Consider the following 42,094-nt stretch of genomic DNA (forward strand, 5'->3'; position numbering starts at 1 on the left):
TGCAGTGTATCCGGGAGAATTCGAGCAGGAAGCACTGGCGTATAATGCGCTTAAGGTATTAAGAGGCGAGATGGAGCCGAAGCACTATACCGGCAAGCCGGTATGGACTGGCTTCCATGATGAGGAAACGAAGAAATGAGCCGCAGTTTTGAAGAGCTGATGAATCAGTTTTCTTCCTGCAGGAAGAAAGTGCTGTCAGTTGCCTGTGCTCAGGATGAGCCGGTGCTGGAAGCAGTAAAGGAAGCACATGAGAAGGGCATCGTTGATGCAATTCTCGTGGGTGATGAAGCAGGAATCCGTTCGATCGGAACAAAGATCGGCATGAATCTCAATGAGTATCAGATCATCGATGAGAAAGATCCGAAGGAAGCAGCCCACCATGCTGTATCGCTTGTCCATGATGGCAAAGCAGATATGTACATGAAGGGAATTCTTCCGACCAAGGATTTCCTGAAGAGCGTGCTTGATAAAGAAGCAGGACTGCGGAAGAACAAAGTATTGTCTCATGTAGTCGTATTTGAGATTCCGGGCATCGATCATCTGCTGTTCCTGTCAGATGTGGCATTCATTCCGTACCCGACTCTCGATGATAAGAAAGAGATGATCCGCTACTGTGTGGAGATTGCCAATGCCTGCGGAGTGGATAACCCGAAAGTAGCACCGCTGGCAGCGGTCGAAGTTGTGAATCCGAAGATGCCGGCAACGGTAGAAGCAGAACAGCTTCATGAAGCAAATGAAGCCGGAGAGCTCACCGGATGCGTCGTCGATGGACCGCTTTCTCTGGATATTGCCCTGTATGAACAGGCGGCAATTGAAAAAGGCGCACAGGACAGACCGTGTGCCGGAAAGAGCGATATTCTGATCTTCCCGGATATCCATGCGGGCAATATTACCTATAAGGCAATTCAGCACATGGTGCCGGGAGTCAAAGCTGGCTGCATCCTGACGGGCACGGCAGCACCGGTCATTCTGACGTCCCGCTCGGATACGAAGGATGTTAAAGTGAACTCGATCTGCCTGGCGGCAATCCTTTCTGAACATCAGAAGAACCACTGAACCTGAGGCATTTGCTTCAGGTTTTTCTATGCCTGGTCTGCAGATAAGAGGAAAGCTCGCGCAGAGACTGAGAAAGCAGATAGATCGCTGCACAGAGAAAACAGAGGCCGATGGCCAGAAAGATCAGGAACAGGAGAATGCTGAAGGAAAAGAAATCATCCGGGAAGATGATCAGCGGAAAGGCAATCATCAGGATCGAAACCGAAAGGATGAGACGCCAGAATACCGCGGAGAGATGCCCTGCATGATTCAGAAACAGAACAGAGATCAGGGCAAGCAGAGCTCCGGCAAGCGCATGCAGAAGCAAGATCGGAGAAACGATTGCAGAAAACATCATTGCCACTTCTCCTCCCCAGGCACGAATATCATAGAATGAACGGTTTCCGGAAAATCACAGGCATGTAAAGGGTCTGAAAAGATTTGGCGTGAACATCTTTTTCAGGAGTGTCCATCCTGGTATTCCTTCATGCATAAAATACTGATATAGGAGCAGTTTGTCTATGATCATTCAGGAAGAAGCAATGCAGATCATCCGGACTGCATTGCATGAAGCAAGACCGGATGAAGCACTGAAACGAGCAGGCTCTTCAATTCCTGTTTCCATATTTCGCTCTGGTATTAATTCAACCGTAGGACTGTTATCATCAAGATAATTCTATCCAGCCATAATTCCCATATTTGATGGTAATGGGTCTTTGTACATTACGCTCATATAACGATCAGAATCTAATCTGACATTGTAAAAATCTGTATTTCCAATAAAAGCAGTCCAAAATTTAAGTGAGTAAATACAGCGCGGCAGGTATGAAGTGGCCGAGGAGATGAACCACATCCTCCCACTCTCCGAGGGCGGGACGAATGATGAGAGCAACCTCGAAAGTTTATGCTGGAGTTGCTACAAGAAGATCCACGGGAAGCGCGGCGATATAGAAAGGCAGCCCCCACATCTCTCAAAAGAAACTGCCTTTGTCTCAATGATCGATAGGAATTTTCTTAAGCGCCTTAAGCTGGTCTCTTTTTGCGTAAATTACGTTCATAACATATACTCTGCCTGATGATTCGTCTAGCCTGTAGTAGATATAGAAATTTTTAGCGATGATCTTATGGACACCTCGACTATGCCAAGGCTCCTTATCAATCGGAGCAATACTTACTGTCATATACGACAGCTTCTCGATCTCTCTGCGAATTACCCGAATGTAATCCAGTGCAACATCCGGCACAAGAAGCGTATAAGCTATGTAATCTCTGATCTCCAGAAGATCAGCCTCGGCATCGGGAGTAATGACTATTTCGAAAGAATCCACTAATTTTATTTTAAACTCCTTTCGAGATCATCAAAAACATCTTTCACCGGTCTACCATCACCGGCAACAGACTGAGCATAGCTACGGGACAATTTCGCATCAAGTCGGTCTTCCGACATGCTATCTATTGTTTCCGGTTCCGCAGGCACTGTTAACGAAAACGGGATGCCTTTGTGATAGATAATCTGGCGATACAGCGAATTGATAACGACTGATGATGGAACCCCCAGCTTCTGCAGAATATCCTCTGCTTCAATTTTGATATTCGTTTCAACGCGAGCGCTAACTGTTGAATCTTTCATGGTAAGCACCTTCCTTTGGCCAAATTGTAATGCATTGTTATGCTGGCTGCAATACAACTTAACGGGCGGAGTGGTCTGTATCTCTAAATCCGGTTCGCCAAACGATCTGCGCCCCCTGACGTGCGCGTTTTTCAATTTACAAGCAAAAAAAGCAGAAGATGGTTTCTTGCCAACTTCTGCTTCTCTTTTTTTAGAAACTAAGCTAATTCCTCTTCCAGGATCTTTACCAATTTCTTGACATCCTCAACCCTGGTAAGTCCTGTCTCCTTATCAATAATACTGGAGTATACATGAGGAATGAATCTTCTTACGTTCTGCTGCAGGCAGATATCAACAATTTCACGGAAATTGTCTAAGTCAATTCCACCTGTCGGTTCAAACCATAGGCCTTTTCTGCCGCAAGCTTCAGCAACTGCGACCACTTCCTCACGATGAGCAAGCCCATGCATCGGGAAGAACTTGATGCTGGAACCGCCCATATCGCGAATCATGTCGATTGCAGTATCAACAGGAACGTCTGCTCCTTTTTCTGACTTGCTTGAGATAGGTCCAGTGGAAATCCGGATAATACCAGGAGTGCCTGTCAGTGTGCACATAGCATTGACAATTGCATCATCATTCCCTACGTTTGCACGCGTTGCACTGACATAAGTAAATGCCTGATTATAATGCTTGCACTTCACTGCTTTTGCAACTGCAGCAACATCATAGCACTGCGCAGGGTTTCCATTTCCGAGACCTACTGAAAGGTTTCCATTGAGCACTTCGTTGTACTTCTGCATATCAACGATTGCATCATCGACACACTGATAGTTTGCAGTCAGTACTCCCACAAGGGCATGGCCTTCGGAAGCCTTGTAAATCTCTTCGGCATTTTCAATTGAACCGCCAAGAACGTTAATGCACGCTCTGTCTTTAATCCATAATTCTGACATTGATTTCATTCCTCTTTCTCAAAAATAGCTCTTACATCATAATAGCGCCAAGAATCATTGCGCCGATAATAGCACCGCCTGTAATGTCTTTGCCCCACTTGTAGAAAATAGCAGCACCGATAATTGAGCCAATACCGACCCATGCGTTATAAGAGCAAGCAGCGATAATGATCATCGGGCCAAGGAACCGTCCAGTACGGTTGCCAGCGCCCATCATGATATCTGTTCCGCCAACTGCAATTCCCTTCGGAACGAATTTGCGGATCGCCATAATGATCACGCCAAGAACTGCACCGATTGCAAAGCCAACAATGAGAGCCAGGCCGAAGTTATGCAGCGGAGCCTCAATGCCCATAGAAAGCATTAGCGCCGGGATACCAATTCCGACACCGGTCTGGAGAGATCCGCCGATATCCAGAAGTCCGACCAGCGGTCCTTCAAGAATACGCGCAATCAGAAATCCAGCCGCAAAACCTGCAGCAGCAGAATAGTCACCTGTGCTCATGCCATCGCTGAGCATGGCAGTGATGGAAACCTCATTGAATGCACCGGTATGGTAGTTGATGAACATGAAGGTACCCGCGAAGATGGCCGCCGCAGCACCAGCAATCAGCAGGATGAAGGTATTATCCTTCATTAAGAAATCATTCAGTCTGTCAATCCAGGCTTTTTTAGCATTGTTATTTTCACTCATGGCAGTATCTCCTTATGCTCCAAATGTAAACAGGTTTGTCCAGAATCCGCGGAAGTAACCAATCGCGAAGAACATGACTATAACGATTGCAAGCATGATCTTGAAGATCTTTGAAGAATAGCCATTGTTTTCTGCGGTCTTCCCGATCAGAATGCCAAGAACAACACCAGGTACTGCATTTCCGGAAATTGCCGCGGATACGCCGCCGAGGATCGTTCCCCAGAGACCCGTGAACTTGCCGCCATCAATTGCAGCAAGCCAGAACACTGCAGGCATTACCGGATTGATCAGCCAGGATGTTGCAGGACTCAGTACATTTGCAGCAATTGTAGAAAGCTTTTCCGGAATCAGGGATGCCAGAGTATTCAGGAATGTAACGACTACAGCTCCAACTGCAGCACCCATGCACATCATTCTTGCAGGATTCCACAGAGTCTGCTTGACATCTCTGTTCTTCAGCAGCAGAAGACCAGCAGCCCAGTTAGGAACAATACGATGCATCACATCCTGAGTGAGGGAACCAGCTGCAACGGTCTGCGCAGCAGCATTGAAGAAGAAACCCAGTCCGAATGATAGATGAGCTGCAGGATCCCCTGCACATGCATTCAGTTCCCCTAATGTTCTGAATGCGCCCATTGACTGAATCTCCGGTGCATAGTTCATTCGAGCAGCACCAGCAGCGATGCAGCCTCCGCCAATCGCACCAATGATCAGCGAATAGATGACAATCTGTATCATTTGATATCCTCCTCTTTCAGATCCAGATAATCTATGACTACCATTATGCGTGCCTTAATGGTAAAGTCCTTTTTCTCGCGGGGCCAAAACAGGAACAGGAAGCGTTCTGTGTACTTATTGACCTTTACATCCTCGAAGTAAACTTCCTCAGCTTTCAGATTGATCAGAGGTTTTCCGCCAAGATCCTCATAAGCCTTGCTTCTCATCTGATTAAAAAGTGAGCCGACAACATTCACGTATTTGTCGCCGGAAGCTGTTACTTCATAGGAACGCTTCATTGTTTTCAGAAGCTGATCCTGCATGGGTTATTTTCCGCTTTCTTTGATCAGTGCTTCTGTGATTTTGTAGCCAACTTCTTCTGTATCGTTAAACCTCATGCCGATCAGACGATACCCTTCATGAACTGCCTGTGCAGCAGCTTCTGCACTGTCAAGCTGACTCTTCTGCTTCCATCCAAGCAGAGTGCTTGCAGTAATTGCACCAGCGCCGCCGGATCCGCACTGACTGATTCCGAGATCAGCATTATTCTGTTTCATCGTCATTCCCAGCTTCATGTCTGCTGCCATTCCCGGAATAACAATCACCTTTCCGTCTACCCCAGCATCTTTGAAGGCTTTCTCAGCACCGTCTTTGATCTTGCTGCCTCCGCCCATTCTGGTTCCGATTACAATTGTTAAGCTCATTTTCCTGCCTCCTCCGAATTAATCATGAAATGAGTTGATAACAGAAATGTTTCAATTCCTGTCAATTCAATCCCGCAGTCTTTTCTCAGCCTTTCCTTTACTTCATTTGCTTTTTCCCAGGAATCAGCGGTAATCTGCGTTTGGTCATAAGGATTATCCGCATCCTTGAGCATGTTTCCTCTGACCACTCTGGTTGATAATTCAACCACATGGTTGTCAGCAACTTTTTCGAAATTATCATCTGAATAATGGATTCCCTGTTTCTGCATTTCTTCCTCAATTTCAGAAGCCACCTTCAGAATCTCGCCTTTATCAGAGCCGGCTTTCTCATCTATCAGCTGTTTATAGAATTTCACTTTCCTCACCTCTGCTGATAATCAGGTTCATTGGTTCAATCTTCTTGTACATGTGCAGTTTGTTGCCCATCGAATCAAGCACATCTTCGCTGCAATCTGCATATCTGAAGATAAACACATCGCCAACATAACCTTGCTTCAGAACGCCAAGGTTTCTGAGGTGAAAATTCTCTGCTGGAGCCCTGGTAACCTTATCGACCGCAAGGCTAAGCGTTTCGCCGCAGTTGATCAGCTTTGATACACAAAGGACATTGCTGTAAACCGGTCCGTTATAGTTTCTCTTATGAAGATCAGATGAGATCGTATCGCAATCAAACCCAAGCTCTAATGCTTTCTGATAGGTACTGAAGCAGAAGCTCTCTTCCCCGTGGCCGACATCAAACTTTACTCCTCTTTTCCTTGCAGCTACTGCTTCAGGAAGAATCTGTCCATTCTGAATCAATCCGCCAGGTTTTCCATGGTAAGCATGCGTGATACTGTCGCCGCTTTGCAGACAGTCGAGAACTTCTGTTAATGCCGGAGGATAATGCCCGACATGAACAAGAACCGGGATCCCTAATTCATGTGCCAGATCAGCGGTAAGACGGATCGGCGTAATACCCATCTTCCCTACAACTGACTGCGATGCTCTTGCTTTTAATCCCACGATCGTATCCGGATACTTCTTTACCAGTTTTCTGACGCCATCAGGATCAAGTTTTTCAAGACTATCAAGTTCATGTCCTACTTCTATCCCGCGCTTAGATAAATTCAGCAAAGAGAACACTTTGGTTTTTGCTTTATCAATGTAGTTTGTCTTAAAGTCTTCAAAAGTTTCCGGCCCGGCAGTACCTGCATCAAAGATTGTGCTTGACCAGCGCTGAATACCAAGTGTGTCAGGATCCATGCCAAGCTTCCCTATCGGATAACAATGTGTATGAATATCGATAAATCCGGGACTGACGAAATTACTCTGAGCATCGATTACAGTTTCAGCTCTCGTTTCATCTATCTGCTTGGAAATTTCCTCGATCACACCGTTTCTGATCAGAATATCTCCATCAAGAATGTGATCATTTTTGGTGTCGACCATCAGCCGTCCATTTTTTACCAGTACACTTTTCATATCAGTTTCCCCTCAGTATATAAACGTAGAATGCTACCCTTTCTCCTTCACTGATCTGCACGCCTAACACTTGTTCCGTCTTCTTGAAGAAGCCATCCATTAATGCTGTAATTTCCGGGTATTTTTTCCTGTAACTCAACAGTTGCTTTCCTGCCATATCATTTGCTTCCTCATCCGGAGAACACCATCTCGGGATTGCAAAGATCAGGTGAATCAGCAAGGCATTGATTACTTCCGTACTCAGATGGAATTCATTCGGAAGATCATTCAAAGTGTCAATTAACGCAAGCAATGCAGCTCCGATGCTCTCTGAGGCTTTTTTCAATTCACCTGAATCAATTGCTGGATTCAATGCGCCGGTTTCAAGAGGAGCATTTTTCGGATGAATTCCGCCATGGACATAGGAATCGATCAGATCAAGATCTAGGTCATTCAGCATAGCCGTCACTACAACCACCGGAATAGAGGCTTCCCGTATCGGAACAGTCGAAATGATGAAGTCAGCCCCTTTGGTATCAGATAGGGCATGATAGGCACTGTCTAAGCCAACTATCTCAAGATCCGGGAACCGATCAGCAATCTTTGAAGCAAAAACACTGGATAACCCTTTCCCGGTAGCACATACCACTAATACTTTTTTCGATTCATGAGGCTTATGCTGCGTATCCTGATAGATATAAATTGCAACATAGCTGACTTCACTTTCACTCAGTTCATGACCACCGCAGAACTTCCATCCTTGGGCAGCATCTTTCGCAATTTCGAAGGCTTCCCGATAGTTTGTTTTGATGTTTATCAGCATCGGATTTTCCGGAGGTTCGATTCCATATACCAGGCATTTCGCAAGCTGATTCAGGTGTCTCTTCAGATCTCTGGATAGGTCTGATTTTGACAGCCAGACATCTCTTTTTCGACATTCTTGTTCAATCCGATCAATCAAGCCATCCGTTTCTTCTGCTGTCTTCTGCTGAAGAATCCCATCTTCTGACACCACAACTCCGCAATGGATCATGTGGCGAACCATGCATGCAAGCTCTTTGCCGTTAGATTCAATTCCGAGTTCTTTTAAAAGGAAAGCGGCATAAAGAGTTTCATCATGATCCAGGAATTTTGTATCATAAGTGGTGCCTGAGTTTTTTTTACGGATCAGAGAAACCTCGCAATAGGAAGTCAGGTCACGAAACCCTTTTGCAGTAATCCATACATCAAATGCCTCGTTCGCCTTTTTTACAGCATCATTGACTCCTTGTCTCTCATCATCTGAAAGCGTGAAGCTCTGAAATAAAATGGAAGAATACTGAATCGCTTTTTCCCGAAGGAAATATTCATCGCCGCTGAGCCTTACTCCCTTTCTGCCGAATTCGAAGTTTATCCCGGCATGCTGCGAATTGAAATCTTTCAGTGATTTATTCAGCGTTCCTTTTGAACTGTTCACTTTCAGAGTCAGACTATCTAATGTTTCGTATCCCCCTTTCCCGAATAGGAGACAGAAGCTCTTAGCCGCCAGATCTTCATTGATAATCTGTTCATCATTCAGTTTGCCTGAGTTAAGCAGATTGATGCATTCTGGGATCTGAGTCGCTATTATGTAATATCCATCTCCGCTCTTGCTCTCAAGACAAATGCCGTATTCAGCAAGCTCCTCGCGAATAGTCTTGATATCATAACGAATGCTTCGTTCGCTTTTGCCGAATTCAGCAATTAATTCATTGAGAGCGACAGGATCTCGTGATTCAAGAATCCTGTTCAAAATTTCTATCTGCCTTCTTTTCAACTTCTTTTTCCTTTGTCTAAAGTTTAATGGCCGTCCATCAGAATAAGCATTCAGGATTCTTGCAGTACACTTTATTTTTCTGCAAAATCCATATCTAATCTAGAGGATCAGGAATGATCGGAATCAATCTGCCAGGCAGCTGCCGGAAGAAGGTGATCAGATCACCGGCCTTCGTGAATTCTCTTCAGAACTTCCAGAATCTCATCGAGATCTTTTACTGAGGCAAGCGGTCTGGGATCGACTGCAAGAGATCCTTGCTTTGCCATATGATCGCGAAGATAGATTTTCGGGTTCTCTTCATGAAGACGTTTATTCAGCTCAACTGCATCAATTCCATATTCTTCTTTTTTCACTGTGATCTTGGAGCGGAAAATCTGACGACCTGCTTCATCCTGAATAATGGAAGCGCTCAGCCCTGGGATCTTAGCAATTTTCTCATTGAATGCCTTAAGATCATCGGTAGAAACAATTGGCTTATAACCACCGTTCTTCTGATATGCAGTCACCGCGGCAAGCAAGCCCATGCAGTTTTCTTTGCCGATCTTCATCACTCTGCCTATTCCTTTATACTGAAGACGCATCGCTTCTGCATACTCGTGAGTTTGGCATTCAACAAAACCGGATGTGCATCCGCTTACTGCTTTCGCTCCTGAATAGCAGACAAAGGTTGCTCCCATCTTGTAATATCTTTCAAGATCTTCTTCTGCACTTGCATCAACAATGATCGGAAGATTATTCTTTTTTGCAATCGCAATCATCTCTTCCGGCCCTAACATGTTTTTCTGGACGCAATGGTGGCTCTTCACGAAGAATAGCGCAAGTGTATTCTCGTTAATTGCATTTTCTACATCTGAAGCAGTGGAGCCATTGGAAAACCCTGCTTCGACTACTTTGCCCCCGCCGGTTTCAATCATGAGCTGGATCGGAGCACCGAAGTCAATATTCTGTCCGCGGAGCAGAATGACCTCGCGCTTTGAGGTCTTTGCAGCAGTCTGAGTAAGTGTTTTGACTTTAGCAATATCATTTCCGCAGATCAGCGACGCTACAGCAAGAGCGATTCCTGCTGAAGCAGACTCCGTTGGGCATACATCTTCACAATGAAGCACTTCTGCAAGTCTTGCACCAACTGTGCGATAAAGATCATCAATCACGACATAGTTCTGAGCTGCTTCTTTCATTACAGCAGCAACATCGTCACTGATAGTTGATACTCCAAGTGCGGTCATTCTTCCATCTGCATTAATGACAGGTGAAAGGCCATATTGTTTGTAAATATTATCCATACTTCCTCCCCGACGTAGTTCATCATCATCTGATTCAAGGAAAGGTTCAACATCCGAAAACTGCAGAAAAAATCTACTTCTGCAATTTTCAATAACTCTTTACTGGTCGCAGACGATATATGGTTTTCCTGGAAAACTGGTTTCATTCAGCAGGATCTGAACAAAACCAGTTTTCATAAGTCAAGTTTTCGAATACTAGAATCTCGAAATAATATCAGGAGGATCTGAAAACATGAATCATCTGAAAATATACAGACGCTTGCTTCCGCTTGTGACTTTTCAGAACTTAGAAGATTGCAAGCCTTTGGCATCTGTTCTTATTCATGCGGGAATCCCACAGCTTGAAATTGCCTTTCGCTCAGAATATGCAGCAGATGCGATCAGAATTATTTCTGAAATTGATGGCATTCAGGTAGGAGCCGGAACCGTTCTGACTAATCATCAGGCAGAAGAAGCAATTGCAGCAGGAGCTTCATTTCTGATTTCTCCAGGTTTTTCAGAAGATGTGGCAAAAACCGCGATCAGAAAGAACGTCGAATACTTTCCCGGCGTCGTAACCCCCGGCGAAGTAATGAAAGCAAGTGAATATGGTTTTCAGACTCTGAAGTTCTTTCCAGCGGAAAGCTATGGGGGTCTGAAAACAATTCAATCTCTTCATGGTCCCTTTCCGAATATCACATTTATTCCCACGGGAGGAATTAATTTAGACAATTACAAGTCTTATCTGAAACAAAGCTACATTGCTGCAGTAGGAGGATCTTTTATCATTCCAGAAGAATTCCTCAATTCCAGAAACTGGACCGGGCTTGAGTCATATATCAGATCACTGTAATTGCGTATAGCTGTTTCATTGACAATACCACAGGTGAATCTTGAAGATTTCTTGTAAACTGTTACCAATGCAGAACAGGCGAAAAGATCTGGCGTGAACATCTTTTGCAGGAGTGTCCATCCTGGTATTCCTTCATGCAGGAATGTTCTAAAATACTGATATAGGAGCAGTTTGTCTATGATCATTCAAGAAGAAGCGATGCAGATCATCCGGACTGCATTGCATGAAGCAAGACCCGATGAAGCAGTGAAACGGGCATTGAAGGAACTTCCGGACGTATCCGGAAGAATCATTCTGGTTGCCTTCGGAAAAGCAGCCTGGTCTATGTCGGAAGCAGCAGAGAGCGTGCTTCAGGATCGCATCAGCGAAGGTATCTGCATCACGAAGTATGGACATGTGCAGAAAGAGATTCCGCAGGTACCATGCTATGAGGCAGGTCACCCGGTTCCAGATGAGAACAGCTTTTCTGCCACCAGAAAAGCAGAACAGCTGGTCAGCGGTCTGAAACCGGAAGATCTGGTACTGCTTCTGGTTTCCGGAGGAGGCAGTGCACTGTTTGAAGATCCGCTGATTTCGCCGGAAGAACTGCAGGATATCACAAAGCAGCTGCTTGCCTGCGGAGCAGATATTACAGAGATCAATATCATCCGCAAGCGCCTTTCTGACGTGAAGGGCGGAAAGTTTGCTGAGAAGTGCAGACCGGCAAGAGTCTTCTCGATCGTGCTTTCTGATATCATCGGCGATCCGCTGGATTCGATCGCTTCCGGACCTGCATATCCGGATTCGCATACGTGTGAGGAAGCACTTGCCATTGCAAAGAAATATGCGCTGAATCTGTCTAAGAAAGCATGGAGTCTTCTGGAGGTCGAGACGCCGAAGAAGCTGGATTATGTGGAGACCAGGATTACCGGCAGCGTGAAGCAGCTGTGCAGAAGCGCAGAGAAGAAGTGCCGGGAACTTGGCTATGAGCCGGTTTTCCTGACTGCTTCGCTGAATTGCGAAGCAAAGGAGGCTGGAAGCTTCCTGGGATCTATTGCAAGAGATCATCAGAACATTGAGCGTTCGACAGCCTGGATTCTCGGCGGAGAGACGATTGTTCATCTGCATGGTTCGGGAAAAGGCGGAAGGAACCAGGAGCTGGTGCTTTCTGCAGCAGAAGGAATCCGTGACTGCAGAGATACCTGCATCTTCTCCATCGGCAGTGACGGAACGGATGGTCCTACGGATGCGGCAGGGGGAATTGCGGATGAGCATACGTGTGCGATGCTGAAGGAACAGGGTATTCTGATTCCGCAAGTGCTTGCGGAGAATGACAGCTACCATGCCCTGAAGAAAGCGGGCGGTCTTGTGATTACAGGACCTACAGGGACCAATGTCAATGATCTGACCGTTCTTCTGATCCGGAGGCATGCATCATGATCGGAACGGCAGGAGAATACCGGATCTTCCNGGTTTCAAAGGGAACGAGAATTGAGAAGGATGTGGAAACGGATCTCGGCAAGCGGGAAGATCTGTGCAGAGAGGCAGTATCCAGGAAGCTTCCGGTATATGCGGTCTATCTGAAGGAAAACCTGAAGGCATGTTATGCATTCCAGGCAGAAGACCATCAGTATCAGTGCGGAAAAGAGTGGACCGCCGAGAGAATTCCTTCCAGGATCCAGGCAGAAATTGATCTCTGCATCTGCAGAGATCTGATCTCAGTTCTGGCATGGAAGAGCGGGTGGAGTGCAGAGTTCCATGGTCATATGGTGACGGTGAAGCGCAGTGCACTCATGATTCAGATCTTAGAAGGCATCTGCTTCGGAGCAGTGATGGGATTGATTCTGTGGCTGGCACTGAAGAAGGTGAATGTTTCTGCATTGAGGGGATGTGCGTGGGCTGCAGCAAACATCATTCTGTTTCTGAATCATGAGATTGAGAAACAGAAGAATTCGTATCAGTTTCCGGTTTCATGAAAGAAAACCAGCTCACTCGCTGGCTTTCTCGTTTTCTGCCTGTTCGCGCAGATAATCAATGACCTGGTCTCTGGCCAGGGCAAGATGCCTGGAATTGACTTTGCAGGCGTCTTTTTTTCTGCCGTTCAGAAGATTCTCGAGGATCTCGGAATGTTCCTGCTCGGATTCATCGAACCGCTTCTTGCTGGTAAGAGAAATGATGCGGAACTGATGATTCTGGTTTTCTGCTTTCTCATAGAGCGCGGTCATGAGATCATTGGAATTCATCTCAACGATCTGATGATGGAACTGTGCATCAAGACGGATATATGCTTCGAGGTCTCCGCTCTTATGCAGTTTCTGAAATTGTCTGATTTCGTCTTCGAGTTCTTTCTGATGTGAAAGGATGACTTCGGAATCCGTGTGGATCATTGCGTAGTTCTCAATGGCTTCCCGGACTTCGAAGATGTTCTCGATATCCTTCGGCGTATAGGTTCTGACGAAGATGCCTTTATTCGGGGTGACGGTAGCGATGCCGTCTGCTGCTAACATGCGAAGCGCTTCGCGCACCGGAGAGCGGCTGATGCCGAGTTCTTCGGCAATCGTCTTTTCCTGCAGCCACGTTCCGGATGGATAGCGGCCGGAAAAAATATCTTCTTTGATGATTTCGTAAGCCTGCTGGCTGATGGTTGTGATCTGTTTCATAAGCTACAAGGATATGATACACCAAAGGAAACGAAAACTGCATGAATGCTTCCTGAGAAAAGCATCCATGCAGTCCGGGTGAAACTCAGTGTATGAAGAGACTCAGGATGATCAGCAGCACGGAACCGAATAACGGCACCAGGATTGTGCTGATGGTCCAGGTCTTCAGAGAGGTGTTGATATCCAGCCCTGAGAAGTTCGTTACTACATGGAAGTAGGAGTCATTCAGGAAGGACGGGCACATCGTAGTAAGGCAGAGAGCCATTCCGGCAAGATACGGATTGATGCTCAGAGTACCAAGCATCGGAGCGATGATTGCCGAACCGGTAATCATCGCAGTAGTTCCGGATCCCTGCGGGAATCTCATGATTGTTCCGATCAGGAGCGGTACCAGGATCGGAAGCACGCCTGCATTGACAATGCCCTGAGCCATGATCTGAGCAGCCCCGGTTGCTTTGACGACCGCACCGAGAGCTCCGCCAGCAGCAGTGATGAATACGATCGGGCCTGCATCTTTGAGGGCGTCGCCCATCATGCCCTGGATTTCCTTGTTTGTCTTGCCTTCGGTCAGGCAGAATGCACCGAGACATACGGAGAGGAATAATGCGATCACCGGATTGCCGAGGAAAGTGATGATCTGACCGAACATGGAAGTCTTCATTGCGGTCTGGGAAACGATCGTATTTGCGAGAATCAGGAATACCGGCAGCAGGAGAATCAGGAAGGAGATTCCGGCTCCAGGGAGTTTCTCTGTGGTGAGGAGTTCTTCGAAGTCGTTGTTTTCCAGTTCCTTGCCGCTGTCAAGCTTCTTTGAAATCTTCTGCAGAACCGCATACTGTGCTTCCGTATACTTGCTCGGATCGATTTCTTCCGGCACTACGAACTTTCCTTCATACTTCTTTCCGTAATAGCGGAAGAGATACACAGAGAAGATGAACAGCGGAACTGAGAAGGCAAGACCGCAGAGAATGAAGATTCCAAGATCGATATTGATTCCTTCATTCTGGAAGGTCGAAACAACCGCCAGAGGCCCTGGGGTAGGCGGAACCATGAAGTGAGTAATATAGAGCCCCATTCCGAGAATACCGCCCAGCTGAACCATGGACTTCTTGGTCAGACGGGAGAATTCCTTTGCCAGAGACGACAGGATGACGAAGCCGCTGTCGCAGAATACCGGAATGGAAACTACGAAACCGGTAAGGCCGAGCACGACATCAGCACGCTTGACGCCGACGACCTTGAGAATGCTGAGGGCCATGCGCTTTGCCGCACCGCTCTTCTCAAGGAAGATGCCCATGATGCAGCCAAGGCCGATCACGATGCCGATACTGGTCATCGTTCCGCCGAAGCCTGAGGTAACGGTGGAGATCGCAACGCTCAGAAGGCTGCCGCCTTCATTGCCGGTTCCGACCAGCAGTGCATTTCCGGAGAGAATGGCAATCAGAATTGCCGAAATTATCATTGCCGGGAATGGGTGAAGTCTTGTCTTGATAATCAGCACCATCATGATCACGATGCCGATGATCATCGCTAATACTGGATTCATAAATGATTCTATCCTCCTTGTTTTCGATCAGATGACCGGGCCGAGACAGTGAATATCGATGGCTGAGAAGTACTGGATCGCTTCGTTCTTGGTCATTTCTCCATTCAGGACGCGGACCAGCTTTGCGATCGCTTCTTCTCCGACCTGCTCAATTGTCTTTTCACCGGTAATGATCAGTCCTGCATTCAGATCCATGTCGTTCTGCATCCGTTCATAAGTGTTCGGATTTCCGCAGATCTTGATTACAGGCATGCTCGGGAAGCCCTGCGGGGCACCTCTGCCGGTAGAGAAGCACATGAACTGTGCTCCGGTAGCTGCCATTCCGGTCAGGATCTCAGGTTCCCGCCCCGGTGTATCCTTGATCCACAGCCCCTTCTGAGTTGTGACATGTTCCGGATACTCCAGCACGCCCTGAATCGGGCGGCTTCCGCTTTTCACAATTGCGCCGAGACTCTTCTCTTCAATGGACGACAGACCGCCGGCAATATTGCCTGGCGTCGGCTGGCCCCTGCGCATATCGCAGCCGACACTCTTTGCCCGTGTCTCCATGTTGTTGACGATCTCATAGATCTTATCAGCGACCTGCTTGTTGACCGCTCTGCGGGCAAGCAGATGCTCGCCACCGAGGAACTCGGTCGTTTCTCCGAAGATGACCGTTGCTCCAAGGTCTACCAGATGATCTGCCACATAGCCGATCACGCAGTTGCTGGCCATACCGCTCGTGGTATCGCTGGCGCCGCACTTGATCGCCATGACAATCTCACTTATATCTGCTTCGGTACGCTGCATGCCGGAGATCTCAATGACAAGCTTTCTGGCAATATCCGTACCGGCCTGAATTGCTTTGGAAACACCGCCGAGTTCCTGGATATGGATGATCTCTACCGGCTTTCCGGTTGCCTTCAGTTCCTTGTACATGCGTTCATGGTCGGTGCCCTCGCAGCCGAGAGAGACAATCAGAACTGCCCCGACATTCGGACTCTTGCCAAGGGAGATCAGCGTTTCCGTGACCCGATCAAGATCTGGCGGCAGCTGGCAGCATCCCTGATGATGCAGGTAGACAACGGTTCCTTGAACTTCATGGGCAATCGCATTCGCCACATCATTGGCACATGTCACCGACGGAATGATGGCAACATAATTTCTGGAACCCACAGACCCATCCGGTCTGCGATAGCCATACCATTTCATTCCTTTCTGCCTCCTTTTTCCCAGTCTCCTCTGCCGCGCATGCTTTCCAGATTATGCACATGCACGTATTCGCCTTTTACGATATCGGCACTTGCCATGCCAATCTCTTCTCCGTACTTGATGATCAGCTCGCCTTTATGAATCGGCTTCAGAGCAATCTTATGGCCATAGGGAACATCGCCGATCACTGTGATCTCTTCCATGTTTCCTCTCGGATCTCGGACCTCGACTACCGTGCCATCCGTGATGCCGTTTGCGAAGATCGTTGCGACATTATCTTTGTCATTGACCTTCAGGGCGATTTTCTTTTCTTCTGCCATGCTTACTTTCCCTCCGGTGCTACTGCCAGAACGCTGACGCCATCCGGAATCACAACTACGCTGGCATCCTGGCCTTTCATTTCAAGCGCAATCTTCAGTGCTTCATCTGCAGACTTCGCAGGAATCATATTGCAAGCCCGGACTGTTTCCTCATCAAGCTTGGAAACCAGAATCATCTTGTGCTTATGCAGAATGCGGGCATAGATCTGCGGGCACCACTGCTCCGGGATCGTTTCCTTGGAAGGAATCTTCGAGAGATATGCATCAATCTCTTCCGGCGTGCCCATGCGGATCAGCTCTGCAAAATGCGTTCCGCCCATGCCGTCCACACAGCTGCAGCACATGATGATAACTCCATCATCGCCTGCACATGCCTCAGCCGTTGCGACAGCTTTCGGACTCTGATACAGGTTCTGATCCAGCGGATAGCCGCCATTGGAAGTCACGACGATGTCACCGGTGATGCTTTCGCACTGGCTCCACTTGCGGATGAAGGCAACGCCTTCCGCATGTGCCTGCTCCAGATCGCCTGCCCATGCGGCAATGACTTTCTTCTCTGCATTCAATGCGACGTTCAGGATATACTGCACATTCACCATGCGGGCAGCTCTGACCATGTCTTCGTGAATCGGATTATGTTCGAGGACACCGGTCTTTGCATAAGGACTCGCAATGGCTTTGTAAGAATGATTCTCATTGACCGTCTCAGCCGAGCAGACACCAGGCAGTATGCTCTTTCTGCCGCCGGAGAAGCCGGCAAAAAAGTGAGGCTCAATAAACCCTTCGGTAATCAGAAGATCAGCCTCTGCCGCGAGCTTATTGACATGGAACTCTGCTCCGGATGGAAGCACGCCCATCATCACGAACTGATCCGGTTCAAATGCTTTATTGACCACAATCTTCTCATGATCGACGATCTCATCGCCGAACATCCGGCGCTGTTCTTCTTCGGTGGTAGGCCGATGCAGACCAGTCGCAATCAGAATCGTGATATCCGCATCCGGATTACCTTTGCGGATTGCAGCAAGTTCCAGCGGAAGGGTGATCTTACTCGGGACTGCCCGGGTATGATCGCTGGTCACGATGACGACTTTCTTCTTGCCCTTGGCAAGTTCTTCCAGCTTCGGCGTTCCGATCGGATTGTCCATCGCTTCTTTCACGATTTCCGTTTCGGTCTTCTCTGTTCTGAATTCATGCATCTTGGCGCGGATTACTGCTTTCAGATTCTTTTCGTCAACATGCAGCTCCATATGGGAGGTGTAATACGGAATTTCAATGGTCTTCATGATTCCTCCTGATTGTGTATGATGTATACAATCTACACATAGTAAAGCATTCGGAAGAATCAGTTTCAATATGTAAGGGGTTACACAAATCGGGATTGTGCAAACATCAGACTTCAAGTAATATGAAAAAACCTTTCATCAAGGCTTTTATGTCACATGCATAAATCATGGATGCAGGGAATGCAGGCATTTCTGAAGATCAGAAATCCAGTTACTTTCTCGGCAGATTCTTAAATCCGCTGATGATGAAGCTGTCGATATTCTTCTTGTTGGCTGCCCATTCTTCGTCACTGCGGCTGATCATGTGGCGGGTTGCATGCATGCAGCCATTCAGCTGGAAGTAGAGAAGACCTAACAGTTCACTGTCCGTGGAAGAAACCTTCTGATGCATGACTTCCAGATATTCTTTCCGGTTCATCGATACGAATTTGCGGATCACGGTATGAATGATGGCATCATCCGTGAAGAGGTTGCGGTACTCCGGATGGGAACGCACGAAAACACAGAGCGGGACTTTCTCAGCTGCCTTAAAGCCAAGCAGTTCTGTCTGCACGCCATCCACCTCTGAAAACAGCGTCTCCAGAACTTCGTCGAGAACCTCGGCGGTATTGCTGAAGTGCTTATAGAAACTGGTACGGCTGATTCCTGCTTCCTGGCACAGCATGGTCACGGTAATCTCAGAGAAATGATATTTCCGGATCAGCTGCAGGAAAGCTTTCTGTGTTTTCTGATCTGTGTTCATTACCCTTATTATAGTTCGAAATCTGACTGCTGAATCACTCGTGGTTCTTGAGTACCCGATTCATACTGCCGCTCTTGAATCCTTCCAGATCCATGGATACATAGGCAAATCCTGCCTGCTTCAGCACTTCAGCAGTTTCCTTGCGCAGGGCTTCATCCTGGAAGCGAACCATCTCCTCCGGGAGCACTTCAATTCTGGCTAGGGATCCGTGAACCCGGACACGCACCTGAGTGAATCCCTTCTTCAAAAGAAAGGTCTCTCCTGTTTCAACCATATGAAGCTTTTCTTCCGTGATTTCTTCTCCATAGGAAATCCGGGAAGCCAGGCAGGCAAACGAAGGCTTGTTCCAGGTCGGAAGATGCTGTTCTTCAGAAAGGACTCGGATCTCCTGCTTATGAAGACCAGCTTCTTTCAGCGGACTGCGGATTCCGAGTTCTGCCAATGCCTTCAGTCCAGGCCGGTAGTCGCCGAGGTCATCCAGGTTCGTTCCTTCCATCACGCAGGCAAATCCGTCTGCTTCTGCCTGGCTCTTCAGGGCAGAGAAGAGGGCGTGCTTGCAGAGATAGCAGCGATCAGAGGGATTCTCTGAGACTCCTGGCACGCTCAGAATATCGAACTTCAGAAGTTTATGAGGAATTCCATCTTCTTTGCAGAAGGCAATGGCCTCCTCGTTCTCCCAGGAAGGGAAGAACGGAGATTCTGCGGTATACGCAATCATCCGGTCTTTCAGTACTTCGTGTGCTTCTTTCAGAAGATAAGTCGAATCTACTCCTCCGGAAAATGCGATGGCAGCACTGCCTGCTTCTTTCAGGATGCGATGAAGCTCGGCTCGTTTCTCTTCGGTATTCATTCTGCTTCGTCCTTTACTTCCCAGAGGGTCTTTCCGTTCTTCCGCGCAATCTCTGCAACATCGTCATACTCCATCTTGGACTTCTCAATTCCGTATCCGGAAGCATTCTTCTTCCGGATCGTTCCGTCTTTCACAAAGATCTTTTCCTGGCTGCGTTTCAGTACTGCCCGGTCCATCAGCTGATACCTCACTCCGAGTGTCGTCGTATAGCGGAAGATACATTGCAGAATCGTTTCCTCATCCTTCGGAAGGCAGAGCACGGATAAGAGATAGGCTGGCCGGTTTTTCTTCATGAAGATCGGAGTGATGAACACATCTCTCGCTCCAGCTTCAAATAACCGTTCCATCGCAAACCCGATCTCTTCGCCAGTCATGTCATCAATGTTGGTTTCGAGTTTCTCAATCTTCTGGTTCCTGCTTTCGGTCTGATCTTCACCAAGGAATGCCCGAACGCAATTAGCAGCTTCAAAGTCTTTTTCACCCATTCCGTAACCAGTCTGCTCAATGGTCATGATCGGTCTGGAACCAAAGGAAGACGCAAACGCCTTCAGCAATGCAGCACCGGTAGGGGTGCAGAGTTCTCCTCTGAACTTCTCCATGGAATAAGTCGGAATTCCTCTCAGCAGATATTCGGCGGCAGGAGCAGGGACCGGAACGATTCCATGCATGCAGCGGACTTCGCCATAGCCGGTATTGATCGGAGAGATGATCACCTGTTCTGCATGGATGGTATGCATCAATAGACAGACAGCAGTGATGTCCATGATGGCATCCTTCATGCCTACTTCATGGAAATGAATCTCTGATACGGGCATCTGATGGGCATGGCTTTCTGCCTCTGCAATCAGCTGATATACCTTCATCACATTGTCTTTCACTTCATCCCGCAGCGGGAATGAACGGACGGTATCTTCAATGGATTCCATCGAGGCATGATGATGTTCCTGTGCTTCGTTATGATGATCATGATCGGAATGGTCATGAACGTCATGGCTCTTCTCTTCTTCTCCATTTACGAGCACATGGAAATGCTTTCCGGCAATGCCGCACTTCGTGCTTGATTCCAGAGAAACAGAAACTCCTTCGAGGCCGAGGCTGTTGAGCTGATTCAGAATTTCATTCTGTTCTTGCTCGCTGAGCAGATCCAGCAGGGCACCCGCCAGCATATCTCCGGCCGCACCCATATTGCACTCCAGATACAACGTCTTCATTGATTGCCTCCCAGATATTTCGGATGATTGATCATGCTTGCCTGATAGGCAGCCCCGAATCCGTTATCGATATTCACGACACTTACTCCGCTCGCGCAGGAATTCAGCATGGACAGAAGTGCTGAGAGCCCGTGGAATGAAGCACCATAGCCGACACTGGTCGGGACTGCAATGACCGGACAATCCACCAGCCCGCCGATCACACTGGCAAGTGCTCCTTCCATGCCAGCCAATGCGATGACCGCATTCGCTGACATCAGAATATCCAGATTGCTTAACAGTCTGTGCAGTCCGGCAACGCCTACATCATAGAGACGAACTGTTTCATTGCCGAATGCCTCACACGTCAGCACTGCTTCTTCTGCAGCTTTCTGATCGCTTGTTCCGCCGGTTGCGACGACAATCTTTCCAAGTCCATCCGGTTCCGGAATTTCCCCGAATACTGCTGCTTCGGCAAGCTCATTGTAATGAATCTCATAGGGAGGATTGCTTGCGGCAATCAGGTCTTTCTTCTCCTGATTCATTCGTGTGACCAGAATGGTTTTCTGTCTATCCTGCCATGCGCGTTCTGCCAGCAGGCGGATCTGCTCTCCGGTCTTGCCTGCACCATAGATGACTTCTGCCTGTCCCTGTCTTAATGCCCGATGACGATCCAGCTTAGCAAAGCCAAGGTCTTCATAAGGCGCTTCTTTCAGTTTCAGCAGAACATCGTCTTCCGAGATTTCTCCTGCTTTATAAGTTTCCAGAAGCTGTTTCAGTTCTTTCTGATTCATGCCAGTCCTCCTTTGGTCCATCATAGATGATGGTATGAGATTCGCTGAGTTCGATGATCCGTTCCGGAATGAGACGGAGAAGTGTTTCATCATGACTTGAGATCAATAGGGTCTTTCCTGCATGCTTCCATTGTGTCAGGAAGCTGAGCATCCATTCTCTTGATTTCCGATCCAGTCCATTCAATGGTTCATCAAGAATCAGAACTTCCGGATTCATGGACAGCACACAGGCTAAGGCAGTCTTCTTCTGCTCTCCGCCGCTGAGATGATAAGGCGGTCTTGAGGCAAGATTCTCCAGTCCGATCATCTTCATGACATCATCAGTGCGTTTCTTTACTTCTGCTTGGGATAATCCGAGCTGTCTTGGCCCGAAGGCAATCTCTTCTTCTACGCTGCTGCAGAATAGCTGCACTTCAGGGCTCTGAAACACATAGCCGATGGAAGCGTGCAGTGTCCTTGCGACTTTCTGATTCTTCATGCTGGACGCATTGATTTCCTGGCCCAGGAAGGTCCAGGATCCATGATCCGGAAACAGAAGCCCGTTCAGAAGCTTCAGGAGGGTCGTCTTCCCGCATCCGTTGTCGCCAGCGATTCCGATGCATTCTCCCTTAGAGATAGAACAGGAAAGATCTGCCAGGGCAGGAATTTCTTCATAGTGATAGGAAACATGTTCCAGACGGATCAGTTCTTCGCTCATAAAGGCCTTTCTGAATAGAAAAACAGGAATACATAGAGAATCAGGATTGCTAAGAGGAATACGTCATAGCGATTCAGTTTCTCGGGCTTGCTGGAATGAATCGTGCCATCATACAGCCTGCACTCCATGGCATCAGAAGTCTGGTGACCGTAGTCTGCTGCCTTCAGAAACAGAGTTCCGAGAATTCCGGAAAAGCTTTTCTGATGATCTCTGCTTCTGGAGAGGTTTCTTAACTGCAGAGCAGTGAGCATTTCTTCTGCCTTTCTGCCGAGCAGCTCGATATAGCGCAGCGTCAGATCCAGAATGAATACCACAATGGAAGGAAGATGAATCCGGTTCAGCGACGCAGTCAGCTGATTCCATGGCGAAGAAACCGAAACATAGGAAAGCATTCCGACCGACAGAAATACTTTGACGGTGATTGTGATAAATGCCATGGAACCGGAAAGAAAATATGCTGGGAACATTATCATGAATGACAGGAATGCAGCTCCGGCAGCACTTTCAATCACATCTTTCAGAATCTCAATCCGCTGAAAGCTCAGAAACAGTAAGAACGCGGCCGCGACGGTCAGCGTGAAATAGAAAGCCGGAGACAATGCGATCAGCAGAATCAGGACAAATGCCGCAAGCAGTTTGATGCCGGCATGGGCTTTCGTATCTGAAGATTGTTTATTGAGATCGATCTTCCGGAACAGACGGCAGAATTCCAGGAGGGAGTGCGTGAGAAAACCGTCCTGGCCTTTTACGGTCACAGGACGAGTCTCTTCTTTTATCCATTCCGGAAGAGAAGTACTCATTTCGAGTACGCAGGTTCCTTTCTGGTATTCGCTGCGAGGCGGAAGATGATGATCAGGAGGGCGACTCCGATCACAGCTGAGACGATATAGCCGAACGCATCCGGAAGACCGGAAACGGAATAATCCGGGAATAGAGTGCTGAGCTCAAGTCCATTGGTCATGCCTGCAGGGGTATAGCCGAGGGCAGTTCCTGCACTGGCATCTGAGGCAATCTCTTCTGCTCCCCATTCTCCCCATGCAGTTCCTTCCGCAAGGAGTCCCAGCGGGACGAGAACGATCAATGTACTTAATAATGCATAGAGCGGCTTCGTTTCGGAAACGGTGACAGAAGAATTCTTTACGAGGTCGGGGGACGTGCGGAGCACGAAGGCAAGCACGCCGGCTGTGAAGATGATTTCTGCTAATCCGAAGATCGTAAGGTGACCGATCATCATAGCCGGAATGGAAATAGAAAGACCATACGGGCAGTACAGAGCCTGGCCGGCAGTGTCATGGAATAATGCAGGCTGGATTCCGAACTCGATCGCTGCACAGAATGCGGCAGCGTTGATGCCGGCATAGGAACCAAGTCCTGCCGCAAAGAGCCTGCGCTTCTGGCTGACTTCTCCTTTTGTCAGAGACTTGTAGATGGCATAGCCGAGAAATGGCAGCACGAAGGCCATATTGAAGCAGTTTGCCCCGAAGGAAAGAATTCCCCCATCTCCGAACAGCAATGCCTGCAGGAGCAGAGCAACCGATACGGCAATACAGGCTGCTTCAGGTCCGAGCAGAATTGCAATGAGTGTTCCTCCCACCGCATGTCCGGTCGTTCCGCCAGGAAGCGGAACATTGAACATCATCGCCACAAATGAGAAAGCGGCGCCGACGCCGATCATGGAGACTTTTTCTTTCGGGAGTTCTGTTCTGACTTTTCTGACTGAGTGGATCCACACGGGTACCATGGCTGCAGTCATAACTGCGCAGGTGGAAGGACTGAGATAATTCTCCGGAATATGCATGATCTGTGTTCCCCTTTCATAGGCGCAAAAAGGCATGCACCATCATTCAGCGCATACCTTCGTGATATACCGATCCACGGCTTCTGCCGTTTCCTGTTTTTCAGTGATTGAGATCAGCGAGAATCAGATTGACTGCTTCGCTGACTAAATGGCTGATAGAATAGTCTTCTACTCCGGCAACCGTATTATCGCAATGATGCATCGGAATCAGAATCCGCTTTGCCCGGCTTCTGCCGATGGCTGCGGCCATTTCTGCAGTGATCTCGCCATACATCGCATCTGCGATGACGATGCCGATGGGACCGAGAATATAATCTGCTTCTCTGGAACAGACGATCACGGAGTTCTCTCCGCTTGCGGCGTGATCTGCACCAGCCTTGAGCATTGCTTCAGCTGCCCGGCTGTTGGTTCCGACTGCGATCACTTCTGCCTCAGGAAGTTTTGTCTTCAATGAGGAAACGAGGGCCTTCCCGATGCCTCCGCCCTGGCCGTCAATTACCAGTATCTTCATTCCGATTGTTCTCCCGGCATCTTCAGATGCCGCTCCTGTATTCATACAGTAAGGCTATTATACCATTTTGTGAAAAATTTCAGAAGTATTTCTGATCAGTCGTAATCGAACCTCACTTGTAAAAGTTAACGCAACCTCGGTATTGCATTAAGTAAGTCTGAACAGGTAACGAAGAAGGACTTGCATTAAGTAGATCTGAATCACTTCTTCCTTTAACATTTAGATATCAGCCAGATTACTGCCATCTAACGATAGAACTGGAGGAACTGTCTATGGCAGCTTATCGTCGTTTTGATCTGGATAAGCGTTTAACGCTTCAGAAGAATCTCTCTGATGGTCTTTCCTTTGCAAAAACAGCTGATGTACTCGGAATGTCTGCTTCTTCTGTTGGCAGAGAAGTAAAGCAGTATCGCACGCTGGTAAACACTTTCGGAGTCGGACATACCAACAGATGTGTTTATCGCCGGGATTGTTCAAAATCCGGAATCTGTCCTGGTCAGTCAGGGATCTGCAGGGACAAGAAATGCAGTCATTGCAGAAAGCAGAACTGCAATCAGGCATGCAGTAACTATGAGGAAGAAGTCTGCAGGAAGCTGGATTCACCGCCGTACGTATGCAATCCCTGCGCAAACAGGAAATTCTGCCCGCTGAAAAAGCAAATGTATTACGCCGACAAGGCAGACGAGAAATCCAGAGAAATCCGCAGGGAGTCCAGATCTGGTCTCACATTGACAGAGGACGAGGTGAAGGAGATTGATACCCTCCTATCAGAGCGTCTGAAAATGGGACAGTCCGTTCATCATATCTTTGCCGATTCTCCGGATCTGTTCACCATCAGCGAAAAGCAGGCCTACAATCTGATTCACAGCGGGCTGATCTCCGCAAGACCACTTGATCTTCCCCGCATCGTACGCATGAAGCCTCGCAGTAAAAAGGCACAGATCGTCAAAGTAGACAAGAAGTGCCGGATCGGAAGAACTTATGAAGACTATCTGAAATTCATGGAAGAACACCCGGATCTTTCTGTTCTGCAGGGTGACACTGTAGAAGGAAATAAGGGCGGAAAATGCATTCTGACGCTTACATGGGCGAGCTGGGATTTCCAGGTTGCCTTTCTCAGAGATCATAACAATTCGGCATCTGTTACATCAATTGTCAATCAGCTGTATGAATCTCTTGGCGCGGAACTGTTCCAGAAAGTGATGCCAGCTGTATGGCTCCTGGATAATGGATCAGAATTTTCCAATCCATCAGAAATTGAGAAGTTCGGTGTCTATGTGTTCTACTGCGATCCTGGTGCTCCATATCAGAAAGGCACTTGTGAGAATACGCATTCCGTCTTCCGCAGAATCATTCCGAAGGGACATTCATTCAATGATCTGGACCAGGATTTCTTCGATCTTGCGTTCAGTCATACAAATTCGCTGCACAGGAAGAAGCTGAATGACCACACCCCCTATGAAATGTTCTCGTTTGCCTATGGCGATGACATTGCTGAAAAGTGTTTCCGCATTCATCAGATCCAGGGAAAGGATGTAGTTCTGGACCCTTCCCTTGTCAGAACATATCGTGACTCCAGAAGAAAGGAAGGCATCGAGTAATGAAATACACCGTAAGCCTTCCTGAGATCACCAAAGTCATAATGACGAATGCTCCGCAGGAATTGCCTGGAGACGAGAAGGAATCTCCTGTCAGCGTCTACATCCAGGACTGCACCGCTCATATCGACTTTTACATCATGAGCTGGCACAGAGAGAGCAGCTGCTTTTTCGCTCTTGTAGATCCTCTTCCTGATCCGCAGGTTCTCGATCTCGAATACGTCAGCTTCTCGTTTCTCAGGGATCATGATCTCTTCTACTCCGTTTATCCAAAGAAGAAACGTCCTCGGTACAAGAAGATTTATAACCGTATTCTGCCGATGAAGTATGAGATTCCCTCATAATCATCTGATCGGCATCACCAATCAATAAGCATTGAAATCATGGCAGGTTCTGGCTGAACATCCGTCATTATTCCCCGTTGCGCTGACCGTGTCTGAATTTTATCGGCGCAGCAGGGCAGGTTTTAATACGCTTAAATTGTAACGTATTTGAACACTTTTCCTACCATTTCAAGCAAAAAAACCATAGAAAAGAGACCGGAACTACTTCAGAACCGGTCTCTCCTTATCCCTTGTCACACGCAGCTTGCGATAACTTCGTAAAACTTGCGTTCAGTTTTTCAATTCACCGTCGTAATCGTAATAGTTCTTCGCCTGCAGAACTTTGTTTTCCATCATGACCTTGCCGAGGGCAATGACGCTGTCAATGGAATAGTCTGTTTCATTCAGCAATACGAGGTCTGCATCGCTGCCGCAGGCAACCGATCCCTTGCGCGGATAGAGCAGAAGTCCGGTCGCGACGGTCTTCGTGATCGGAGAGATTGCATCACTGACGGAGACGTGTTCGTGGACTATCAGATGCCGGACGGTATCATACAGGGTTTCCATCTTGCCGATACCCATGCCGACAATTTCCAGACGGTCATTCCACTTCGGGAAACTGCCGTTGGAATCGGAAGATAAGGTGATCCGATCGAGAGGAGCTCTGCTCATGGCATCTTTCATCAGATGCGCAGTCTTAGCAGTCTCGTTGCCGCTGGTGAAGTCGATATAGCCGCCCTTGTTAGCAAAGGTGATGGCATCTTCATACGCATTTGCGACATGCGTCGGACGGAAGGTTGTGATCGGAATATCCGTCTCATCCACAATGGCTAAGACGTCTTTGTATCCCTTCTTTCCTCTGCCGGTATGCATGTGTACGATGCCTGCTTTCTTTGCTAAGAGACCGGCAGTTCTGACCTGCGTGGCCAGACGGGCTAATTCTTCTTTTGAGACATTGGAAGAACGATGATCGCTGATCGCAATCTTAACGCCGATGACTTCATCGATGAAGGCAACATCATGAGCCACTGATCCAGTTAAGTTAACGGAAGGATATGCATAGGAACCAGTCAGGCACCATGCACTCATGCCTTGTTCTCTCAATGCCTTTGCCTTGGCAACGAGTGCAGATACGCTCTTGGCATTGGCATCCGTTCCGAGCAGGCCTACTACCGAGGTGACGCCATACTTCACGCAGTCGGTCATCTGCACTTCGCGGATCAGCGAAGCGAAACCATCTTCTCCGCCTCCGCCGATGATATGAACATGCTGGTCGATGAATCCCGGTACCAGAATCTTGCCATGTCCGTCTAATACCTTGAATTCGCTGCTATCCCAGGTGAAGCCAATCTGATCGGCAATCTGAATGATGCGGTCATTGCAGATGAGTACGTCTTTGATGCCGAGGTCTTCCGGTGCAAACACATGTGCTTTTTCAATCTTCAGAAACATGTCATTTCCTCGCTTTTTCAAAATTATAGCGAGCTCTGCGCCAATAGGCTGAAGAAATTCCTTCATGGATACGATTTCTCTGGTATAACGGGAAAGAAAAAGGAGAAATGCCATGGATCGTCTGATTCTGAAGAAAGAACAGGCAGAAGAACTGATCCGGAAATACGGATCGCCTCTGTATGTGTATGAGGAAGAAGTCCTGAGGGAAAGATGCAGAGAGGTCAGAACTCTTCTGGCCCTGAAGACTTATCATCCCCAGTATTCTGCCAAAGCAAACTCCAATATCGAATTACTGAAGATTATCCGGGAAGAAGGACTGGATGTCGATGCCATGTCGCCAGGCGAAGTCGTACAGGAGCGGGCAGCTGGTTTTGAAGCAGACCAGATCATGTACTGCTCCGGCAATATGTCAGAAGCAGAGATGAGATATGCCCATGATCATGCGGGGATTCTGATTCTGGATTCGCTGTCTCAGGCAGATCGCTATGGCACGCTCTTTCTGGGATCTGAAATGGGTATCCGGGTCAATCCGGGCATCGGTGCTGGTCATGATGCAAAGGTCATCACCGGTGGAAAGACAAAGTTCGGAGTCCTTTCAGAAGATCTGAAAGAGATTTCTGAGATCCTTCAGAAGCATTCTCTGAAGCTGATTGCTCTGCATGAACATGTTGGGTCTCTGTTCCTGGATGATACGGTATTCCTGGAAGCAGCAGAGATTCTGCTGAAGCTGGCACAGCAGTTTCCGGATGTGAGAATCCTCGATTTCGGCGGAGGACTTGGTGTTCCGTATAATGGAGAAGAAAGACTGGATCTGAATAGACTAGGAAGAAGGCTGACAGATCTGATTGCTTCTTCTGAACAGAAGAGCGGAAGAACATATGAGATCCGGATTGAACCGGGAAGGTATATCGTTGCCGAAAGCAGCATGCTCTTAGGCACAGTCACAGACATCAAGGAATCTGCCGGGGTGAAGTATCTCGGAACGGATATCGGCTTCAACGTGCTGCTGAGGCCGGTGCTGTATCATGCCCATCACAGGATTCATGGCTATTCGGATTCGGAAGAACAGGAAACCTATACCGTATGCGGAAATTTATGCGAGTCCGGAGATATTCTTGCTGAAGGAGAACAGCTTCCATGCATGCGGATCGGCGATCTGATCGGCATTGAAAATGCCGGAGCCTATGGCTTCAGCATGAGCTCTGATTATAATGGACGCCTGCGCCCGGCTGAGGTGCTTCTTTCGGATGGGACGGATCGTCTGATCCGGAAACGGGAAAGTATGGAAGATCTGGTAAATCAGATCTGAGCATGCTTTCTGCCGGTTGCCTGATAGCTCTGCTCATCGGAGTTCGTATAGATGACTTCCAGGAATTCTGAGAAGAGTTCAGAAAGTTCTTCGATGCTCATCAGATCTTCGGAAAGACTTGTATTCATGCCGGCATGGTGTTCGTTGATGCGTTTGCGGCTGAGGCCATGTGCAACGGTCAGAGTTCCATCCGGTTTCAGAAGATCAGACAGATGCGCAATCAATGCTTGCGGATCCCTGAAGTGCGGAAGGGCGTTGTAGACCATGATGGCATCGAACTTCTTTTCTGGTTCATACGTCTCTGCCGGAGTGCAGATCAGGGTTACTTCCGGCTGCCTGAACTTCTTTTCTGCCTCTGCAATCATGTTCGGGGAGATATCAATCCCGGTGATGGAGGAAGCTCTGCGCTTCAGGTAGTCCGGGATCAGGATACCGGTTCCGCAGGCGACGTCGAGAATATCCATCCCGGGATGGATGTCTGCATGGTCCAGAATGCTGGCAATCACTGCTTCATTGCGGACCATCCTGCTGTCCCAGTCAGCTGCTTTCTGGTCAAAATAGGAAATCACATCAGATTCACGAATCATCTTCACACCCTCACAGAGTTCATGAGGTATATTATACCGGTATCTGAACAGGATTAAGAGGGCTCTGGAAGGACGTTGCAGGAACTAGCAAAATCGATGATAATTACATCAGTTCAGACCAGTCTGCACTGGGAAGGAAGGTGATTCGTGTGCTTTTCTTTGAATATTCAGATCGTGTTCCAGGGATGATCAGTTTATGACGTCAGAACAGTACAGGTTTTCACCGGAGGTGCAGGCTGTTCTGGAGGGTTCTCCGATTCCGTTTGCGGTATATCAGCTTTCTGACCACAGGGTCGTGACTGTGCTTCTTTCAGATGGATTTGTGAAGCTCAGCGGTGCTTCTTCCCGGGAAGAATGCATTCAGCTGATGAATACGGATATGTATCGGTATACCGATCCGGCCGATGTGGCGAGGATTGAAGATCTGGCGTACCGGTTCGCAATCGGCAAGGATGAGGTCTATGATGCGGTATATCGCAGCAAGCTCCCGGATCAGAATGAATATCATCTGCTTCATTCGATGGGCAGGCATATCACAGTGGATGGGAATGTGCAGCTTGCCATGATCTGGTATATGGACGAGACCAGTGCATCTCAGAAGACTGCTCATGGAAGAGAGCTGATGGATGCTCTGATTGAGAGCGCAGAGATTTCCCGGAAGCAGCGTGAAAATTATTACGATGATATGACGGGCCTTCCGACTGCGATATATTTCCGGGTTCTGGCAGAAAGTTCCGTGAAAACCATGCGGGCAGAAGGAAAAACTCCGGCAATCATCTATCTGGACTTCAGCAACATGCGTCTGTTCAATCATCGCTATGGCTTTGCAAAGGGTGATGAATTGATCCAGGGACTCGGAAAGCTTCTGAGCAGGGTGTTCGGAACTGAGCGCTGCGGGCATGTGGAGAGCGATCATTTCGCGGTTTATACGGATGCGGATTATGCTGAAAAGCAGATGGATCAGCTGTTTGCTTCATTGAATCAGATCAATCATGGCAATGTGCTTCCGTTACGGGCGGGAATCTATGTGCTTGCTGAAGGAGACTATGACATCAGCCGGGCATGCGATCGGGCCAAGGCTGCCTGCAATCATCTGAGAGGACAGTTTGCGTCAAGGCACATGTACTTCAACGAACAGATCAGTAAAGAGATCTCGGGGAAGGCATATGTCCTGGATAATTTCACCAGAGCACTTTCCGAGCATTGGATCCAGGCTTATTTCCAGAGGATCGTGGATCCTGAAACGGGAAAGGTGACGGATGAGGAGGCACTGGCAAGGTGGATTGATCCGCAGAATGGACTTCTGCCTCCGGATCAGTTCATCCCGATTCTGGAGGATGAAGGAATGCTCTGGAAGCTGGATCTGTATATGGGCCAGCAGATCATTCAGAGCATGCGTAAGAAGCAGCAGAAGGGCATTCCTCTGGTGCCGGTTTCCATCAATCTGTCAGAGCGTGATTTCACGGTCTGCGATATGATCGACAAGCTTGCCAGAAGAATGGATGAAGCAGGAATCGAACGGAAGTATCTGGTCATTGAGATCACGGAACGTGCGATCGGCAGAGACCCGGAGCTTCTGAAACAGATCATCGAGGAACGCGGAAATTCCGGATTCCGGGTATGGCTGGATGACTTCGGCAGTGAGTATTCTTCTCTGAATATTCTGAGCAATTATCACTTTGATGTGATCAAGCTGGATCAGAAGTTCCTGAAAACAATGCAGAAGGGCAACCAGAAGGGAAAGCTTCTGATTGCAGAGATCCTGGATTTTGCAAAGAAGGCAGATATCACTGCTCTGGCCGAAGGAGTGGAGACCAGGGAAGAAGCAGTCTTCCTGATGGATCATGGCGTGAATAAGATCCAGGGCTTCCTCTTCAGCAGACCGGAACCGGAAAAGACTCTTCTGGAGTGGTATCAGAGTCATCAGGAAGCAGTTCAGCCGGAAAAATAGATTGATACAGCCCGGAACAATCTCTTCCGGGTTTTCTGAAGACATGGAGAAGAGAATACGATGAGCTATGACCGCAATGCATGGATGAAGAAGATGAATCAGGTTCTTGCGCAGGGACCATATACCGATTCCTGGGAATCCTTGTCGGAACATCAAACACCAGAGTGGTTCCGGAAAGCAAAGCTTGGCATCTTCATTCACTGGGGACCGTACTCAGTACCTGCTTTCGGAAGCGAGTGGTATTCCCGGAATATGTACCGGGAAGGAACTATGGAGTTTGAGCATCATCAGAAGACATATGGCCTGCAGAAAGACTTCGGGTACAAGGATTTCATTCCGATGCTGAAGGCAGAGCATTTTAATCCAGAAGCCTGGGCAGAATTATTTGAAGAAGCCGGGGCAAAGTATGTGATCCCGGTTGCGGAGCATCATGATGGATTTCAGATGTACCGCAGCGAACTGTCTCACTGGAATGCCTATGAGATGGGACCGCACCGGGATGTGCTGAGTGATCTGAATGAAGCACTCCATAAGCATGGCCTGATTACGGGTGCTTCTTCTCACAGAATAGAGCACTGGTGGTTCATGGGCTCTGGGAGAAAGCCATTGAAGAATGGAACGCCAGCAGAAGAGTGGTCTGATATCCCATCTCTTTCAAAGACCCCGGATGATCTGTACTGGCCTTCGACCATCATGGATTCCGAGGATAATGACAATCGGTATGCGACACCGGCTCCTTCTGAAGAATTCCTGGAAGACTGGATGTTCCGTACTATGGAACTCATCGATCACCTGCAGCCGCAGGAACTTTACTTTGACTGGTGGGTATTCCAGGCTGCTGCCAAACCTTATCTCAGAAAGATTCTTGCCTATTACTACAATCGCGGAGCGGAATGGAACAAAGAAGTGCTCGTGATCACGAAGAATGACGGGATTCCGTATGGATGTGCCGTGCCGGATATGGAGCGGGGCGGCTTCCATACCATGCAGGCAGAACCATGGCAGACCGATACCGCGGTCGGAAAGATCTCCTGGGGCTATACGAGAGACAATGTATACAAGACTTCTGACATGATTCTTCAGGATCTGATTGATACGATTTCGAGAAACGGCGTGATGCTGCTGAATGTAGGTCCGAAAGCAGATGGAACGATTCCGGAACAGGATCAGAAGCTTCTGAGAGAGATCGGTTCCTGGCTGAGGCAGAATGGCGAAGCAGTATATGGCAGCAGACCATGGAGAATCTCCATGGAAGGACCGACTGCACCAAAAGAAGGAGCGTTCTCTGATCAGACGGATTCGGTCTATTCTTCCGAAGACTTCCGGTTCACGGTGAATCATGGCCACCTCTATATCTTTGCCATGAAGTATCCCGATCCGGTGAATGGAGTCTCAGAGATCAGAGTGCATACGTTAGCAGGAAAGGATCATCCGGCTGCTTATGAGTTCGGAGCATTGATCAGAGATGTTGAGGTTCTCGGATATGAGGAGAAACCAGAGTGGGTTCAGAAACAAGACGCATTAATCATCCGAACAAAGACCATTCATACGCACAGTCCGGTTGTTTTCCGGGTGGAGTTCCTGTGATTACTACATATGTAAAATATTTCATATGGTTTGATATATTTTCATAATGATGAAAGATTTTCTGTTGAGTCCCTGCCGGAACAGGAATATCATGTTTACTGTCAGAATTGAAAGGGGAATATCCTATGCGAGATGAAGCACTTTTTGAAGCAATCGGAAAAGAACAGGACCGCCAGAACCACAACATTGAACTGATTGCCTCGGAGAACTTCGTATCAAAGGAAATCAGAGAAGCAGCTGGTTCCGTACTTACCAATAAGTATGCAGAAGGCTATCCTGGCCATCGGTATTACGGCGGCTGCGAGTATATTGATGTCGTTGAGAATCTTGCCAGGGACAGGGCGTGTGAATTGTTCCATGCAGAACATGCGAATGTTCAGCCGCATTCCGGTTCCCAGGCGAATATGGCCGCATATTTTTCATTGATTCAGCCGGGAGATCGGATCATGGGCATGGATCTGGCCAGCGGCGGTCATCTGACTCATGGTGCAAAAGTTTCTTTCTCCGGCAAGCTGTTTGACAGTGTTTCATATGGGGTTGATCGGGAAACAGAGAAACTTGATTATGATGCAATCCGCAAACTTGCTCTGGAAGCCAGACCGAAAATGATCGTGGCTGGTGCTTCTGCGTATGCAAGAGAGATTGACTTCAGCGAGTTTCGCAAGATCGCAGATGCCTGCGGTGCATATCTGGTTGTGGATATGGCGCACATTGCCGGTCTGGTAGCGACTGGATATCATATGAGCCCGGTTCCATATGCAGACATTGTTACTTCCACCACGCATAAGACCCTGCGCGGACCGCGCGGCGGCCTGATTCTTTGCAAAGAGCAGTATGCAAAGGCAGTAGACCATGCGGTATTCCCGAGAATGCAGGGCGGCCCGCTGTGTCATATTGTTGCGGCAAAGGCAGCTTGTTTCTATGAAGCACTGCAGCCGGAGTTCAAGGAATACATCAGGAACGTCTGTATCAACAGCAAAGCACTTGCCAAGGCACTGGAAGAAGAAGGAATCCGTCTGGTTACAGGCGGAACGGATAATCATCTGGTTCTGGCAGATGTGCTGAACTCCATCGGAGTAACTGGTGCTGAAGCAGAAAAGGCACTGGATGAAGTGAACATCACTGTCAACAAGAATGCGATTCCGTTTGATACCACAAAGCCTACGGTTGATTCCGGCATCCGTCTTGGCTCGGCAGCAATGACAACTAAGGGATATAGCGAAGCAGACTTCACTGCCATTGGTCATATGATCGGCAGAGTTCTGAAGAATATCAACGATGATGCGGTAAAGGCGGAAGTGAAGCAGCAGGTCCTGGCGCTCACGGAAGCACATCCGTTTGACTGAATAATTCGAAACGGACAGAGTTTTTCGAGAAAGATATGGACAGGCCCGAGCTTGTTCATGTCTTTTTTTGACCTTGATTCCTTCCTTGGATGAAGAACGCTTGGCTTCCAGCCGGCTGCGCATCTAGGGAAAGCCTGCTGCTTCAAATGGGAACGAAAAACAGGGTCCGGGAGGAACAAACACTGAATCAAATTGACAAAATAATCCTCTGCTCCCTGCGGAACAGGAGGTCATGGAACTATTTAATACACTATATATACTTATAATAAAAGATTATTTATCAGGATATATCTATACTACATCCTGCCTGTTCGCAGCAGACCTCAGCGCAAAAGAAAAGGCGTAGACCCTTATTTTGGGTTTACGCCATTGACCGCTTGATTATGCGGTTTTCATCACTAATATGGTGAGCGCTAAGGGACTCGAACCCATGACCCCTTCCACGTCAAGGAAGTGCTCTCCCAACTGAGCTAAGCACTCATCTCAAGGATGCCTGTTTATATTACCACAAGGTCCAAGAAATGGAAATAGATTTTTTCACTAGTAATTACGCACGAACCTAGATCGGGACTGATATCCCGATTTTTGTTTTTGAAATTTATAGCATATACGTTTATACTATAGATATGAAGAAATCTGTTACTTATCCCGACTGGGCTGAAAAGTATCGCGGCAAGGGAAGAACAATCCGCAAGGTTCGGGATGGTTACGGCCTCTATCAGTGCACATCCGTTTATCAGCCCGGGCAGAAGTATCCCAAGTCTGTTCAGAAGTATCTGGGAATGATTACGGAGAAGGATGGATTCATTCCTAAGAGGTCTGATGCTCCTTCTGTTTCTTCCAGATGTTTGGAGTATGGGCTCAGTCATTTCATCATTGCCAATTTCAAACGGGATCTTTGCCGTTCTGGCTACAGCGCCAGCGAGATGATCGTCATATTCGGTGTTCTTCAGTATATCTTCGGTGATGTGAATGAAGTGTTCATCCGTTCCAGCTATCTCTGCATCGGGAAAGAAGAGGAACTTCTGTATCGATTATCACAAGGGCTCTCTCCGAACCGGATGAAGAAGATGACTAACACCATAGAAAAACTGATTGCCGAGAAGATTCCTGATGAGAAGGAAAGGAACATTCTGATCAAGCTTCTGTTCCTCACAACCATTCATGAAACTGCAGATCCTAAGTCTGCGGTTTACCCTTCCAAGGCGAATGAGATTGCACAGAAATACGGAGTAAAGCTATGAGCGAAAAGAACAGTAACGGCATTCTGAAGACAACCGCAGTGATTGCAGAGAGTTTCCGCAACATCAACATTACCGACGACAACATTCTGGAGCTGCTGGACAATCGGATGTTCATCAATCTTTTTGAAAGCGTGCCGGATTTCCGACAGCAGGGGAAAATTGCTTACAAGCTGTCCAGTGTGCTTCTGATGGTTTTTCTCACCGTGCTGCGGAGAGGAAAAGCTTCATTCCTTGATATTGCTTATGTAATCAAGGCCAATCGGAAGAAATATGCAGAATACGGACTGCTTCCCGAAGATGGAAGCACTCCCTCCCATGACACCATTCGAAGAATACTGACTCTTCTGGATGGAAATGCATTATACGAAAACACGATCCAGGGGTTTTATCTGTTCCTGGAAAGTCTGAAGAATCACTATTCCGTTCAGGGAGATTACCGGCATCTATGCATTGACGGCAAAGAAATGAGAGGCAGCGGAAGGTCTTCCGGAACGAATCATCCTCAGCGCAATTACGCAATGCTCAATATCTATGAGGCAGCCTCTTACACGGTCATTGAATGCGAACCGATTGATAAGAAAGAAAACGAGATCCCAGTAGCACAGAGACTGCTGAGGCAGATGAATCTGAAAAATACGGTAATCACTGCAGACGCACTTCABTGTCAGAGAGAAACTGCAGCCATCATTCATGAAGGAAAAGGCATCTATGTGCTTATTGCAAAAGAGAATCAGAAGCTCCTGTCAGAAGAAATACAAGCCCGTTTTGAGAAATATCCAGACAAAATCAGAAAATACGAAGAAGACAGCCGTGTCATTGAAATTCTGGAGCTTCCCAAAAGCTATGTACTGGCAGATGAATGGGCAGGTCTGAAGTGCTTCGCAAGAATGACATCCAGCAAATGCGTTCGCCTTTTCATCACGAATACCAGAGATGACCTTCTGATTCGGCAGGCGATTTCTCTGCGGTGGTCCGTCGAAACGTTCCACAAGCTAAAGGATCATGACATGCATGAAGATGCAGTCCGTTCCACTGACAAGCAGGCTCTTCATAATATTGCAACACTGAACAATCTCGGAGAGCAGTTATTCTCTCTGTATCAGTCTATCTCCGGACTGCCTCACCGAGAGGCAAAAGTCTACTTCCAGGAGAACACCATTGAATGTCTGAATACAATTCTGTCCGTTATGAGCTCAGAGGAAATAGTGAATTCCCTGGTGAAAGATCTGAAGAAGAGGCGGAGGAAGAGAACCGAACCGTCTGAGAAGTAGTTCAAGGCATTCAGGAACAAAGAGCTTTTTACGTCCATAAAAACATCGGCAGGCAGAGAGTCATATCCTCTCTGAATCTGTCGATGTTTTTAGTTTCTGCGACTATTCAATGAAATTTGACTGCTCAACCGCGAAAATAGCCCTTGACTACGCCATCATTGACCATCATGCGTAATTACTAATTTTTTCACAGGCTCCGGGCGGTGAAATATAATAGAGTCACTTATGAGAAGAGATGCATTGCCATTCCTGAATCAGTCGCTGTTCATGAAACTCGGGAAGATCAGACTAAGTGATGGAACCCTATTAGATGGAGAAGATACGATTCTTGCGTTCGAGAAGTGCTGCAGAGAAAAAGGATCTGCCTGGATGGGAATTGATTCTCTGCATCATGGCATGCAGGAAAAGCGGGCTGCCCGGTTTCAGAGATCCCTTGAAGAGAAGCAGAAGATCAGAGTATACTTTGCCATTCATAACAGTCATTATGACAATGAGATTGCCTATGAAGCGGTTCTGGAGAAACTGGTCAATATGAAAGAACCTGTGCCGTGTCCGGAGCCGGAACTGAGACCGGAGATCTTCCAGGATGATGGGAATTCCTGTCTCTGGCTGAAGCTGAAGGACATCAGACTGAGTAAGGAAAAGGCAGAGCACTTCATGATTGCAAGCACAGGCAGAAATCTGAAGTGGACCATTTGCAATTCCAGGTTCTTTTTTGGATACATTATGGAGGAGTGAAGGAATATGAAAGTACTGCTAGTCAATGGAAGCCCGCATCCGCATGGATGCACGGATGTTGCATTGTCAGAAGTTGCAATGCAGTTAGGAAAACATGGCATTGAGACGGAAATGCTGTGGCTTGGCAATGAAGCAATTCATGGCTGCATTGCCTGCGGCAAGTGCAGGAAGGCTGGAAAGTGCATCTTTGATGATGCAGTGAATCGGGTTGCTGCAAAGGCTGAGGAATATGATGGAATCGTAGTGGGAAGCCCGGTATATTACGGCGGCCCGGATTCGCAGATCTGCGCCTTCCTGGATCGGCTGTTCTACAGCGCCGGAAAGAAGTTCGTGCGCAAGCCTGCGGCTGCGGTGGTCTCCTGCCGCAGAGGCGGAGCAACAGCTTCGTTCGAACGATTGAATAAATACTTTGAAATGTCGAATATGCCGCTGGTGACTTCACAGTACTGGAATCAGATTCATGGCAATAATGCTGAAGAAGCAAAACAGGATGCTGAAGGGCTGCAGACGATGCGGACGCTGGCCGAGAATATGGCATGGCTGCTGAAGTGTATTGAGGCAGGAAAGAAGGCTGGAGTGGAAGAACCTGTCTATGAACCATTCCATGCGACGAATTTCATCCGGTGATGGTTCTTCTGGTGATTGGTATTCTGATGGGGATTTACGGAACCGTGATCCTGATCGGAGAAAAGGGAAACCGGTTCAGTATTGCCTGGTATCTGACCGGAGGATTCTTCTTTGTTAGTTCTGTGCTTCTGAAGCATGGAGTGCTTCGGGGAGGATTGCTTGCGGTGTGGATTGCTGCGGTATGTGCGTATACGGCAATGCTCGCAGTGAACTGCATGCATATTCTTCATGCATGTATGAGCGATCCGGATGAGAACTGCCGGGAATTGCTTGTGCTCGGTGCCAGAGTGATGCCGCATGGCGGGCCTTCGAATGCGCTTCGATACCGGTGCCGGAGTGCTGCTGATTATCTGAAGGAACATTCTGACTGCGGCTGCATTGTCTCCGGAGGAAAAGGAGTTGATGAACCTTGCTCCGAAGCAGAATGCATGCAAAGAGTGCTGATGGAGATGGGGATTGACCGCAACCGAATCCGTCTGGAAGACAAGTCCCGCAGCACGATTGAGAATCTCAGATATTCAAAGCAGATGCTGGATAGTCCGGATGAATCAATTGCAGTCGTGACAAGCAGCTATCATCTGTATCGGAGTCTTCGAATTGCGAGAAGGATGGGTATGAAGAATGTATCCGGCATCGGTGCGAAGACGAAGGTGCTCTATCTGCCTTCGGCACTGTATCGGGAATGCCTTTCGATTGCGATGGATTCGGTCATAGAAAAGTTCAGAAGATGGAAAATGAGTTATACTTATGCACATCGAGGAGGATCAGATGATGATGCGTGATGGCAGCTATTATGTTCCTTATGAGGAACGCACAGGAAATGAGTCCATTGTTTACTTTACCCGCGATCTTTCTGCAGCGGGAATGATGAAGGTCTATGACAAAGTGAAGGAAGGAATCTCCGGCAAGATCGGAGTCAAGCTTCATACGGGTGAGAAACATGGACCGAATATCATTCCGCATGGATGGGTAAAGGAATTCATGGAAAAGGAATGCCCGGATGCCAGCATCGTGGAAACGAATACCTTCTATGAAGGCGATCGCTATACGACAGAACAGCATCGTGAGACGCTGAAGGTCAATGGCTGGACGTTCTGCCCGGTTGACATCATGGATGAAGATGGTACGGTGGATCTTCCGGTGAAGGGCGGCAAGTGGTTTGATCATATGACGCATGGAAGTCATATGGTGAACTATGATTCTCTGATCATCCTGACGCATTTCAAGGGCCATGTGATGGGCGGCTTCGGCGGTTCCAACAAGAACATCGGCATCGGCGGTGCGGATGGCAGAATCGGCAAGGGCATGATTCATGCGAAGAATGGTGATCAGTGGGGCGTCAATCAGGAAGAGCTGATGGAGAAGATCACGGAGTCCACCAAGGCTACCATTGATTATTTCGGCAAGCATATCACGTATGTGAATGTGATGAGAAATATGTCGGTGTCCTGTGACTGCGAGGGTGTGCAGGCTGCTCCGGTTGTGACTCCGAATGTCGGCATTCTGGCTTCCGCAGATATTCTGGCTGCAGATCAGGCTTCGGTGGATCTGGTTCATGCCATGAAGGAAAGCGATCGTCATGACCTCTGGGAGCGCATGTCTACGCGTCACGGATTCCGTCAGCTTACTTATATGAAGGAACTCGGCATGGGCAATGATCGTTATGTGCTCATTGATCTGGATCATGACGGAGAACGGATCACACCGGAATTCGCTGTGAAGGATGTTGTTCCGTTCAAGCTGATCGGCTAAGCTGAAATGCGATTGTGAAGCGAGGAAAGCGGATCCCTGCGGATCTGCTTTTTTCACGAAAAAAGTCTTCTCAATCGGGAGAAAAACATTTAATATGTCAGATGCAATAAATATAGGAGAGTGTTCTGAGGAATGGCTTCAAGCAAGACGAAAAAGACGAAACCGGAAGTAAATCCGATTATCAATATCTACCGGGATCCGAAGAAAAAGGAACTGAAGAGCCTGGACGAACTCAAGGAAGAGATTCGTGCGGTCTATCAGAAGAATGGCGAGCTGCAGCAGAAAGACATCACCGAAGCAATCACGGCGATGAAGCTGAACGATGAAGACACGGATCAGCTCTGGAACTGGCTCAATGAAGAAAACCTGATCGGAAGTTCTGAAGAAGACCTTGAAGAAGCAGAAGAGGTCATGGAAGAAGACGCTGCTTATGAGGACGATGAAGACAGCGACGATGAGGACAAAGAAGACGAAGAAACGGAATCCGTTCCGGACTTCAATGGTCTCGAGAATGTACGTTCCAGCGATCCGGTTCGCAGCTATCTGAAGCAGATCGGTCAGATTCCGCTGTTAACTGCAGAGCAGGAACTGGATGTCGCGCATCGCATGAAGCAGGGTGATGAAGAAGCGAAGCAGCTGCTTGTTTCTTCGAACCTGCGTCTGGTTGTTTCGATTGCCAAGAAATATGTCGGCCGAGGCATGCAGTTTCTGGATCTGATCCAGGAAGGCAATATCGGTCTGATGAAGGCTGCTGATAAGTTTGATCCGGATAAGGGATTCAAGTTCAGCACCTATGCAACATGGTGGATCCGCCAGGCGATTTCCCGTGCGATTGCTGACCAGGCAAGAACGATCCGCCTGCCGGTTCATCTGGTTGAGGCAAATGGCAAGGTCGTGCGCATGCAGCGTCAGCTGGTGCAGGAGCTCGGCAGAGATCCGACGCCGGAAGAGATTGCCGCAAGACTGAAGGATATCACTCCAGAAAAGGTCAAGGAACTTCAGCTGGTTACGATGGATCCTGTTTCCATGGAAACACCAGTCGGTGATGAGAGTGATGCGCACCTGGGCGATTTCATTGAAGACAAGACCGGACAGCGTCCGGAAGACTTCGCAGAAGGTCAGCTTCTGAAGGAAGAGATCAACCGGGTTCTCAGCGAACTGACAGAACGTGAAGAGCAGGTCATCCGCTTGCGGTTCGGACTGGATGGTTCCCGTCCGATGACTCTCGAAGAAGTGGGTAGAGAGTTCGGCGTGACGCGTGAGCGGGTACGCCAGATCGAGGCAAAGGCACTCCGGAAGCTTTCTCATCCGGTACGTTCCAGAAGACTCAAGGATTTCATGACAGATTGACAGCGGGAATTCCCGCTGCTTTTTCTGCCTCGGGAATTCTTTTTCACATAATTTCACACGGTTCTGACAATGATCTGCGGTGATTTTTGGCTATATTATCAGTGCAAGTAAAAGGAAGAGCTTGCGCGGAGATATGCTGCTGGAATCCCCCTTTCACCAGCAACGTGTCTGAAAACAGAAAGTCCGGAACTGTGAGCCGGACTTTTTTAGTACACCCGACATGGGTGATAACTCGAGGGTGAAAGTCCCTTGCGCATGTATAGCGGCATGATTCAAAGCGCTAGCCAAAGGCAACGTGGACATCGTGAGGTGTCAACGGAAGGAAGCCGG

The 42,094-nt window shown here is 48.1% G+C and carries 44 protein-coding genes and 1 tRNA gene; 17 read left to right on the top strand and 28 right to left on the bottom strand.

Annotation, left to right across the window (positions count from 1 at the left end):
- Window positions 1-135 precede the first annotated feature (135 nt).
- Complete coding sequence (locus FYJ51_RS10085; RefSeq protein WP_154505414.1) at window positions 136-1,056, top strand: phosphate acyltransferase; 921 nt, start codon at window positions 136-138, stop codon at window positions 1,054-1,056.
- A 16-nt stretch (window positions 1,057-1,072) separates the two neighbouring features.
- Here the strand turns inward: FYJ51_RS10085 and FYJ51_RS10090 are convergent, their stop codons facing one another.
- Window positions 1,073-1,393, bottom strand: a complete 321-nt coding sequence (locus FYJ51_RS10090; protein WP_154505416.1) for a hypothetical protein — start codon at window positions 1,391-1,393, stop codon at window positions 1,073-1,075.
- Window positions 1,394-1,877: 484 nt separating this feature from the next.
- On the opposite strand from FYJ51_RS10090, the gene FYJ51_RS13950 reads away from it, so the two are divergent.
- Window positions 1,878-2,111 carry an HNH endonuclease gene (locus FYJ51_RS13950; protein WP_154505468.1) on the top strand — a complete coding sequence of 78 codons (234 nt, stop codon included), beginning with the start codon at window positions 1,878-1,880 and terminating at the stop codon, window positions 2,109-2,111.
- Here the strand turns inward: FYJ51_RS13950 and FYJ51_RS10100 are convergent.
- The 11 genes from FYJ51_RS10100 to FYJ51_RS10150 form a co-directional block, all read right to left on the bottom strand.
- Window positions 2,028-2,363, bottom strand: coding sequence for a type II toxin-antitoxin system RelE/ParE family toxin (locus FYJ51_RS10100; RefSeq protein ID WP_105302623.1), 336 nt, complete (start codon window positions 2,361-2,363; stop codon window positions 2,028-2,030). The genes FYJ51_RS13950 and FYJ51_RS10100 overlap by 84 nt on opposite strands.
- Window positions 2,364-2,368: 5 nt before the next feature.
- Window positions 2,369-2,665, bottom strand: coding sequence for a type II toxin-antitoxin system RelB/DinJ family antitoxin (locus FYJ51_RS10105; protein ID WP_105302624.1), 297 nt, complete (start codon window positions 2,663-2,665; stop codon window positions 2,369-2,371).
- Window positions 2,666-2,862: 197 nt separating this feature from the next.
- Window positions 2,863-3,600: a 2-dehydro-3-deoxy-phosphogluconate aldolase gene (gene dagF, locus FYJ51_RS10110; RefSeq protein WP_204378535.1), complete on the bottom strand. Its 738-nt coding sequence runs from the start codon at window positions 3,598-3,600 to the stop codon at window positions 2,863-2,865.
- 31 nt (window positions 3,601-3,631) lie between these two features.
- A complete protein-coding gene (locus FYJ51_RS10115) occupies window positions 3,632-4,294 on the bottom strand; it encodes a DUF4310 family protein (RefSeq protein WP_105302626.1) in 663 nt (220 codons plus the stop codon).
- Window positions 4,295-4,306: 12 nt separating this feature from the next.
- Window positions 4,307-5,032, bottom strand: coding sequence for a DUF4311 domain-containing protein (locus FYJ51_RS10120; protein ID WP_105302627.1), 726 nt, complete (start codon window positions 5,030-5,032; stop codon window positions 4,307-4,309).
- Window positions 5,029-5,334, bottom strand: coding sequence for a DUF4312 family protein (locus FYJ51_RS10125; protein WP_105302628.1), 306 nt, complete (start codon window positions 5,332-5,334; stop codon window positions 5,029-5,031). Before FYJ51_RS10125 ends, FYJ51_RS10120 begins: the two co-directional genes overlap by 4 nt.
- Window positions 5,335-5,337: 3 nt before the next feature.
- Complete coding sequence (locus FYJ51_RS10130) at window positions 5,338-5,715, bottom strand: SFCGS family glycine-rich protein (protein ID WP_105302629.1); 378 nt, start codon at window positions 5,713-5,715, stop codon at window positions 5,338-5,340.
- A complete protein-coding gene (locus tag FYJ51_RS10135) occupies window positions 5,712-5,984 on the bottom strand; it encodes a hypothetical protein (protein ID WP_135358129.1) in 273 nt (90 codons plus the stop codon). The genes FYJ51_RS10130 and FYJ51_RS10135 overlap by 4 nt, the downstream gene beginning before the upstream one ends.
- A gap of 73 nt (window positions 5,985-6,057) precedes the next feature.
- Window positions 6,058-7,176: an amidohydrolase/deacetylase family metallohydrolase gene (locus tag FYJ51_RS10140; RefSeq protein WP_105302631.1), complete on the bottom strand. Its 1,119-nt coding sequence runs from the start codon at window positions 7,174-7,176 to the stop codon at window positions 6,058-6,060.
- Between the two features lies 1 nt (window position 7,177).
- Window positions 7,178-8,950, bottom strand: a complete 1,773-nt coding sequence (locus FYJ51_RS10145; protein WP_105302632.1) for a BglG family transcription antiterminator — start codon at window positions 8,948-8,950, stop codon at window positions 7,178-7,180.
- A gap of 161 nt (window positions 8,951-9,111) precedes the next feature.
- Window positions 9,112-10,233 carry a DgaE family pyridoxal phosphate-dependent ammonia lyase gene (locus FYJ51_RS10150; RefSeq protein WP_154505418.1) on the bottom strand — a complete coding sequence of 374 codons (1,122 nt, stop codon included), beginning with the start codon at window positions 10,231-10,233 and terminating at the stop codon, window positions 9,112-9,114.
- Window positions 10,234-10,465: 232 nt separating this feature from the next.
- On the opposite strand from FYJ51_RS10150, the gene FYJ51_RS10155 reads away from it, so the two are divergent.
- Window positions 10,466-11,065 carry a bifunctional 4-hydroxy-2-oxoglutarate aldolase/2-dehydro-3-deoxy-phosphogluconate aldolase gene (locus FYJ51_RS10155; protein ID WP_105302634.1) on the top strand — a complete coding sequence of 200 codons (600 nt, stop codon included), beginning with the start codon at window positions 10,466-10,468 and terminating at the stop codon, window positions 11,063-11,065.
- A gap of 177 nt (window positions 11,066-11,242) precedes the next feature.
- On the top strand, window positions 11,243-12,484 hold the full coding sequence (locus FYJ51_RS10160; RefSeq protein WP_154505420.1) for a glycerate kinase type-2 family protein: 1,242 nt from the start codon (window positions 11,243-11,245) through the stop codon (window positions 12,482-12,484).
- Window positions 12,485-13,032: 548 nt separating this feature from the next.
- On the opposite strand, the gene FYJ51_RS10170 is transcribed toward FYJ51_RS10160, so the two are convergent.
- The 13 genes from FYJ51_RS10170 to FYJ51_RS10230 form a co-directional block, all read right to left on the bottom strand.
- Window positions 13,033-13,704 carry a GntR family transcriptional regulator gene (locus FYJ51_RS10170; protein WP_154505424.1) on the bottom strand — a complete coding sequence of 224 codons (672 nt, stop codon included), beginning with the start codon at window positions 13,702-13,704 and terminating at the stop codon, window positions 13,033-13,035.
- Window positions 13,705-13,789: 85 nt separating this feature from the next.
- Complete coding sequence (locus FYJ51_RS10175) at window positions 13,790-15,250, bottom strand: GntP family permease (RefSeq protein ID WP_105302638.1); 1,461 nt, start codon at window positions 15,248-15,250, stop codon at window positions 13,790-13,792.
- A 27-nt stretch (window positions 15,251-15,277) separates the two neighbouring features.
- Complete coding sequence (locus FYJ51_RS10180) at window positions 15,278-16,441, bottom strand: UxaA family hydrolase (protein WP_154505426.1); 1,164 nt, start codon at window positions 16,439-16,441, stop codon at window positions 15,278-15,280.
- Entirely contained in the window at window positions 16,438-16,761 is a 324-nt protein-coding gene (locus FYJ51_RS10185) for a UxaA family hydrolase (RefSeq protein ID WP_154505428.1), read from the bottom strand. The genes FYJ51_RS10180 and FYJ51_RS10185 overlap by 4 nt, the downstream gene beginning before the upstream one ends.
- A gap of 2 nt (window positions 16,762-16,763) precedes the next feature.
- A complete protein-coding gene (gene larA, locus FYJ51_RS10190) occupies window positions 16,764-18,047 on the bottom strand; it encodes a nickel-dependent lactate racemase (RefSeq protein ID WP_105302641.1) in 1,284 nt (427 codons plus the stop codon).
- A 211-nt stretch (window positions 18,048-18,258) separates the two neighbouring features.
- A complete protein-coding gene (locus FYJ51_RS10195; protein ID WP_154505430.1) occupies window positions 18,259-18,789 on the bottom strand; it encodes a TetR/AcrR family transcriptional regulator in 531 nt (176 codons plus the stop codon).
- 34 nt (window positions 18,790-18,823) lie between these two features.
- A complete protein-coding gene (gene larE, locus FYJ51_RS10200; protein WP_154505432.1) occupies window positions 18,824-19,639 on the bottom strand; it encodes an ATP-dependent sacrificial sulfur transferase LarE in 816 nt (271 codons plus the stop codon).
- Window positions 19,636-20,850: a nickel pincer cofactor biosynthesis protein LarC gene (gene larC, locus FYJ51_RS10205; RefSeq protein ID WP_154505434.1), complete on the bottom strand. Its 1,215-nt coding sequence runs from the start codon at window positions 20,848-20,850 to the stop codon at window positions 19,636-19,638. Before larC ends, larE begins: the two co-directional genes overlap by 4 nt.
- Window positions 20,847-21,623 (bottom strand): nickel pincer cofactor biosynthesis protein LarB, encoded by a 777-nt coding sequence (larB, locus tag FYJ51_RS10210; RefSeq protein WP_105302645.1) that lies wholly within the window; start codon window positions 21,621-21,623, stop codon window positions 20,847-20,849. Before larB ends, larC begins: the two co-directional genes overlap by 4 nt.
- Window positions 21,583-22,320, bottom strand: a complete 738-nt coding sequence (locus tag FYJ51_RS10215) for an energy-coupling factor ABC transporter ATP-binding protein (protein ID WP_205946294.1) — start codon at window positions 22,318-22,320, stop codon at window positions 21,583-21,585. Before FYJ51_RS10215 ends, larB begins: the two co-directional genes overlap by 41 nt.
- On the bottom strand, window positions 22,317-23,120 hold the full coding sequence (locus FYJ51_RS10220) for an energy-coupling factor transporter transmembrane component T family protein (RefSeq protein WP_154505436.1): 804 nt from the start codon (window positions 23,118-23,120) through the stop codon (window positions 22,317-22,319). The genes FYJ51_RS10215 and FYJ51_RS10220 overlap by 4 nt, the downstream gene beginning before the upstream one ends.
- Entirely contained in the window at window positions 23,117-24,118 is a 1,002-nt protein-coding gene (gene cbiM, locus FYJ51_RS10225; RefSeq protein WP_154505438.1) for a cobalt transporter CbiM, read from the bottom strand. The genes FYJ51_RS10220 and cbiM overlap by 4 nt, the downstream gene beginning before the upstream one ends.
- Before the next feature lie 100 nt (window positions 24,119-24,218).
- Window positions 24,219-24,629 carry a DUF3842 family protein gene (locus tag FYJ51_RS10230; protein ID WP_154505440.1) on the bottom strand — a complete coding sequence of 137 codons (411 nt, stop codon included), beginning with the start codon at window positions 24,627-24,629 and terminating at the stop codon, window positions 24,219-24,221.
- 272 nt (window positions 24,630-24,901) lie between these two features.
- On the opposite strand from FYJ51_RS10230, the gene FYJ51_RS10235 reads away from it, so the two are divergent.
- Complete coding sequence (locus FYJ51_RS10235) at window positions 24,902-26,230, top strand: IS30 family transposase (protein WP_154505442.1); 1,329 nt, start codon at window positions 24,902-24,904, stop codon at window positions 26,228-26,230.
- The gene (locus FYJ51_RS10240; protein WP_105304136.1) at window positions 26,230-26,571 is read left to right on the top strand and encodes a hypothetical protein; all 342 of its coding nucleotides are present in this window, start codon (window positions 26,230-26,232) and stop codon (window positions 26,569-26,571) included. Before FYJ51_RS10235 ends, FYJ51_RS10240 begins: the two co-directional genes overlap by 1 nt.
- A gap of 270 nt (window positions 26,572-26,841) precedes the next feature.
- Here the strand turns inward: FYJ51_RS10240 and iadA are convergent, their stop codons facing one another.
- The gene (iadA, locus tag FYJ51_RS10245) at window positions 26,842-28,002 is read right to left on the bottom strand and encodes a beta-aspartyl-peptidase (RefSeq protein ID WP_154505444.1); all 1,161 of its coding nucleotides are present in this window, start codon (window positions 28,000-28,002) and stop codon (window positions 26,842-26,844) included.
- Between the two features lie 112 nt (window positions 28,003-28,114).
- Between iadA and lysA the strand changes: the two genes are divergently transcribed.
- Window positions 28,115-29,311: a diaminopimelate decarboxylase gene (gene lysA, locus FYJ51_RS10250; protein WP_154505446.1), complete on the top strand. Its 1,197-nt coding sequence runs from the start codon at window positions 28,115-28,117 to the stop codon at window positions 29,309-29,311.
- Here the strand turns inward: lysA and FYJ51_RS10255 are convergent.
- A complete protein-coding gene (locus FYJ51_RS10255) occupies window positions 29,302-29,898 on the bottom strand; it encodes a class I SAM-dependent DNA methyltransferase (protein ID WP_105302649.1) in 597 nt (198 codons plus the stop codon). The genes lysA and FYJ51_RS10255 overlap by 10 nt on opposite strands.
- A gap of 196 nt (window positions 29,899-30,094) precedes the next feature.
- Between FYJ51_RS10255 and FYJ51_RS10260 the strand changes: the two genes are divergently transcribed.
- The 3 genes from FYJ51_RS10260 to glyA all read left to right on the top strand — a co-directional run bounded on the left by FYJ51_RS10260 (window position 30,095) and on the right by glyA (window position 34,782).
- On the top strand, window positions 30,095-31,849 hold the full coding sequence (locus FYJ51_RS10260) for an EAL domain-containing protein (RefSeq protein WP_154505448.1): 1,755 nt from the start codon (window positions 30,095-30,097) through the stop codon (window positions 31,847-31,849).
- A gap of 60 nt (window positions 31,850-31,909) precedes the next feature.
- A complete protein-coding gene (locus FYJ51_RS10265) occupies window positions 31,910-33,436 on the top strand; it encodes an alpha-L-fucosidase (protein ID WP_154505450.1) in 1,527 nt (508 codons plus the stop codon).
- 125 nt (window positions 33,437-33,561) lie between these two features.
- Window positions 33,562-34,782, top strand: coding sequence for a serine hydroxymethyltransferase (gene glyA, locus FYJ51_RS10270; protein WP_154505452.1), 1,221 nt, complete (start codon window positions 33,562-33,564; stop codon window positions 34,780-34,782).
- A 404-nt stretch (window positions 34,783-35,186) separates the two neighbouring features.
- On the opposite strand, the gene FYJ51_RS10275 is transcribed toward glyA, so the two are convergent.
- Window positions 35,187-35,262 (bottom strand) — tRNA-Val (locus FYJ51_RS10275).
- Window positions 35,263-35,408: 146 nt separating this feature from the next.
- Here FYJ51_RS10275 and FYJ51_RS10280 point away from each other — a divergent pair.
- The 7 genes from FYJ51_RS10280 to rpoD all read left to right on the top strand — a co-directional run bounded on the left by FYJ51_RS10280 (window position 35,409) and on the right by rpoD (window position 41,764).
- Window positions 35,409-36,026: a hypothetical protein gene (locus FYJ51_RS10280; protein ID WP_154505454.1), complete on the top strand. Its 618-nt coding sequence runs from the start codon at window positions 35,409-35,411 to the stop codon at window positions 36,024-36,026.
- Window positions 36,023-37,297: an ISAs1 family transposase gene (locus FYJ51_RS10285; RefSeq protein ID WP_154505456.1), complete on the top strand. Its 1,275-nt coding sequence runs from the start codon at window positions 36,023-36,025 to the stop codon at window positions 37,295-37,297. The genes FYJ51_RS10280 and FYJ51_RS10285 overlap by 4 nt, the downstream gene beginning before the upstream one ends.
- 225 nt (window positions 37,298-37,522) lie before the next feature.
- Window positions 37,523-38,035 carry a hypothetical protein gene (locus tag FYJ51_RS10290; RefSeq protein ID WP_154505458.1) on the top strand — a complete coding sequence of 171 codons (513 nt, stop codon included), beginning with the start codon at window positions 37,523-37,525 and terminating at the stop codon, window positions 38,033-38,035.
- A 6-nt stretch (window positions 38,036-38,041) separates the two neighbouring features.
- A complete protein-coding gene (locus FYJ51_RS10295; RefSeq protein ID WP_154505460.1) occupies window positions 38,042-38,662 on the top strand; it encodes a flavodoxin family protein in 621 nt (206 codons plus the stop codon).
- 11 nt (window positions 38,663-38,673) lie between these two features.
- Window positions 38,674-39,444 (top strand): YdcF family protein, encoded by a 771-nt coding sequence (locus FYJ51_RS13755; RefSeq protein ID WP_205946295.1) that lies wholly within the window; start codon window positions 38,674-38,676, stop codon window positions 39,442-39,444.
- The gene (locus FYJ51_RS10305; protein WP_205946296.1) at window positions 39,431-40,414 is read left to right on the top strand and encodes a DUF362 domain-containing protein; all 984 of its coding nucleotides are present in this window, start codon (window positions 39,431-39,433) and stop codon (window positions 40,412-40,414) included. Before FYJ51_RS13755 ends, FYJ51_RS10305 begins: the two co-directional genes overlap by 14 nt.
- Window positions 40,415-40,546: 132 nt before the next feature.
- The gene (gene rpoD / locus FYJ51_RS10310; RefSeq protein WP_154505466.1) at window positions 40,547-41,764 is read left to right on the top strand and encodes an RNA polymerase sigma factor RpoD; all 1,218 of its coding nucleotides are present in this window, start codon (window positions 40,547-40,549) and stop codon (window positions 41,762-41,764) included.
- Window positions 41,765-42,094 lie beyond the last annotated feature (330 nt).

This window comes from Stecheria intestinalis (assembly GCF_009696165.1).
Lineage (GTDB): Bacteria > Bacillota_I > Bacilli_A > Erysipelotrichales > Erysipelotrichaceae > Bulleidia > Bulleidia intestinalis.

Coding starts and splice junctions, on each gene's coding strand:
- FYJ51_RS10235 (WP_154505442.1), top strand. CDS start 24,902: ATGGCAGCTTATCGTCGTTTTGATCTGGATAAGCGTTTAACGCTTCAG.
- FYJ51_RS10090 (WP_154505416.1), bottom strand. CDS start 1,393: ATGATGTTTTCTGCAATCGTTTCTCCGATCTTGCTTCTGCATGCGCTT.
- dagF (WP_204378535.1), bottom strand. CDS start 3,600: ATGTCAGAATTATGGATTAAAGACAGAGCGTGCATTAACGTTCTTGGC.
- lysA (WP_154505446.1), top strand. CDS start 28,115: ATGGATCGTCTGATTCTGAAGAAAGAACAGGCAGAAGAACTGATCCGG.
- FYJ51_RS10220 (WP_154505436.1), bottom strand. CDS start 23,120: ATGAGTACTTCTCTTCCGGAATGGATAAAAGAAGAGACTCGTCCTGTG.
- FYJ51_RS10175 (WP_105302638.1), bottom strand. CDS start 15,250: ATGAATCCAGTATTAGCGATGATCATCGGCATCGTGATCATGATGGTG.
- FYJ51_RS10305 (WP_205946296.1), top strand. CDS start 39,431: ATGATGATGCGTGATGGCAGCTATTATGTTCCTTATGAGGAACGCACA.
- iadA (WP_154505444.1), bottom strand. CDS start 28,002: ATGTTTCTGAAGATTGAAAAAGCACATGTGTTTGCACCGGAAGACCTC.
- FYJ51_RS13950 (WP_154505468.1), top strand. CDS start 1,878: ATGAACCACATCCTCCCACTCTCCGAGGGCGGGACGAATGATGAGAGC.
- FYJ51_RS10160 (WP_154505420.1), top strand. CDS start 11,243: ATGATCATTCAAGAAGAAGCGATGCAGATCATCCGGACTGCATTGCAT.
- larC (WP_154505434.1), bottom strand. CDS start 20,850: ATGAAGACGTTGTATCTGGAGTGCAATATGGGTGCGGCCGGAGATATG.
- FYJ51_RS10120 (WP_105302627.1), bottom strand. CDS start 5,032: ATGATACAGATTGTCATCTATTCGCTGATCATTGGTGCGATTGGCGGA.
- rpoD (WP_154505466.1), top strand. CDS start 40,547: ATGGCTTCAAGCAAGACGAAAAAGACGAAACCGGAAGTAAATCCGATT.
- FYJ51_RS10260 (WP_154505448.1), top strand. CDS start 30,095: ATGACGTCAGAACAGTACAGGTTTTCACCGGAGGTGCAGGCTGTTCTG.
- FYJ51_RS10255 (WP_105302649.1), bottom strand. CDS start 29,898: ATGATTCGTGAATCTGATGTGATTTCCTATTTTGACCAGAAAGCAGCT.
- FYJ51_RS10195 (WP_154505430.1), bottom strand. CDS start 18,789: ATGAACACAGATCAGAAAACACAGAAAGCTTTCCTGCAGCTGATCCGG.
- FYJ51_RS10180 (WP_154505426.1), bottom strand. CDS start 16,441: ATGAAATGGTATGGCTATCGCAGACCGGATGGGTCTGTGGGTTCCAGA.
- FYJ51_RS10130 (WP_105302629.1), bottom strand. CDS start 5,715: ATGAGCTTAACAATTGTAATCGGAACCAGAATGGGCGGAGGCAGCAAG.
- glyA (WP_154505452.1), top strand. CDS start 33,562: ATGCGAGATGAAGCACTTTTTGAAGCAATCGGAAAAGAACAGGACCGC.
- FYJ51_RS10125 (WP_105302628.1), bottom strand. CDS start 5,334: ATGCAGGATCAGCTTCTGAAAACAATGAAGCGTTCCTATGAAGTAACA.
- cbiM (WP_154505438.1), bottom strand. CDS start 24,118: ATGCATATTCCGGAGAATTATCTCAGTCCTTCCACCTGCGCAGTTATG.
- FYJ51_RS10150 (WP_154505418.1), bottom strand. CDS start 10,233: ATGGATAATATTTACAAACAATATGGCCTTTCACCTGTCATTAATGCA.
- FYJ51_RS10105 (WP_105302624.1), bottom strand. CDS start 2,665: ATGAAAGATTCAACAGTTAGCGCTCGCGTTGAAACGAATATCAAAATT.
- FYJ51_RS10295 (WP_154505460.1), top strand. CDS start 38,042: ATGAAAGTACTGCTAGTCAATGGAAGCCCGCATCCGCATGGATGCACG.
- FYJ51_RS10280 (WP_154505454.1), top strand. CDS start 35,409: ATGAAGAAATCTGTTACTTATCCCGACTGGGCTGAAAAGTATCGCGGC.
- FYJ51_RS10155 (WP_105302634.1), top strand. CDS start 10,466: ATGAATCATCTGAAAATATACAGACGCTTGCTTCCGCTTGTGACTTTT.
- FYJ51_RS10115 (WP_105302626.1), bottom strand. CDS start 4,294: ATGAGTGAAAATAACAATGCTAAAAAAGCCTGGATTGACAGACTGAAT.
- FYJ51_RS10170 (WP_154505424.1), bottom strand. CDS start 13,704: ATGAAACAGATCACAACCATCAGCCAGCAGGCTTACGAAATCATCAAA.
- FYJ51_RS10085 (WP_154505414.1), top strand. CDS start 136: ATGAGCCGCAGTTTTGAAGAGCTGATGAATCAGTTTTCTTCCTGCAGG.
- larA (WP_105302641.1), bottom strand. CDS start 18,047: ATGAAGACCATTGAAATTCCGTATTACACCTCCCATATGGAGCTGCAT.
- FYJ51_RS10140 (WP_105302631.1), bottom strand. CDS start 7,176: ATGAAAAGTGTACTGGTAAAAAATGGACGGCTGATGGTCGACACCAAA.
- larE (WP_154505432.1), bottom strand. CDS start 19,639: ATGAATACCGAAGAGAAACGAGCCGAGCTTCATCGCATCCTGAAAGAA.
- FYJ51_RS10230 (WP_154505440.1), bottom strand. CDS start 24,629: ATGAAGATACTGGTAATTGACGGCCAGGGCGGAGGCATCGGGAAGGCC.
- larB (WP_105302645.1), bottom strand. CDS start 21,623: ATGAATCAGAAAGAACTGAAACAGCTTCTGGAAACTTATAAAGCAGGA.
- FYJ51_RS10215 (WP_205946294.1), bottom strand. CDS start 22,320: ATGAGCGAAGAACTGATCCGTCTGGAACATGTTTCCTATCACTATGAA.
- FYJ51_RS10185 (WP_154505428.1), bottom strand. CDS start 16,761: ATGGCAGAAGAAAAGAAAATCGCCCTGAAGGTCAATGACAAAGATAAT.
- FYJ51_RS10240 (WP_105304136.1), top strand. CDS start 26,230: ATGAAATACACCGTAAGCCTTCCTGAGATCACCAAAGTCATAATGACG.
- FYJ51_RS10265 (WP_154505450.1), top strand. CDS start 31,910: ATGAGCTATGACCGCAATGCATGGATGAAGAAGATGAATCAGGTTCTT.
- FYJ51_RS10135 (WP_135358129.1), bottom strand. CDS start 5,984: ATGCAGAAACAGGGAATCCATTATTCAGATGATAATTTCGAAAAAGTT.
- FYJ51_RS10290 (WP_154505458.1), top strand. CDS start 37,523: ATGAGAAGAGATGCATTGCCATTCCTGAATCAGTCGCTGTTCATGAAA.